Genomic DNA, 41,950 nt, shown 5'->3' with positions numbered 1-41,950 from the left:
CGCATCGGCTCTTCGGGAAGTTGTGGTTTAGTTTCGTCGACTAGTATCGCGAACAACGCGAATACCGGAATAGCGGCCACCGCTCCGATTGCCACCGCCGGTCGCCATCCGTATCGTGCTCCGATCCACGCTGCGGCAGCGGGCGCGATCAGCCCACCCGCGGGCGCGCCGATCGTGTGAATCCCGATTGCAGTCCCGATATTGTCGTAGGTTCGTGAGAGGAGGGTGGTTGCAGTGCTGTAGTGAAGCCCAGCCACCGCCCCCAGTGCGATCACGGTGAATACGAAAACCACATACAGGGGAGAAAGCGAAACCAGTATACTCATTACACCCGTCCCACCGACTGCCACAAGAACGACACGCCGCTCACCGTACCGGTCTCCAAGAATTCCGCTTGGAAACTGTGCCAGCGCGTAGGACAACCACATTCCCGTCAATGCTACGCCTATCGCAGTGTTCGAGATCTCGAATGTGTTCGTTATTTGTGGAACGACAGGGCTCATCGCAAGCCGCGCAACCATCGTCGCGAAAAACGCGAGTGTACAAACTGTCAGAACGGTGTGTTTGTAATACCAGCGCATATCGGTGCTCTTTGTCCCTGCGATCTTCGCCGTTATCCGAGCCCGCAACGCAATCTCAGTGGACCGATCAGTGCGTTTTTAGACAACCGTTTATATCCCAACTGTGGTAGTGTTTTTACTTTTCTTACTCATCGTGCGGTAGAGTGTTCGTTGGTCCTGTGGTCATCTGCTCGTAATACTCTTTTGTCCGCTGCTTATCCTCCGTGGAGAGATCCACGAGCGGTTCGCGGACGGGACCCCCATAGAGGCCAGCGAGTTCCATTCCATGCTTCACGACAGGAACGTTGTTAGCGGCGCTCAGGCTATTTCCAGCGCCCGATTCCTCTCGAAGGTTCTCTAATGGTCTGAGTTGGTCACGAAGCTCGCGAGCGTGATCCCAGTTCTCTGCCTCTAGTGCATCCATCAGCTCGATGACTCGCTCGGGTATGAAATTCCCTATTCCGGTTGTGAACCCCTCCGCACCTTCGATCGCAAAGGAGGGTGCGTACCGCTCCGCGATACCGTTTGACCAGACAATATCTCCTTCAATTGTCGAGACCGCTTCAGCGAATCCCTTGATATCGTTGACCGCATATTTCACACCGACGACGTTCTCATATGTGGTGAGGTCTGCGAGCAGATCGTGGGTTACCTCCTGGCCTCGCTTGTACAGCACGACTCCCAAGTCGGTTGATTCGACGATTTCGCGATAGTACTCGATCAATCCGGCTTGATGTTGATATGTGTGAACCGGATGCATGATCATAATCGCGTCGGCTCCCTGCTCCTCGTAGGCCTTCGCGAGTGCAATGGCGGACTTGGTACTCCCACCTACACCACCTACGATGGTTGCCGTATCACCGACCGCCTCGACGATCGTTTCCACAACGCTGATCCGTTCTTGATCGGTCAACGAGTAGTATTCTCCGGTGTTTCCGCATGGGATTATCAGACGTCCACCCGCTTCGACCACGTGTTGAACGTTGTCGGCCAGTTTGTCGTGTTGGATCGTATCTCCTGTATCGTCGAACGGTGTTGGGTTCGTGAATGCTACGCCACGCAGGTCGGATTTAATTTGTTGATATTGCACGAGTAGTTGGCATGGAGTCGAGTATTATAAATATTCGGAACTGAGAGGGGCCGAACTTCCTCCCATACGTTCCCTTTAAGGGAACGAGGTCTTTTGTGTCGTGTGACAACATCGGAGCTAACTCTTCAATATGATGACTCCAGAAACTCCCATAAACCACCAGTTTACCCGCTAAGCAGCCAGAATTGGAAAGTATATTATGGTCATCGCGAGATGGCCATTACGACCGTACGAGTGTAATATCTATGTCCCCGAGTGGAGAACACGGATATTACAAGACTACGACTGTAATCCTTATCCTAGTCAAAGGAAGGAAATAGCGGACGATCGACACAATATGCTTTGATACTCTCCAGGTGTCTTCACAGTGAAATGATGTCTTACTCTGTGTCGTCATTGACAGAATGACACACGGATTCTCGTTAATGTTCTCCTATCGGGAACAGTTTTATATAGATCCTCTTCTTGGTGTGAGTTATGACCACAGATCACACCGGACGACGGATTCGGGGCGTACAGATCGCTGTCAGTATCATCGAATATCTCCAAACGAACGGGACAACGGGCACAACGGCCATCGCAACTGAGCTCGGATATTCGAAAAGCACCGTTCACAGCCACCTCCGAACCTTGGAGGACGAGCGAATCGTCGTCGGCGAGCAAGCCGGTTATCGCTTGAGTTTAAAATTCCTCGCGATCGCTCGAGACGTCTGTGATCAGGTCGGCAACTACGAAGTGATCAAAAGCGAGGTAGACGAACTGGCAGAGGAGACAGGGGAGATCGGACAGTTCGGCATTGAGGAGTTCGGACAGGTGTCGTATCTCCACAAGGCTTCGGGTGAGAAGGCAGTTAGGACAGCCTCGCGAGTTGGCACTCAACAGCCCATCCACTCAACTGCTCTCGGTAAGACGATCCTCGCACACCTTCCCGAAGAACGTCGAGAGGAGATATTTGACGAGATTGAGTTCGTGGCGCAGACAGAAAACACAATAACGGATCTCGAGCAGTTCCGAGAGGAGATCGAGCGGACCTCCGATAGAGGCTATGGGATCGACGACGAGGAAAATGTACTTGGATTACGCTGTATCGCTGCACCCGTGCGCAGCGGTCCCACCGTTCTTGGTGCAATAAGTGTCTCGGGGCCATCAAGCCGGATCACCGATAAACGCCTCCATGGAGATCTCGCCGAACTGGTTCAACGCGCCGCGAACGTGATCGAGCTTAACACGAAGTTCCATTGAACGGCCCCAATCTGGTTGTACACGCAAGCACCTGTCTATGAACCTGTCCGATTCAGCCGATCAGTGAAGTTACCGGCCCATCGAAATTCAACAGAACTGCCTGTGTGGTGTCTCCAAACAGCACCTTTCCGGTCGGAGACCGCCGTTCCCCCGTAATGAACACGTGGTCATATCCCCCCTCCTCAGCGTGCTCCAACAGATCGTTCGGGAGATTTCCGAACAGCGCCTCTGCGCTGTAGGTCATGTCCTCTGGAAGCAACTCCTCGCCGAGTTCTCGAGCGACTGCCGTTGCTTCTTCGGTCAACTCATCCACACTACTGACATCGGATAGGGAGCTCTCTGCTTTCCGCTGGACATCTCCTTCATACGCATCTTCGTCGACGATGCGGACCAAGACAAGCTCTGCTCCTGTTCCTTCGACGATTTCACCGGCGAGTTTGATCAGCTCACGTCCTCTCTCCGTCGGTTCGACGACCACTAATGCACGATCCATAATCGCATGTTATCACGGGAATACATACCTTTTTTGCTCATTTCGAGGGTCGGTGCTCAATGGATTAGTCCATACTTTTGCTGTGAACGGTCGACGTGGACATCCGAGTCGCAGGAACAGCGTGTTCATTACCACTTCAACCCCGTAGGAAAATAGTTTGTACGTTAATTATATATACCCCTAGAAATATTGTGGGTCTGCATGAGCTTGGATAACACCCAACGACGCAGATCGTTCATCAAGAAGACGGCACTCGGTGCGGGGACTCTCGGGATCACATCACTCGCGGGGTGTTCTGGAAACGGCGGCGATGGCGGCGATGGAGACGACGGCGACAACGGTAGCGACGGCGATGACGGTAGTGACGGCGATGATGGTAACGGCGACTCCGGACCCGGATCAGTCGAAATGACGATGGCGAGCTCCTATGAGCCAGACCACGTTTCGGTTCAGGCTGCAGAGCGTTTCAAGGAGATCGTGGAAGACGAAACGGATGGCGACTTCTCGATCGATATCGTCGCCGGCGGATCCTACGGTGGAGAGGGTGAGATTGCGGAACTGACCCGAGAGGGAGCGCTGGAGGCGCACGCGGACTCTCGGTGGCCGTTCACCCAGTATACTCCCGAGTACGAGTTCGTCAACATCCCGGTCGTTTTCGAGGACTTCGACCATCTTGTTCGAGTTACCGAAAGCGAGGAGTTCGAACCCGCCTTCGAACAGATGCGGTCTGAGGGGAACCAGCGAATGATCGGTCAGTGGATTGACCGTGGTCTGCGGCACTTCACCTCCAACGAGCCAGTACGGGAACCCGCCGACGTCGAGGATGTCGACCTCCGCCTTCCCCCGCTCGACAGATGGGTGGCAATCTGGGAGGAACTCGGCGCGAATCCGACCACGGTCGCGCTCGACGAACTGTACAGTGCTCTCCAAACGGGGACTGTTGCGGCGTCCGAGGGAGACATCCCACAGATCCATTCGTTCAACCTCGACGAGGTCCAAGATTACCTCAGTTACACCGGTCACCACGTTCAGGTTGCCGCCTTGTACATGAACGAAGACTTCTACCAGGACCTCGATGAGTCTTACCGAACGCTGGTTGATGAAGCCTCTCAAGAGGCGACTGAGGAGATCTCCCAGACCGTGCGCGATCAGATCTCTGAGATGGAGACCGAACTCGAAGAGGGTGGGATGGAACTGGTCGAAGACGTTGATCGTGAGGCGTTCCAAGAGGCGGCCCGCCCGGTGGTTGAAGAGATGTTCGAGGACTTCGCGGGGTCGCTTGACGAGTGGCAAGAGATATAATCCGGGCCTCCTATACGAGAAAATATGGAGGTAGAACAATCACTCGGATTGAAGCGAGAGACCGTCCTCGATCGGGTGCTGCTCACGATCGGAACCGGAATCTTTCTGCTGACCGTCGGACTCGTCACGCTACAGGTACTTGCTCGAACGGCTAACCTCCCCTGGCCAACGACGTGGACAGAGCCGCTTTCTCGATTGGCACTGGTCGTCGGGACGTACTTCGGCGCCGCAGTAGCAACCCGAAACAACGAACACATCAACATGGATATTCTCCTTCGAAAGCTTGAGGGACGGCATCCCAGGGTAAAACGAATTTTTGACGTTCTGGTGTACTGCACGGTAACAGTAACGCTAGCAATCGTGGTCTGGGGTCTCCTAATTGGCGCTCGGGGGGCTTGGGACAGCAACTGGGCCGATATCGACTCAGTGAGCTTTGGAATGGTGTACTTGGCCATCGCTATCGGACTCACTTGGATGCTTGGCTATGAACTACTCAAATTCAAGGAATCCCTCGTTGAGATCCGCTCCGGGGGTGACGCGAGACAATGATGAACACTGCTGATCTCGGTTTCGAAGTGACCGCGGTGAGAGCTCTCGTCGTGACACATCTAACCGGTGAAAGGGAAGCCTGGAGGGCTGACACGTGATTGAATCGCTGTTCATCCCTTTGCAGATCTCCGATCCGATGTTCCTCGCGGGGCTATTCCTTGGTCTCTTGCTAGTCCTGTACGGCATTGGGACACCGGTCGCTATCGCGATGCTCGCAACGAGTATTGTGATCATGGCTCTACCGGGTGGCATCGACTTCCAGTCTACGGTGATCAATAGCCGACTGTTCAACGGAATAAACAGCTTCGGGATGCTGGCGTTCCCGTTCTACGTACTGTTGGGACGGTTGATGAACACGAGCGGTCTCACCGAGGACCTGTTCGATTTCGCGGGAGCTCTCGTCAGCCAGTTCCGTGGTGGAATTGTCTACGTTAACATTCTAGCGAGTATAATATTCTCGGGCATGTCAGGGCTGGCGCTTGCGGACGCGTCCGGCCTTGGCCGGATTGAGTACGCTGTCATGCGCGATCACGGCTACGAGAAGGATATCTCGCTAGGGGTCACAGGAGCCTCGTCGATGATCGGCCCGATCATTCCACCGAGCGTCCCGGTCATTCTCTATGCAATCTTGGCGGAGCAGTCAATCGGTCAGTTGTTCCTTGGCGGCATCCTCCCGGGGCTGCTGATGGGGCTTCTACTGATGCTTTTCGTCTCTATCATCGTTTGGAAGCGCGGATACGAGCGTGGCGATCCGTTCTCTCTAAAGCGGGCCTATAATACGTTCAAACAGTCGATCCTCGCGATGTTCATACCCGTTCTGATCATCGGTGGGATTATTGGTGGGCTCTTCACTGCAACGGAGGCTGGCGCCATCGCTGTGGTTTACGTAACCGTGCTGTCGTTCGTCTTTGGTGATCTAAATCTGGGTGGCTTTCTCGAGGAGGCAACGAACAGTATGGTGGAGACGTTCTCTCTCACCTTTATTATCGCCTCGGCCACCGTTTACGGGCTCGTTGCTCTCCAGCTCCGTCTTCCGATGTTATTGACTGAGTGGATTACGAGCCTGTCGACAGACCCGACCACCGTGCTGTTCCTCCTCTGTGGAATGTTCCTCGTCATCGGTACGTTCATGAGTGCAACGGCGTCGATCACCATACTCACGCCGCTGCTGATACCTGTCGTCGAGGGGGTAGGGATTGACCCGGTTCACTTCGGCATCGTTATGATCTTTACCCTCATGATCGGGATTCTTACCCCTCCGTTTGGCGCTATCCTCTTCGTCCTAGAGAAGGTGACTGATGCGACGCTAGAGGAAGTCATGCGGGCTATCGTTCCCTACTATATCCCGATGCTCCTGTCGCTGCTCATCATCGTGCTCGTTCCGGACATCGTGACGTACATTCCGTATAATCTCATGGGGTAGTCTCCCGCTGCACTTCCTCTTCTGGAACGGTATTGTTAATATCTATCATTCGGATCGATAGAGCGGATGCACACCGTTGATCCCGATTCACTCGAGACGTTCGCACAGATCGCTATCGAGGAATGTGGTTCACCTGCTGAGACTGCAGCGATCGTGGCCCGTTCGCTCGTCTCCGCCGATCTCGTTGGTCACTCTTCACATGGGGTGGTGCGACTCCCTTACTACGCGAACCAGATCGATGAGGGATCTCTTGATCCGACCGCACTGCCTTCCGTTGAGGAGGCCGGACTCTTCCACCAGATCGATGGTGCCGGCGCGTTCGGTCAAGTGACCGGTCGACGTGCGGTCGAATTAGTAACCGAGACGGCGGCCGAATATGGCGTTGGGGTCGTCGGGATCAGCGACTCTGGACACCTGGGACGGATCGGCGAGTGGGCAGACTACGTCGCCGACGAAGGGTATCTCTTCGCTTCATGGGTCAACCTTCAGGGTGGTGCCCAGCGGATCGCACCACCCGGAACTGCTGACAGACGACTCGGAACCAACCCGATCACCTTTGCCGTGCCAAGCTTCGGGGTGCTTCCGTTCAATCTGCTATACGACGGTGCGACCAGTCAAGTGGCGCACGGGAAGATTATCGAACGAGACGGGTCCGGCGAGCGACTCCCAACTGACTGGACTATCACTGAGACGGGGGGGCCCGTCGAGTACGCGACCGATTTCGAGGATCACGTCGGCGCGCTCCTGCCCCTCGGGGGAAAAGCGACCGGTCACAAGGGATTCGGCCTCGCGACGATGACAGAGTTGTTCGCGGCCATCGTCGGTGGGGGTCCCGTTTCGACCGAGCCGGAGCAGTCCTGGGTCGGAAACGGCGCGGCCTTCGTTGCGATCGATCCCACTGTCTTCACCTCGCGCGAGGGAGTGAAAGATAGGATCTCGGCGCTGTCACAGTACCTCCGATCTGCTGAACCCATCGAAGCGGATGGAGAGGTCCTTTTGCCTGGAGAGCCCGAATACCGGATCGCGAGAGATCGACGCGAGGCCGGTATCCCGATCGAGGACGCCGTGATTGAGAACTTGCAGGCATTTGCAGACAACCTCGGCATCCGACAGGCCTTCCCCGAAACGCTCTAGTGAATCTTTCGTCCGATAGTAGCTCAGTAATCGAGTGACTTCCCATGTGGGTACTGCTGGTAAGTGTCTCTCACGAATCAGTTGTCGATCGGGAGGCACTGCTCGAGGCGGTGGCGGTTGATCAGCTCTGTGAGGCTGAGACTGACTCGGAAGAGCCACCTCCAAGATCGGATCTGCTTTGGAGTCTGGTTGACGCTCTCATCGCGTCGTGTCTGGTTCCGCTTTTTGAGAGATAGTGCGGTCTATGTCCGGTAGGACGCCGCGATTCCTGTGTGAGTCACACGCTCTTTCTTAGATGACCGCTAGTTTTATGTAATCTTGCGGATCGGGTTCGACATGCGAATCACAGACGTGCGTGGTTATGCACTCTCGTCCCCGATCGTCCCGCCACAGTCACGGTCGTTTTACGGAGGTCATCGGCGCCTTTTGAAACGGGACGTCGTACTTGTAACGGTCGAAACCGCTGATGGCGAGATCGGATTCGCACCCGCAGGCGCTAGCAGTTCTGCGATGCGCGAGTATTTCGAAGGCGATTCACAGACAACTTTCGCCGATCTCGTTGAGGCAGAGGTAGCCAACGTCCTTGAGGGGGAGACGCTAGAGGACGTCGAAGACGCCCACGAACTCATCGACGCCACAGGTCTCCCTGAGCGGGTCCGCCACGAAGCAACATCCGCTATCGATGTCGCGCTCTACGATCTACGTGGAAAGCGAGCCGGAGCGCCGATCTGTGAACTGCTGTGTGCGGAATACGACACGGAACCCGACGATACCCTCGCGATGTACGCGAGCGCCGGCATGTACATGGAACCGGAGGGATATGCGAAACAGGCCCAGATCGTCGACGATCTCGATTTCTTCGGCTACAAGTACCGCCCAGGGATCGGTCCCCAGGAGGACCGTCGAACTATAGAGCTTCTCGCCGAGACGGTTGATCAGACCGAAGTGATGATCGACGCCCACACTTGGTGGAAGCTTGACGACGATGTCTACAACGTATCGACCAGAGAAGATATTGTCACACACGCCGGCGAGCACGATGTCTTCTGGGTTGAGGAACCGGTCTCACCAGACGACTACGAGGGATACCTCAACTTGGCCGATCGCGGTGTCGCGCTCGCAGGCGGTGAGAGTGAACCGTCACCAACCGGCCTCGTCGAGCTCGCGGAGACGGGCGGTATCAAGTTCCTTCAGGGTGACGTTCGACACCACCGCGGGTACACTGGCTGTTCGAAGGCAATCACCTATTGTCTCGGTCGAGAGGTCGAGTTCGTTCCTCATAATTTCGGCACGTGGCTCGGACTGATCGCGAACGCACACTTAGTCGCGGCAGCTCCAGAGGTTCGACTGCTTGAGTATCCCATCTTTGAGAACGATCCGGCGCTCAACCACCCCGAAGACCCCGGAATGTATCCGTTCGATCTGGCGTTCGACATCATCCAGGAGACGATTGAAGTCAAGAACGGTACTCTAAGTGTTCCAGAGGGTCCGGGACTCGGGATAACCGTGAACCTTGACGTGATCGACGAGTATCCACCCACGGACGGCGCCTGGACAGAGTTCATTTACGACGAGTGAACTTTTCGACCGACCCTCGATCAGGTTCGATCTACCGGTCGGCTGCGACGCGCGCGAGTCCGCGGAGGTAGCCGGCAGTGAACCCTCGGCCACGATGACCCCAGTCGGTGTCATCACGTACCGTCGGGACATGATCCGGAATGACGATCCCCTCGAAGCCCGTATCGATGAGGGTCCGCATGACCTCGAGTTCGTCGTAGTTGCCACAGTCGACGAAGGTTTCGTTGAACGCCTCCGCAGTCCCGTCGACGTCACGAAAGTGAACGAACGTGATATCGCCGTTCTGACCGAATTCGCGGACTACATCGGTGACGTCGATCCCCATCTCTGAGAAACAACCCAAGCAGAGCTTCAATCCATGATTGTCACTTGGAACCGCCTTCATGGCCCGGCGGAAGCTCTCAACGTTACGAAACAGTCGTGGAATCCCACCGATCTCTTCGATGTTCGGTGGATCGATCGGGTGTAACGCGAGGGTGACGTCAGCCTTTTCCGCGACAGGGAGGATTTCCTCGAGAAAGCGCTCGTAGTTATCCCACAGCTCCGCTTCCGTATACTCCCGATCGAGAGCTGGATCGCTGGCATTTTCGACGTCCTCAAGGTCGAAGCTCGTCGCCTCCGCGCCGCCCCGAATTCGAACTGTCCCGGTCCGCATCGGTACTACCCCGCGAGGGTTCCACTGGTAGCCGAGGATCGGGATGTTTGCTTCACCCATATTCTGGAGAAGCTTCTTGATCGCGGCGACCTGCTTGTCGCGGCCCTCGCGGTCGAACTTGATGTCGCCGTAGCTGTTGTATCCGAGTGTATGGATACCGGCGAGATCGACGTCATGGGTCTCACATGCGTCTGAAAGTGAGCGGAGGTATTCGGCGGTAGGGACCTCTTCGGGCCCGAGCGGCAGTCGTCGATCGGTATCGGTTCGATCACTCTCGTCCACGAAAACATCGCCGCCGGTTCCACCGCCGGGCTCCGTGGGATTGATAAAAACATCTGTTACTCCTAGCTGTCGAATGTACTGGAGCCGTTCGTCCGAGAGTGTGTTCGTTCGAAACCCTACGCGTACTGGTGTGTCTCGGTCGCGCATACCATTCGTTCAGAGAGAAATCATATAGCGGTATCGATTCTGTGTTTAACGCAACCGTTCTCGGATCACGGCGAAGGAAACCGCACGTACATCTCATCGTGGCGTTAATGTGTGTTCCATCACAACATACCCCGTATGTACGAGGACTTTGCGAGAAAACTCGCCGCCACAATGTGGGGCGACTACGACGAGACCCCCGACCGAACCACTGACACGCCAGCTATCACACAGATTGATACCTTGGTAGTGGACGGGAACTTTCCGTGGTCGATCGTCACGCTCGAGACGGACACCGGTGTCCGCGGGATCGGCGAGGCGTACCCCGCGCCAGGCGTCCACGAGATCATCACTGATTACCTTCGACCGGTACTCGTCGGTGAGAACCCCCTTGACGTCGAACGCCTCTACCACCTCATGCGTGAGAGTCTTTCCGGACGTGGATCCCAGCAGGGAATCGCGACGATAGCGATAAGCGGCGTCGAACTCGCACTGTGGGACGTGACCGGAAAAATACTCAATCAGCCGGTGTACCAACTCCTCGGTGGAAAGATGCGCGAGGAGATCTGTGTTTATGCGGATTGTCACGGCGGCGAGTCGATGGTCGACGCGGCACTAGAGGGGCAATCGTCCGAGACCTACCAACCGGAGGCCTACGCCGTGGCCGCACGGGAGGCGGTCGAAGATGGGTACGACATGATAAAGTTCGATCTCGATGTCCCGTCCGGACGTGAAATTCAGACGAAGGCGAGACACCTCACCGCTCCCGAAATCGACCACAAGCGACGACTCGTGGAGGCGGTCGCCGAGGAGGTTGAAGATGAGGCGGAGTATGCTTTCGATCTTCACTGGAATTTTTCGCCGGAATCAGCTAAACGACTCTGTGAGGCCATCGAGGCCTACAATCCGATGTGGATCGAGGATCCACTCCCACCGGAGAACACGGAGGCGATGACCCGACTCGCGGAGGCCGTCGACGTGCCGATTCTGACGGGTGAAAACAGATATGGACGCCACGGATTTCGTGATCTCCTCGAGGCTGGAGCCGTTGATTTTGTTGCACCTGACGTTCCGAAGACCGGTGGAATCGCCGAAACAAAGAAGATCGCCGATTTGGCTGATTCATATTATTGTGCGTTGACCCCACACAACATCGGCAGTCCGGTCGCGACGCTGGCAGGCGTCCACGTAGGCGCTGCTGTCTCGAACTTCTTTGCACTAGAATTTCACGCTCGTGAGATCTCTTGGTGGGACGATCTACTCGTTCGCGAAGAGCCTCTCATCCAGGATGGTCGGATAGAGGTTCCAGACGGCCCAGGACTTGGGATCGAACTCGACTGGGACGTACTCGAGGAGCACCGAAAGGACTGAGACTCGTTCTAGCAACAACGCGGCCAATCTGGTGGCGAACGACACCAAAACGTTTTACAGATCCTGGGTTGACACTACATAGGTCCATGCGAAACGATCACGCAATCATCGACTGTCTCACGGCTCACGGCATCTCGACTGTCTTCGGGATTCCGGGAAAACAGACGCTACCATTGAACGAGGTGATAAGCGATCGCGACGACATACGATTCGTGATGGCGCGCCACGAGACAAACGTCTCTCATCAGGCGTGGGGATACGCGGAGACGAGCGGTGAGATGGCTGCCACGGTGGTTATCCCGGGTCCCGGCGACATGAACGCCATGAACGGACTGAAGAACGCTCTCAACGACTGTACCCCGCTCCTTCATATCGCAGTGGAAACTGAGCCAGAGGTTCGTGGAGGAGACGGAATCCACGAAACGCCGCCCAATACCTATGACAACGTCGTCAAGAAGAACATCACAGTAGAAACGCCTCAGAGCGTGGTGGCGGAGCTGAATCAGGCCATAATGATCGCCAGAACGCCTCCAAAAGGGCCTGTTCGCATCGGTATTCCCAAGAATTTCATTCCGATAACGACCGAACCGGCGGCCATTGGATCGGCCGACCCCGTGGACCCACCTCAGCCCCCCACGTCGGCGATACAGCGCGCAGCTGATCTACTTGCGACGGCCACGTCCCCGACGATAATCGCGGGTGGCGGCGTTCGGGCGTCGAACGCGAGCGAGATGCTTCAGTCACTCGCGGAGACGATCGGTGCTCCGGTTGCGACGACCTACAAAGGGAAGGCGACCATCCCCGAAGATCATCCGCTGTTCGCTGGGACGCTGTCCGGTGCGACAAGCCCGGAACTCCGACAGTGTCTCGAGTCAGCCGATGCGATTCTGGCAGTAGGGACCGACTTCGACGCAGTCTGGACCCAGCGCTGGTCGTATGACCTTCCGGCGGATCTGATCCACGTTACGCTCGACCCAGGAGATGTCGGCACCGGATACGATCCGCGTGTATCGATCGTTGCCGATGCCGACCCAACCCTCGAAGCGATCGAGGCAACACTGACCGATCGGATGAAGGGAGACGCTGCGGACGCTGGAGCGAAACGTGCACGTGCGGTCAGAACAGCGGAGGCTGACCGGATAGCTGAGCTCCGATCAAGTACTGAGGCAGCGATTCCGACCGTGTGCGCTCTCGATGCGCTGCGCGATGCGCTGCCTCGGGAGACAATCGTTACGGCTGACGCCGGTGGGTCGCGGGTTTGGACTGTCGTTGCCTTCCAAACGTACGACCCACGAGATTACGTCAATCCCGGATCGTGGGCATCGATGGGACTCGCAGTTCCGGCAGCTGTAGGGGCCGCGATCGCGAATCCGAATCGACCGGTCGCGGTTCTTATTGGTGAAGGAGGGTTGTTGATGTGTCTCGAAGAATTGCACACAATTGCCACGGAGTCGCTTGATGTGACGGTGTTCGTATTCAACAACGACGACTACGCGATCATCAGCGAGGAAGCCGAACGACGCTACGATCTCGGAGCGAAGGCGTACGGATGGCCTGAGTCGACCCTCGATTGTACCCAGATTGCGGAGGGAATGGGGTTGAACGTCGATCGGGCTGAGACTCCAACCGAGATCTACGAGGCCGCAGAGCAATCGATCGGAAGTGGGCCGACGCTCGTTGAGATCCCTACCGATCCCAACGAGCCACAGGCGGGGGAATTTATGACACGGTAAGGGATTTGTAGAACTCGAAACGCAGAGCCTCGGTTGTGGTGTGGAACCGTCTCTGACGCCGTATTCGCTCTTCAGCCGAAAACTGTATTCTTCGATATCAGGTGTTTAACCGCGATCACAGGGGATTTCCAGTCGTGGGACTGTAATCGATCGAACGTTGCGGGAGAACACCAGTACGTATTTGAGGTCTGTTAACTACCTACTCGATATGTCGCACCCACCGACAGTACTCGTCATGCACGAGGCACCGCACGACCGATCCGTCGAGGAGTTGTGGACGGCGATCGAATCCTACGATGGCGAAATTGCCCTTCGGAGGGCAGAGAGTTACATGGAGACGCGCAAGTACATCTCAGAGGCTGAGATCGTAATTACGCGGGCTCTAGATGACACCCTCCTCACGGAGGCAACCGAACTGAAGTGGGTTCAAGCGCTCAACGCAGGCGTGGATCACTACAACCTAACTCACATGCGGGACCGCGGTATCATGCTGACCAACGCCTCGGGAGTTCATGCGTTCCCGGCGGCCGAACAGGTGCTTGCATATATGCTCCTCTTTGAACGGAATCTCCTTCAGGGGATCCATCGACAGCGACGTCACGAGTGGCGTCACTTTGGTGGGGGTGAACTGAGCGGAACCACCGTTGGAATCATCGGGGTTGGTGAGATCGGAGGGGCGGTTGCGACCCGCGCTGCTGCGTTCGGCATGGACACCCTCGGTATGCGGAGAAATCCAGACCGGAGCCACGAGGCTATCGATAAGATGTTGGGTCCCGATCGACTTCACGAGCTACTCGCTCGGTCGAAGTACGTCGTTCTCACTTGTCCATTGACCGATGATACTCGCGGACTTCTCGGTGCCACTGAGTTCGAGTCGATGCGCTCAGATGCTGTCGTCGTCAACGTCGCACGCGGTGAGGTTATCGATCAGCAAGCACTGGCCGCCTCGCTTCAGAACGGGAAGATTGGCGGGGCCGCACTTGATGTCCAAACGCCCGAGCCGCTCCCGGAGGAGTCGCCGCTGTGGACGCTGTCGAACGTGGTGATCACGCCGCATATGGCTGGGTCCTCGCCGAAGTACCTAGATCGCTGTGCTGATATATTCCTATCGAACTACGAACACTACCTGCAAGGGGAGTACGATCAATTCGAGAATAGAGTGGTGTGATCAGCACCCGAGCCGAATCGATACCAATAATCGCACATCACTCTACACAATGTAGAGAACAGACCTGACGGCTCTCAAAGGTAGTGGAACCGAAATTTATCTATACGAGAACACAGATCATGCATTAGAGATGCCAACAACGTACGAGAATTACATTGACGGAGAGTGGCGCGACTCGACATCGGGAGAGACGTTCCAGGTTCGGAACCCGGCTGACACCGACGAGGTAGTCGCGCGGTTCCAGAAATCTCGACGGGTCGACGTTCTCGAGGCCATCGATGTTGCTTGTGACGCACAGGAGGACTGGGCAGAGACGCCCGCTCCAGAGCGCGGTGCCATTCTGAAACGCGCTGGTATAGCCCTCGATAGACGGCGAGACGAGGCGACAGAGACGCTGGTTCGCGAGGAAGGTAAGACCCAGAGTGAGGCTAGCGGTGAAGTCGGTCGTGCGATCGACATATTCCACTATTACGCAGAGAAAGCTCGTGACCTTGGCGGAATCGAAAAATCACCGAGTAACCGGAACGCAGAGCTCACCACGCGACGGGAACCCCTAGGGACGGTCGGAATCATTACTCCCTGGAACTACCCAATCGCGATTCCAGCATGGAAACTTGCACCGGCTCTCGTGACAGGGAATACGGTTGTTCACAAGCCAGCCTCAGAAGCACCAGGTGTCTCACGGATTCTCTTCGAGTGTCTCGAGGAGGCTGGCCTGCCCGACGGCGTGGGGAACATGGTGACCGGCTCCGGCAGCGAGGTGGGGGCTCCACTGTCCGATCATGGATCGATCGACGCCCTATCGTTCACTGGGAGTACGGCAGTCGGAACCGAAGTCGCACGGACATCCGCCACTGATCTGAAGCGCGTACAGTGTGAGATGGGCGGGAAAAACCCTACAATCGTGATGCCGAGTGCGGACATCAGCGAGGCTACCGAGATCGTCGGAGTCGGCGCGTTTGGAACTACTGGACAGTCATGTACCGCTTGCTCGCGAGCAATCGTTCACGAGGACGTCTACGAAGAGTTCCTCGACTCGATTATCAAATATACAACGAATCTGACTGTCGCTGGCGGGCTTGAAGATCCCGACATGGGTCCGCATGTCTCCGAGAGCGAACTGACGTCGACCTTGGAGTATGTCGAGATCGGTCGCAAAGAGGGCGCCACGCTTGAAACGGGCGGCAGCGAACTCACCGGTGAGAGTTACGCTGATGGACACTTTGTCGAGCCGACCGTCTTTTCGGGCGTGACGACTGACATGCGTCTGGCTCAAGAAGAGATCTTCGGGCCGGTGCTTTCCGTGATGTGCGTCGACAGTTTCGAGGAAGCAATCTCAGTCGCCAACAACGTTGACTACGGGCTCTCTGCGAGTATCACTACTCAAGACCTTTCTGAGGCTCATGAGTTTGTCGACACTATCGAGGCGGGCGTCGCCAAGGTGAACGAGAAGACAACTGGGCTCGAACTACATGTTCCGTTCGGAGGGTACAAAAACTCGTCAACGAACACCTACCGGGAGCAGGGTGACGCAGGCCTCGACTTCTTTACCTCGACGAAGACCGTCTACATGAATTACTAACTCAGATTGGTATTGTGGATCCGTCACAGCGAAACATCACCGACGGCTTGTATTTAATAAATAGGGAACAGAATACGGACACGATGCAGGTAGTCATTATTGGTGGGGCTGGAACAGTGGGGGCCACAACCGCTTACTCGCTCGCGGTAGAGTGCCCCAAACTCGACCTCACTCTTGTCGATATTGCAACCGACGTCAGAGAGGGACACAAAATAGATATCACCCATGCTCGGACAGTTGGTCACCTTCCACAATTCGGTGATCGAGAGGCGATCGGAACTGTCACAGGCTCTTCGTTCGGACGTGAAGCACTCAGCACTGCGGATGTCGTCATCGTAGCGGCCAGTGTTCCTCGTCCGTCTGGAGGTGCTAAACGAGGTGGTCGAAGTTTATTTCTGGAACGCAATCGAAAACTTGTAACCGATATCGCTGACTTGTTAGCGGCGCACAAACCGGTTCCAGTTGTTGTCGTTACAAACCCCGTTGATCGGATCACCTACCTGATGTGGCAAAAAACAGGGTGGAGTAGACGCTATTTCCTCGGCTATTCGCTTTCGGAAACAGCTCGAGCGGCAGACAAGATCTCAGACCTTCGTGGATCATCCGCATCCAGCGTTTATTGTCCGATTCTCGGAGAACATGGTGAGGACCTTGTCCCGCTCTTCTCTCGATTGAGGATCAACAACAAGCCGGTGAGGCTGTGATTGAGTACGTTCGGGACATTCCCTACGATATCATTAGTTTGCGGGGAGAGGCAGAGACGTCGCGTTGGGTAACCGGCCAAGGTGTTGCGCGTCTCACACAGGCGATCCTTGCGGATGGAGTCAAGGGGGATCCAATCGCTCTTTCGACGCCTCTTGACGGAGAATACGGTTTTACTGACGTCAGTCTCAGCGTCCCAGTTGAATTCGGCCGAGACGGGATCGATGATATCCTTGAGTGGGAACTCTCTGAGAGGGAATACAGCGGTTTTCTATCAGCGTACGAGTCAGTCAAAAGTGATCTTTGAAGAACTTACGGACGATTCTCTAGGTGGTGTTCAGATAGCCTGATTTCGTGCGAAAGCGAACGAGCTCAGTCACTCGTTAGCAGTTTCTACTTCGTCGTCGCTAAAATATCTGAAAACCATTAATTCTACTTTTAAACCTTATAGCTGACATATTCAGCGCTGTTCTGATCTCGATATCGCTCGTGTCTAAAACCCATATCGTGTTTGCGACAGGCTTGATGAAGTAGTGCCGCCATCAACGAGAATACGCTTCACATTTTGTGTTAATCTCCAAAAAATATATATTTATCTTCGATTTTATCCGCTCAATCTGCATATAGTACTTTGTTTGAATTGGGATCGATAGAAGTATCCCGCCAATAGTGGTCCCTACTGGGACGAATCACGGTTTCATCGACCGCGACGTGAGTAGGATTAGCCCCGTCTGTCGACTGTAGCTCGTCCTTCTGTACCACCGATGGACGGTGGTTCAATGACGATCGGCATTCATACTCTCAAGAACTAAGACTGTATTTGAAAGTGATAATATTGTCAAATAGAGTCGGATATCGAGTTTCATCGCTGGCTCGGGTGTCACCTCTCGCTCGAGAAAATCTAACTCGATACAACTGCTATCGCCGCTGAGGCAGTCGAGACTGAGCATAGGCTACTCGATCTTTTCACCGCCGGATCCTTCGACCGTATCTCAACACTGCCGACCGGGGCTGTGTCGCGATTAGTCGCGAAACACTCCGTGAGTAAGCGGGCGCGACGGGACTTGAGTCCCGTAATTATCTCGAAGTAATTGACTTGAATTTGTGTGACACTCATTGTTGTATAATCCGTCATCGGCGATCGGCTTTCTCGCGCTCCGAAGCGCGGCCGTAGTGCTTGTCGAGAACGTCCTCGCTCGCGTTGAGCTGATCCGAGACGACCCCCCGAGGAACGCCGTCGTTCCGGTACTTCGTCACCCGCGCCTTCCGAGCGTCGTGCGGTGACCGAGCGGACGGACAGCCGCTCACGTGCCGGAACGTCGCGAACTTACACGAGTCCGGATCCTCGTCGTGCGGGCACTCCTTCCCGACGAAACACGGGCGCGTCCACCGGTAGAACGCCTTCCGAATGGTATCAGCCGCGATCCGACCCGCGTCGGTCGACACGAGCGGGTTCCGGCCGTAGTCGTCGACGACCTCTGTCCGCGGACCGTCGATGTAGTCCTGGAGGATCTGGGCGACTCGCCGGCTGATACGATTGACGCGCTCGCTCGCGGCGTCGTTCTTGAGCGGCGTCCCGGTCTCGGGGCGATGGACGAACCCGATCGAGGGCTTGTTTCCCTCCAGCTCGAGATCTTGGCGATCCAGCGATCGAACGGCACCCAAGCGGGCGCCGGTGTGCCAGATCAACGCCCACACCACGTGGTCGCGGCTCGCGTACTCGTACCGCGAGAGGTACTCGACGATGTCGGCCGCACGCTCCGGTCGGAGGTACGAGTCGCTCACCTCGTCGTCGCGAGTGAGCTTCACGAGCGGCATCTTCTCGTACAGGTCCGACGGGACCGCTTCGATCTCTCCACAGAACCGGAGGAACGACCGCAACGTCGAGAGGTTCGAGTGAAGCGTCTTCTTCGCGAGCTCGTCGACCTTTCCCTTGCTGTACCCTCCCTCGCGCCGCCAGATACGGTACTCGTAGAGGTGCCGACCGGTGAGCTCGTTCAGGTTGTCGATCGCACCCTCTTGGCGGCAACACTCGACGAACGGGCGAAGCTCGCTCCGGTGAGTCGTTCGGGTCCACTCGGCGCTGTCTTCCTTCATCCGGTCGAGGTGCATCTCCACGGCACGCTCGGGAGGGATCGGTTCCAGATCGTCACCCATCGGTGGTCTCCGCATCGTCCGCCTCGTCGCTCCCTTCCTCGGTCTCGTCGTCGTACATCGCGAGCTGCTCCGCGATTCGGCTTGCGTGGGCGTTGTCGTCGTCGCTCATGAGGATCTCTCCTCCTCGTCGAGATCGCGGTCGTAGGGGCCGATCGGAGTCACGAGCCGCACCTGGTCACGCGCGAGGAGTGTGTCCGCCTTCTTGTCGTGCAGCTCGTGAAACACGCCGTCGGCGGTGTCGCTTCGCGCGCAGTACTGGCACCAAAAGTGGTGGTTCGTGGGTTCCCACGAGCGGTGCCCGTTCGGACACACGAACCGCCACCTGTCCTGCCGGTCTTCGATCCGCACAACTTCTTTCGGGACCATCGTCTCACACCGACGAATGGTTGTATTAAAGTCCGAATCCAGATACGGGGACTGAAAGTGAAAGTGGTCTCGGCACCGTTTAGCGGTTTGTGTTGTGGTTGGCGATTCTCCTCGGCTGTCGGGGGCTTTTAGACCCCCAGCGTCGTGCGAATACATGGCTTTCGTACCTCAGATACGGAAGCCCACGCGGACCCGCTGTCTCCAGCAGCGGGGTCCGCTTTTGCGAACGACGAGACCCATCGAGGAGCGACGGGTCCGCGGGAAAGCTTCCGTTGGCTACCTCCAAACACCGACCCTACTTATATTTAGTACATTGTTTGTGTTCCTATGGGAATGTATTCATGTTATCCCACGAATCAAGCCGGCACACCTAACACTACTGTATCGGTAGCGTCGAAGCATGCATCGGCCGAGGGTCTCGTGGATGACGCAAGGGGATGATAGAATCCTCGAAACCCTCGAATCCAGTGGGATTGTTCTCTCTCCCGCGGTTCTCGCGTACAATACCGATTACACCCGCAACTACGTGAACAAGCGTCTTCGGAAGCTCCGAAACAACGACCTCGTTGAGCGCGTCGATTCGGGATACTACCAGATCACCGACCGCGGTCGAGCGTATCTCGTCGGGGAGCTCGACGCCGACGATCTTGAAATAGAGTGATCCGATACGGTTGAACTCCTTAGCTAGTGATAGGTTTCACTAGTCATGCTGAATACACAGCGCGTATCTTGCACGAAACTTCGGCCAGCTCGGATCGGTTTATACAGGGGATGCGTAGGCTGATCACCACAGATTTGACAGTATAATAACGCCCCTCTAATATATTTCACATAATGATACGCCATTACTATTTAGTGTCTCCGAGGAGTGGCTACTGGCAGCGAAAATGACATTGAAAAATTATGAAAGCGGTGAAGAGGTCAGTGAGAATTGGGACACGGTGTTCAAATCGCTCTCGGCTGAGCCACGCCGTCAGCTCATTGTCTCTCTGTTGGACGCCGGAGCGGATCAATCGGTTCCGTTACCCGAAAGCGCCGCGATGCCGAACCTTCCATTGGATCCTGAAGAGCTACGTGTAGAACTCTATCATATCCATCTGCCGATGTTAGCGGAGAACGATTTCATTACGTGGGAGACGGACCCGTTAGTCGCCTCTCGTGGCCCGCGGTTCGATGAACTAGCGGTGGTTTTCGAGGCACTCCACTCGGACGCAGCCAACATTCCTGATTCATTAGTCATCGGCTGCCAGAGACTTGAGCAGGAGCGGCAGGGAAGCGCAGCTCGCACGTAGGTAGTGTTCACGTTACGTTCGCTGTCTCGTGTGATCACTAGCATATCTATCTAACGGATATTTCGTCGATGACGGGATGAAACGAACGAAGATCGTCTGCTGAATACACCCTCTGTATCTTGCACGTCGTTGCTATCATATTCTGTGGCGTTCAACAGTGCCGATGATACTGACCGACACTACTCCACGCCGAGCTCGCGCACGGCGTCGGGCTCGCGGTCGCGGCCGGCGGCGCCGTCGCACAAGACGCCTCGGGCGAGCTGCTCAACGAGACCGCCGACGTCCGGTCGAGCCTCGGCGAGGACGAGGTTCGCTTCGAGCCCTATGACGCCGATCAGCTGCGCAACATCCTCGCACGGCGTGCCGTCGGTGCCCTTCGGGACACGTATTTCGAGGACGATATCGAGGACTATCAGCATCTCCGAAGCGAGATTCTGAGCGACGACACGATCCCGCTTGCCGTGGCGTTAGGCGCACAGGATACGGGAGACGCTCGTGAGGCGATCCGTCTGCTGTTCCGTGCGACCCGGTTTGCCGACGATAGGGGCGAGACCACCCTCACAGAGGGGCATGTGCGCGAAGCACGTGACTTCCTCGAGACAAAGGCCATCGAGTCGGGGATCCAGACACTACCGAATCAACGAATGCTCGCACTCATGGCGGTTACGTATCACGGAATATACGGAGAGACGCCCGTGACGACGACGCCAATCTACACCCAGTACAAGACCTTCTGTGAGTACGTGGATGTGATCATCCTCTCGAACCGGCGGTTCCGTGACCGGCTCAACGATCTCGCGGATACGAACGTGCTCAATAAGCGGCAGGGTCGGGGTCGTGGAGATGAAAATCAGTATTCGCTGGCGGTCGATCTTGATACGGCGCTCGAAAACCTCCCGAAGGAATCGGAGCGTCTTGGGGATGTCGCAACGGTTCTCCGAGAACAGGGTTGTGTTGCGGGTAACTGACCCCCAAGCGCCACCTCAACAAGGCTGATCAAGTACCGAGACAGACTGCTACTCTAACGAGACAGCTTTTTGCTAATACCGAGGAGATCTATATTGAATGGTGGAGCCGATCTTAAAATGGGCGGGTGGGAAGCGCCAGCTTCTCTCAGAAATCACGGCGCTGTTTCCGACCACATATGAGGCGTATCACGAACCGTTCGTAGGAGGTGGTGCTGTCTTTTTTGATCAGGACCCTGATAATGGAACGATCAACGATCTGAACACGCGGTTAACTACTTTTTATGAGATCGTTCGAGACCAACCAGACGCCCTTATTGCCGAGAACAAGACGCACGAGCATACGGAAGAATACTACTATAACGCTCGCTCGGAGTTCAATGCGCTCCTTACACAGTCAACTCCAACACAGGACGAGCGAGTCCGCGAGGCGAGCTTACTTTTATATTTAAATCGGACATGTTTCAATGGATTGTATCGGGAGAACAGTAATGGCGAATTCAACGTCTCTTTCGGACGGTATTCGAATCCGGATTGGATACAAGAGCAGCGAATTCGGAAGGCATCACGCGTTCTCCAAGACACGGCAGTGTTCAATACGGATTTCAGCTACGTCGTCGATGAGGCTTCTAGTGGCGATCTTGTGTATTTTGATCCGCCGTACGAACCGGTGTCGAAAACCGCGGATTTCAATTCATATCAGGCGGGCGGATTTGACCGAGAGGACCAACGCCGACTTCGTGATGTCGTGATAGAACTCACGGAAATGGATGTTTCTATGATTCTCTCTAATTCGCCGCCGGTCACGGAATTATATGAAGGCCACGATGCGTTCTCGATCAGATACGTAGACGCCACTCGTGCGATAAATAGCGATGCCAGTAGTCGGGGGGAGGTCTCGGAAGTGCTCATTACGAACGTTCCAGGAGGTGAGCAACGGCGAAAGACTCTTTCCGACTTTACTGAATGAGTCGTTGAAGATCGCTTAACATAGCGTCGAAGAGAGAACGTATTGTTGCTCGGATCCTCGACCGCTTGTAGTGATCTCGGGGAGGCGGAAAAGCCACTGTCCAACGGTCCGGGCGCGTCGACGAGTGGTTGAATCCGAGAGATCTGTTTCGGCAGCGAGGATCTCCGTAATCTCACGCCGGGAGAGCGCACCGTCTACTTCTAGCTGAGCGTACACACGAGAGATGATCTCGACATCACGGATCTGCTGTGTGAGAAGGTTATCCGCGGATTCTCGATTACCACGATCGAGATACGTGAGGTATTCCTCACCGAGTCGAGTGAGTCCCCAACGACGGATGGTGTAGTTGTCGACTTTGACTTCCTGTTCTTTGTGGAGAAACTGGAGAAGCCACGCGGCGATGCAGTAATAATCCGCTTGCCTCGGATCGAACGTGCCCGTATCCGTCTGTTTTTGGACGTAGTCTGCGATATCGGGTTTAGTGTCGGAACCCACACCAACCGCCTGGATGACAGTGCGTATCACGTCAAAGTTGTCGGCCTGTGGTACCTCTAGCGACGGGATCGTGTCGGTGCGCTCCGGCTTCTCGAACGCACTCCAGAACGTGGGATCGAGTTCGTATGATTCGTTGTCTGTAACGACGCCGATACTGCTCTCGATCATAATGTCTGTGAGCCGGTCACCGTCGATCAATCGGATGAAATCTTGGTTTGCGCTCGTCTCGGCTCCAGACGTGAACGAGGACGTCGTTATCACAGTTCCAATGTGATACTGTTGCTCTGAGAGAGCACCCTTAAATCCGCGTAGCGTGCGAGCACCGACGGTGTTACCACTAGCATATTGTTTTGCTTGTACGCCGAGCCGCGCGTGGAACAGTTCTCGATCAATGACAGCGTGAATATCGATTCCACGATCACCACGGAACGGCGTTAATTCGAGTTCACGAGTCGGCTCTGCACGCTCAATCACCATTTTACAGAGCTGTTCAAACTGCTCATGGTCGATCTGTAACCCTTTATCAAGCAGTTCATCTTTCGCCGTCGATGTTTTCATTCAAGATCGAAGTTTTCACGGCTAAATAAAAATCCTCTCGCCAGAGCAACCAGTACGTTACAACAACTGGATCAGTCCTGTGTTGAGAAGTCCAGTTCCGAATACTCGTACGTGTAGCACTTGATCCCCTTCTCCTCACAGTGCTTCACAAGCTCTCCCGGCGATACGTCCTCCGCCTCGAAATCACCCAAGAATGCGACTGACACGTTGTCATCGCCACGCTCCTCAGAGCCTTCCACCACGACGGCCGTGTTCGGATCGCTATGGCTGGTCTTGATTACCTGGTCACCCGGCACATATGGGTTCTCCGCGAACGCGAGATTCTCGTGTTTGTACGTCCAGAGCTTGATGTCTTGGTCGTCACAGTACGACGCGAGGATCGCGGGGTGGTAGTCACGCCACGCACCCGGTCCCTCGTTGAGCGAACTCGGGAATGCGACCCGCACCGCTTCCCCGTCCATTTCGTGTCCGAACGCCCCGGTGTTCTGCTCCGGCGGCAGCACCTCGACGACGATTCCCGCCGACGGCTCCGCGTCGCCGGCCTTCACCACTCGATCTCCTGGCGAGAACGGGTTCTCTGGCTTCTGGTTCATGTGAGCGGTGTTAGGCCCGAGGTCGAGCAACTCGTTCATCGGCCGAGCCGCGAGGTGGTCGAGTTTTTCCGGAGAGTCCCCGGAGAAGGCCGCCTCCGTTTCGACCTTCGACCTTAGCGTCTCGAGGCGCTCCCACCCGAGTAGCATCAGACTGTCCTCGTTGTCCCGGTGCCAGACCATCACCACGATGTCGTCATCGGGGTCCCGTTCGACGAGGGACTCGGGAAGAAACGCGGAGACGTCCCGTGAGGACTTCACGTCGACGGTGTATCCGAACACCTCGAAATCGTGTCCGGAGAAGCTCTCGGGGTTACACCGCCGGATCGCCTCCTCGTTTTCCCACTCCCACATCTCGACGGGGAGGTACTCGCGACAGAACTGCTCGAACGCGAGCTCGCCGAGGTTGCCGATCCGCTTGACATCCAGGTCGTCGGCTCCCTGAATGACCGCCTGGTGGTGAGCGCGTTCGTGGTCGATCTCGTCCGGGGTGAACCGATACATTACCTGTGTATCAGACACCGTATAGAAATATCTTCAGAATGAAATATCATATCAAAGAACTGGGAGAACGAAACGGTGTTTGGATCCCGGCTTCCGACGACTACGTCTGATTCGTTGTGTGATTCTTTCCAGACCTACGCCGCATTGAGGTAGTCATCGGGAGGATACCCGGCCTTCGAGACGAGCTTTCGTGCGTCCTTCCGGACGACTTGGTTCGCTGGGCGTTCTTCGTGTGTCCGGATGTGCTCCTTGATCGAGGCTGCCACCTCGTCCATCAGATCTGGCCCCGCAATATCGAGCACGCTATCGAGCGTTTTCCGATAGCCGGTCTCCGATGCCGGGAAGCCCTGACGGGAGCCGAGCACCTCGTCGTTTACCGACGCGATCTCGTACAGATGGCCGTTACGGCGGAGCTCCGCGTCTCGTTCCATTACTGGCCGATAGAACGGAACCGGGTATATAATCGGGGATCGCCAACCTGGAGCCGATCCCGATCGCCTTGAGCAGCAATCCGAGGATTGCCAATTCGCCCATTTGCCGGATTTCCTTTAGCCAGGATCCCCGGGTGGCTCATCTGCTCCGTCTCGCGATCGCTTTTGCCCCGGAACCCACAGTTGCCATCGACGCTAATCCGCGGTTCGGTTATCGCGGGATTCTGGAAATAGTCTGCGAATCGCTCACGACGACGGTCGTCTTTTGTGGAGTTCTCCCGAACCAGACCGACCCGGCACGAACAAGCCACCAATCACCCAAAGGACTTTATCCCAACTCCGTCACGTGTATTTCACGAACCGCACGAAGGCGACGACCCCCGTCACGTTGCGTGACGAACTCGAAACCGTCACTGGGGGTTCGCCTTATATACACCCGGCCGCCGTCCTGTCAATTTGCCCCGTCAGGAAATGTGACGGGCGCGACGGGATTTGAACCCGCGGCATCTTGGTCCGGAACCAAGTGCTCTGTCCGCTGAGCTACGCGCCCTCACGACCGCGTACCCGCGGCGAGCGTTTAACGCTTCTGACTCGGATCCTCGGGATCGCACGACCGCGTCCGCTCCGGATCGACGCCGCCCTTGCGCGCGCCGTCAGTCGGTCTGCCGACTCCCCCTCCGCTCGGCCTCCCCTCCGTCGGCGTCGACCCCGCGGACCGCACGGCCGATCCACAGCAGCTCTGGACGGCGCTCGACGGCGGCCACCCAGGCGACGAGCGCCGGCGGCAACACCACCAGCGAGGCGAGGTACGCGAGCGAGATGCTCACCGCGGTCAGCAGCCCGAACTGCCCGAGGATGGGGGTGATCGCGAGCACGAGCACGCCGGTGCCGAAGGCGGTGGTCGCCATCGTTCCCGTGAGCGCGCCGCCGGTGCCGCGCAGGGTGGTGACCACTGCCGCGTCGACGTCGTCGGTGGCGGCGTACTCGTCGTGGAACCGGTGGGCGACGTGGACCGTGTAGTCGACGCCGAGCCCGATAGTGATCGCGAGGATCGTCGCGGTGAGCGCGTTGAAGGGGATTCCAGCGAGCCGCATCGCCGTCGTGAGCGTCGCGACGGTGACGGCCACGGGGAGGAGCGTGACGAGCCCCAGCGTCGGGCTGTCGAGGAAGAGCCAGAACAGGACGACGAGAAACAGCGCTGACAGCCCCAACGCGGCCGCCAGCGAGACGATCGCCGAGTCGAAGATCGTCTCGGCGACCGCCTGGAAGACGACGATCTGTCCGGTCGCCGTGGCGTCGCCGCGGTAGCGGTCGGCCACGTCGCGGGCGTCTGCGGTGACCGCAGCGTCCGATGCGTCGGACTCGACGTCGTACACGACCCGCGTCGAGCGGTCGTCGTCCGCGAGGTACTCGCCGGTGAACCCCTCGTACTCCGAGTCGCGCAGCTCGCCGTAGATCCGTTCGAGATTCCGGTTCGGGGGGCCGTCGTCGAGCGACGAGTCCGCGACGAGCCCCGCGAACTCGGTGTCCTCCTCGGCGTAGCCGTCGATCGCGTCGTCGACGCCGGTGGCGCTGGCGCGGCCGTCCGTCTCGATGAACGTCTCCGGCGGGTCGCGCTCGGCCCGCGAGAGGCTCCGGAGGGCGGCGTCGCTCGTCATCCGTCGCTCGACGTAGATCGTCACGGTGTCGTCCTCCGAGGTCGCGAAGTTCTCAGAGAGGAAGTCGATCGTCTCCGTCGCGGTGTACTCGCCCGGCTGAAGCGCCGCGGGGAAGTAGTCGACGTAGCCGGGCTGCTCGCTCGGCGGCAGGAAGTCGTCGTCGTCGAACGTCGTGTCGACGCCGGCGCCGTAGCCCGCGGCGCCCGCCGTCAGCAGGAGGACGACGACGAGGAAGGCGGCGGGCGCGGGCCGCGAGAGCGCGCTCAGTCGCGGGAGGAGCCGACCGAGCGCGGAGTCCGCGGAGCCGAGCGGTCGGGAGCCGAACGCGGGGATCGAGTTCGCGGCGCGCCAGCGGTCGACGAGCAGCTTCGCCGCCGGGAGGAAGCCGACGAAGATGACGAGCGTAAAGCAGATGCCCACGCCGGCGACGATCCCGAACTCGCGGAGGGGATCGAGCGAGCTGGTCAGGTTCGCGAGGAAGCCGATGATCGTCGTTCCCGCGATGATCGAGTAGGCGACGACGAGCTGACCGAGCGCGTCGCGCATCGCGACCCCGGGATCGCTCCCGGTCACCCGCTCCTCGCGGTAGCGGTTCACCGTGTGGATGCCGAAGTCGATCCCGACCGCGAGCAGGAGCACGGGGACGGCGATCAACACGTCGGAGAAGGCGATGCCGGCGTACCCGGTGAACCCGAACGTCCAGACGACGGTCATCAACAGCGCGATCCCGCCGAGTGCGAAGTCGAACGGGTCGCGGTAGGCGTACGCCAGGAGGCCGAGGATCACCGCGAGCGCGGCGGGGACGACGATGGCGAGCGAGTCGAAGATCACCCGCGCGAACTCGGCGTCGACGATCCCGCCCCCGAAGGCGGTGACGTCTCCGGGCGCGCCCTCGGCGACCTCGCGCGCCTCGGGCTGGAGCGTCTGCGTGTCGGCCGACGCCGGGAACGAGTGGGTCACGACCCCAATCGAGGCGGAGGCCGTTCCGGACTCGCGGTTGAAGTCGTCGGAGAGCAGCGTGTCGAACCCGGAGTCCTCGGCGGCCGCGTCGACGGCGTCGTCGATCTCCCCCTCGCTCGCGTCCTCGACGACGTCGCGGGCGTCGGCGGCGGTCTCGACGTCCCCGTCGATCTCGCTCGCGACGTCGATCGCCGGCGCAGACACCTCGCTGACGCGGAGGTCGTCGCGCTCCTCGATCCGCTCTGCGGCCGTCAACATGGCGAGCAACCCGCCGCGGTCGAGCACGTTGCCGTCGCGCTGGATCAGCTGGGTCGTCGGCTCGTCGTCGCCGAACGCGGGCTCGAACTGTTCGTTCACCCGATCGAGCGCGTCGGCCTCCTCGATCCCCTCGGTGAACTGGTCGCTGCCCGCCTCCGACTCGAGCAGCGCCGTCCCCGGCGCGAAACACAGCGTGAGCAGCAGACACGCGACGACGACCGTCCTCGGCCGCTCGACGATGCGGTCCGTGATCGCCCGGAAGGCTCGCTCTGCGCCGTTCATCTACCCGTCGCCGCGGTCTCGGAGCCGCTCGCGGAGCCGAGAGAGCGCCCGGTTCACCCGGCCGCGCTTCCAGACGGCCGCGGCGCAGAGCGCGAGTACGCTAAAAAGCGCGACGATCCCGGCGGGCGATCGGAGGAGACCGCCGTCGTCGTCGTCGACGACCTCGACGGGGAGCCGATGGGTGTCCGAGAGCTGCTCGTCGCCGGCGGCGTCGTCGTACCGGAAGTCGATCGCGGCCGAGTACGTCTTGGCCGCGGCGCCGCCGTCGACGTCCACCTCGAAGCTCACCGTCGTCTCCTCGCCGGGGTCGAGCGACGTGACGAACGCCTCGTCGTCGTCCGAGGAGAGCGGGTCGTCGACGAACAGCTTCGCCTGCACGTTCGACACCGGCTCAGAGCCGGTGTTGCGGACGACCACGTCGTACCGGGCCGTCTCGCCCGGGGCGATGCCAGCCGAGGTGACGGAGAGGTTCGACGCGTTTTCTCCGTCGGTCGACTCGTTCGCTCCGCCGCCCGACGCGTCCTCTCCGTCGGCCGATCCGTTCCCTCCCGCCGAGCCGTCGCTCGCCCCGGCCGGCCTGACCGAGAAGACGTCCTCCTCGGGGCGCACGTCGACCACGGTGTCGAGGGCGTCGGAGACGATCACGTCGTCGTCGAGCCCGCGGTACCGAACCGCGAGGTTGAGCGTCCGGTTGCCGGGGTTCGCGTCGGTGCGGATCCCGGCGTCGAACGTCGCGGTCGTCGACTCGCCGACCCCGAGGTCGCCGACGGTGACCCGCGTCTCTCGCGGGACGACGTTCGGGTCGGCCGGGACCGTCTCCGCGTCGACCTCCTCCGGCGCCGGCGCCTCGTTGTCGAACGCGACGACCGCGTCCTCGACCGGCCGCGGGCCGTCGTTGCGAACCTCGACGGTGAACGAGCCGTCCTCGCCCACCGTCAGCGAACTGTTCAGGGCCGCCGCGTCGAACGACTGCCGGGCGAGCGGCGTCACGCCGGTCCGAACCGTGCGGGCGCTCGCGTCGGCGCGCTCGGCGTCGCGGTAGTCCACGTCGAACTCCAGGGTGGAGGCGCGCGCGGTGGCCTCGGGGTCGGCGTCGAGCCGGTAGGTGAGCGTCCGGTTCTCGCCGGGCGCCCAGTCGTCGACGAACGTCTCCGTGGTCCCGGCCTCCGAGGTGAACGACAGGTCGGGGTCGATCGGGTTCGCCGCCACGCTGGCCTCGCGGGCGGTCTCGTTCCGCACGTTTCGCATCGTCACGTCGACCGTGCCGGTGTCGCCGGCCTGCACGGGCCCGTCGACGTCGACGACGGCGAACTGCGCGCGGTCGGTGATCTCGACGTCGACGTAGACCGTCTCGGTCTCGACGCGCTCGTCGCGCAGCGTCGCTCCGTTGTCGTCCTCGGCGTCGTAGACGTTCCGGTACTCCAGCTCGATCGGCACCCGGTACGTGCCCGGCTCGGCGTCCTCGTCGGGGACGACCGTGAACTCGATCGGACCGGTGACGCCCCGGGGCACGTCGCCGACGGTCTGCTCGCCGGTCCGGACGTCGAAGGGAACCTCGCGGTCCGTCTCGTCGCCGGTGGGGATCCGCGCGGTGGTCTCGTGGGCGGTCACCACCTCGCTCTCGAGGTCGTCGAACCCCTCCTCGCGCACGTCGCCGCGGTTGTTCAGACTCACCTGAAGCGTGGCCTCCTCGCCCGGAACGAACGCCGTCTCGGGCGCGAACGCCTCGATGTCGGGATCGCCGCTCACCGTGTCGTTAGCGGCGACCAGCGCCGTGCCGGCCGCGAGGAGACAACAGGTCAGCGCGACGACGACGACCGTCCGGGTGCGGCTCATGTCGATTAGTACGGGTAGACCGCCCCGACGTAATACCCTTCGGGAACCGATCGAAACATCGTATCAGTTTCTGTACCATTTTATGGGGCGAATCGATACGGAACCGTAGCTCCTGGCACTTACTGGCGCCCGTAGCCGACGTCGCCCGTACAACGACGCCCGCAGCGCGAAACGGCGCTCCGTTTCAGCGGCAGTCATTTATGTGTCTCCTCCGTCGCTCGTCACATGGAGTCGCTTCGCGACCTGGGGCTGTCGAGCTACGAGGACCGGGCGTACCGCGGGCTGCTCGGGCTCGGGAGCGGGACCGCCGCCGACGTCGCCGCAGAGAGCGGCGTCCCGAAGGGGCGCATCTACGACGCGCTCGGCGGGTTGGAGTCGCGGGGGCTCGTTCGCGTCCAGGCCGACCGAGAGCCGAAGCGGTACGCGCCCGTCGAGCCGGGGGTCGCCGTGGACCGGCTCGTCGAGGGCAAGCGCCGGGAGCTGGAGCGCCGGATCGAGACGTACGAGTCGGGGAAGGCGACGCTCGTCGACCGGCTGGCGGACGCGGAGACGACCGCGGACCGGTTCTGGACCGCCGCCGTCGGGGCCGACGACGCCCTGGAGCTGCTGTTCGAGCGCGTCGACGCCGCCGCGGCGTCGGTCGTCGTCGTCGCCACCGAGGTCTCCTCGCAGTTCGAGGTCGACCGCGAGGGGCCGGTCCTCCTCGACCGGCTGCTGGCGGCGATCCGACGCGGCGTCGACGTCTCGGTCCTCCTGTCGCCGTCGATGTTCGCCGCCGCCCGGGCCGCCGTCGACGACGAGCGCGCCGCGCTCACCGTCGCGCAGGCGCCCTTCGAGCTCCGGGTGACCGACGACGTGTACGGGAACTTCTATCTCATCGACGGCGAAGAGGTGTGCCTGGAGGTGTCGGACCCGCTCGCCCCGGACCGCCTGTTCGCGATGCTGTACCTGCGCGACCGCGGGTTCGCGACGCGCGTGCGCGACGGGTTCGACGACGCCTGGCGGGCCGCCGAGGTCGTCGACGACCTGTAGGCGGGAGTCGCCGTCACCGTCGCCGCCCTCTCGCTCGTGGCTCGCCGCCCTCTCGCTCGTGGCTCGCCGCCCTCTCGCTCGTGGCTCGCCGCCCTCTCGCTCGTGGCTCGCCGCTCACCGTCTCGCGGCCACTCGATCCCCTTCGATTATCTCCTGTGATACCTGCGGCACGCGAGTTTATACGCGGTCGACCGTAGCGCAGACTGAGAACCCGTGACCCTCCGCCCCCACGACGCCGACCTCGAAGCGACGAACCGGGCGACGCCGGCCGACCACGGCTCGGACCGCTTCGTGGCGGCCGTCGCCGTGGACGGCGAGGTGCTGTTCGCGGGCCCCTCCGTCCCGGCGGTGCTCGGCGTCGAGCGCAAGGCGCTGGTCGGCGGAGACCTGCTGGACCACGTCCACCCGAACGACCGAGAACCCGTCTCGGACGCGCTCTCCGCCCTCGCCACCGACCGCGCGGTCACCCACCGGATCCGACACGCGAACGGCGGCTTCGTCTGGGTCGAGTCCGTCGTCGACGAGGAGCTCGCCCCCGAGTTCGGGGGACGCGTCGTCACCGCGCGCCGCGTCGACGTCGACCGGACCTTCCCGGAGCGGTTCCGCGAGTTCCTGGAGTACGGCACCGACCTCGTCACCGTCGTCGACGCCGACGGCAGGGTCAGATACGAGAGCCCGTCGATCGAGGAGGTGCTCGGCTACGAGCAGGGGTCGACGGTGGGCCGATCGCCGCTCGGGTACGTCCACCCGGACGACCGAGAGCGCGTTACCGAGCGGTTCTACCGCGCGCTCAACGACCCCGAGGCGGCGCCCACGATGGAGTTCCGCTACCGGGCCGCCGACGGCGACTGGGTCTGGCTGGAGGCGCGGACGCGGTCGCTGCCGGACGACGCCGCCGTCGGTCGGCTCCTCATCAACTCCCGGGACGTCAGCGAGCGGAAGGCGCGCGAGCGTCGCCTCACCGACCGCAACGAGCGGCTGGACCGCTTCGCGAGCATCGTCTCGCACGACCTCCGGAACCCGCTGTCCGTGATCCGGGGATCGATGGAGATGGCCCGGCTGGAGGGCGACACCGAACCGCTGGAGCGCGGCGAGCGCGCCGTCGACCGAATCGACCAGCTCGTCTCCGAGCTGCTGACGCTCGCCCGACAGGGGTCCGGGATCGACGAGCCGACCGAGTTCGCGCTCGACGGCGTCGTGCGGGACGCGTGGACGACCGCCGGCGACGCCGACGCGACCCTCGTCCTCGTCGGGGACGCCCGGGTCTACGGCGACCGCGGCCGGCTCCGACAGGCGTTGGAGAACCTCTTCCGCAACAGCGTCGAGCACGGCTCGACTGGCAGCCGGACTTCGTCCGGCGACAGCGTCGAGCACGCGGCCCCCGAGGCCGACGACGGCCTCACCGTCGTCGTGAGCGCGACGGACGCGGGGTTTCTCGTCGCCGACGACGGTCCGGGGATCCCGGCGGACCGGCGCGAGGAGGTGTTCGAGCCCGGCGTCACGACCAGCGCCGACGGGACGGGATACGGGCTCGACATCGTCCGCGAGATCGTCGAGTCGCACGGCTGGACGGTTCGGCTCCGGTCCGACGGACCCGACGTCGACCTCCCCTCCCAGATCCCGCCGCCGGACGGCGCGTGCTTCGCCGTCGAGGCGCCGGGGCCCGGGGCGGTCTCGGGGACGGAGCCGTGGATCGACGGGTGAGCCGGTAGGCCACACGGTGGCGTCCGGCGGCGTCCGGCTCTGTCCCGTCGCGTTTATTTCTCCCGCCCGCCAATCCGGCCCGTGTCCCCCGTCGACGCGACGATTCGCCGAGTCGAGCGCGCCGACCTGCTCGGAGTGGTTCGGATCGAGCGGGCGTGCTTCTCGGACCCGTGGCCGTACGACGCCTTCGAGCGGCTGCTCGACGAGCCCGGGTTCCTCGTCGCCGAGCGCGGCGGCGGGGTCGTCGGCTACGTCGTCGCAGACGCCACGCCGAACTACGGCCGCGACATCGGCCACGTGAAGGACCTCGCCGTCCACCCGGACGCGCGCGGCGAGGGGCTCGGTCGGACCCTCCTCCGGTCCGCGCTCTCGCGGCTCTACGCCGGTGACGTCGCCGTGGTTCGCCTGGAGGTCCGTGAGAGCAACGCGGTCGCCCGGTCGCTGTACGCGGACGAGGGGTTCGAGCCGATCCGACGCGTCTCGAACTACTACCGCGACGGCGAGGACGCGCTCGTGCTCGTCGCCGACCTCGCGGAGTGGGCGACGGGGAACTGACCGCCCACGCGGCGATCGATTCGCCCGCCCTGCCAGCTCCGCCCTGCCAACTCCCCGGTCGCGTTCCGCGTTTGACAAGGCTTAGTGCCCCGGGGGCCAACCCCGTTGTATGAGTTCGGTTCCCGAACGAGCGGCGATCGACGAGGCGTACAAGTGGGACCTCCGGGACGTCTACGACGACGACGAGGCGTGGGAGGCCGCCTACGAGGCGGTCTCCGAGCGGATCGACGAGCTGGGCGCGTACGAGGGGCGCGTCACCGAGGACGCCGCGACGCTGCTCGAGCTGTTCGAGCTCCGCGAGGAGATCTTCCGCGAGCTCCAGCAGGTGCTGACGTACGCGCGGCTCCGCAGCGCCGAGGACACGCGAAACCAGGAGTACCAGGCGATGTCGGCGCGGGCGTCCTCGCTGGGGTCCGAGGCGTCGAGCGCGCTCTCGTACCTCGAGCCCGAGCTGCAGTCGCTCACCCGGACGGCGGTCGAGGAGTTCCTCGAGAACGAGCCCGAACTGGAGGCGTACGAGCACTACCTCGACGACGTGTTGCGGATGAAAGAACACACGCGCTCGGCGGAGGTCGAGGAGGTGCTCGCCGACCTCTCGGAGGTCACCGACGCCCCGAGCGAGATCTACTCGATGCTGACGAACGCCGACATGACCTACGGCGTCGTCGAGGACCCCGACGGCGAGGAGGTGGAGATCACGCAGGCGAACTTCACGAAGCTCCAGACGAACCCGGACCGCGCGTTCCGCGAGCGCGTCCACGAGACGTTCTACGACGAGTGGGCGAGCGTCCGAAACGCGGTCGGCACCTCGCTGGAGAAGGCCGTCCGCGAGCACGTCACCACGGCCGAGATCCGCGGCTACGACTCCGCGCGCGCCGCGGCGCTCGACGGCTCGAACGTCCCGGTCGAGGTGTACGACGCGCTCGTCGACACGGTCGACGACAACCTCGACGTGCTCCACCGCCACGCGGCGCTGAAAGAGCGGGCGCTCGGCGTCGACCGGCTGGAGAGCCACGACCTGTACATGTCGCTGACGGGCGATCAGGGCCCCGACGTCGAGTACGACCAGGCCGTCGAGTGGGTGACCGAGGCCGTCGCGCCGCTCGGCGAGGCGTACCAGGAGCGCATGGCCGAGGGGCTCGACTCGCGGTGGGTCGACGTGTACGAGAACCGCGGGAAGCGCTCGGGTGCGTTCTCGTCGGGCACCTACGACACCCAGCCGTACATCATGATGAACTACCAGGACGACATCGCCTCGATGTTCACGCTGGCGCACGAGCTCGGCCACTCGATGCACTCCGAGCTCGCGGGCGACGCCCAGCCGTGGCACGACGCGAGCTACGAGATCTTCGTCGCCGAGATCGCCTCCACCGTCAACGAGACGCTCCTGACGTACCACCTGCTCGACACGGTCGAGGACGACGCGCTGCGGACCCACGTGCTCGACGAGTACCTCGAGCGCTTCCGCTCCACCCTCTTCCGGCAGACGATGTTCGCCGCGTTCGAACAGGAGATCCACGAGCGCGTGGAGGCCGGCGACGCGCTCACGCCCGACGCCTTCGACGAGATCTACGGCGACCTGAAGGGCGACTACTACGCGCCCGCCGAGCTGACGGGCGGCATCGAGCGCGAGTGGGAGCGCATCCCTCACTTCTACTACGACTTCTACGTCTACCAGTACGCGACCGGCATCTCCGCGGCCGCCGCGATCGTCGAGCGCGTCCTCGACGAGGGCGAGCCCGCCGCAGCGGACTACCGCGAGATGCTGAAGGCCGGCGGCTCAGACTACCCCCTGAACGTCGTCGAGCTCGCCGGCATCGACATGGCCTCGCCGGACCCGATCGAGTCCGCCGTCGGGGTCTACGACGACTACCTCGACGAGATCGCGGCGCTGCTGGAGCTGGAGTAGACGATTCGAGGCGATCCGACGGACGGTGCTTTTCTGGTAAATGACGCGCGGTGGCGCGTGCCGACGAGGCTGGGGGGTGTGAGGCGCGGTGCTGTGCGAGATGGGAATTTGGAGGTGTTCTCCGACGATCTGCTGACGATTATTTATAACTGAGCGGCCAGGGTTTCGGAAGTCTTCACTACCGGTGCGCCGTCGACTGTCTATTAGCAATCTCCCTCCCGGCACCGATTTACCGCTCCCCTCCGACACACCGCGTAATGGACGAACGCGTACGCGAGCACGCGGCGGTGCTCGTCGACTGGAGCGCGCGGGTCGAGGCCGGCGACGACGTCGTCGTCAGCGTCGCGGAGGACGCCCACGACCTGGGCGTCGCGGTCGCCGAGGCGCTCGGTGAACGGGGAGCCAACGTCACGACGCTGTACGGCTCCGACGAGCTCTCGCGGGCCTATCTGAAGGGAGCAGAGGCGCGCGCGTCGAGCGACGGCGACGACGCCGACAACGCGACCCCCGCCTTCGACGACGACCCGGCGGTCGACCGCGCGCTCTTCGAGGCCGCCGACGCCTACCTCCGGATCGGCGGCGGGCGCAACACCACCGCGACCGCGGACGTGGCGCGCGCGACGCGGCAGGCGTACGCCAAAGCGAGGAAAGGGGTCCGCGAGGCCCGGATGGACACCGACTGGGTGTCGACGGTCCACCCCACCCGGAGCCTCGCCCAGCAGGCCGGAATGGCCTACGAGGAGTACCGGGAGTTCGTCTACGACGCCGTGCTCCGCGACTGGGAGGCGCTCGCCGACGAGATGGCGCAGATGAAAGAGATCCTCGACGCGGGCGACGAGGTGCGGATCGTCACCGAGCGCGACGCCGCCCCCGACACCGACGTGACGATGTCGATCGCGGGGCGCACCGCGGTCAACTCCGCCGCCTCCGTCGCGTACGACTCGCACAACCTCCCCTCCGGCGAGGTGTTCACCGCCCCGTACGACACCGAGGGCGAGGCGTTCTTCGACGTGCCGATGACGATCGACGCGACCCGCGTCCGGGACGTCCACCTCGTCTTCGAGGGAGGCGAGGTCGTGGACTTCTCCGCCGAGACCGGCGAGGACGCGCTCGCGGGCGTGCTCGACACCGACCCGGGCGCCCGCCGGCTCGGCGAGCTCGGGATCGGCATGAACCGCGGGATCGACCGGTTCACCGACTCGATCCTCTTCGACGAGAAGATGGGCGACACGGTCCACCTGGCGGTCGGCCGCGCCTACGACGCCTGCCTGCCCGCGGGCGAGTCGGGAAACGACAGCGCGGTCCACGTCGACATGATAAGCGACGTGAGTGCGCGCTCCCGGCTGGAGGTCGACGGGGAGGTCGTCCAGCGGAACGGGACGTTTCGGTGGGAGGAGGGGTTCGAGACGGACGAGTAGGGCTCCGACTCGATAGACTCCCGTTACCGCAGCGCGTCGAGGTCGAACTCGAAGGCGGCGACGGGGACCTCCAGGTCGTGTTCGACGAGGACCGCCGGATGGACCTCGCCGATCACGCCGACCCGCTCGCCGTCGATCTCGACCGCCGCGGTCCGGCCGTCGATGAAGGAGGGGTGCTCGGTCCGCGGCGTCTCCAGCTCGACCCCGAAGTCGTCGCACACCGCCTGCAGGCGACCCTTCGCGGCTTCGTAGGAGGCGTCGCGCCGGGCGACCGCGCCTGCGACGTGGCGGCGCTCGGCGACGTTCGTGTTCTCCGCGTCGTCGCGCTCGGCGACGAAGCCCACCTCCGCGACGTCCTGCGGGTACGCGTTGTGGGTGTTCCGCTCCAACAGCATGACGAGCGAGGGGATCGCCCACGTGCGGAGCTGGGTGTACTCCTCGCTGTACGGCTCCGTGATCTCGACGGGCTCGCCGCCGCCGAGGACGGCGCTCCCCGGCTCCACGCTCATCCGGTCGTAGTTCTCGGTCCCGCTCGTCATGTGGAAGTTGAGGAGGTCCTCGAAGCCGAGCCCGACGAGGCTCGTCCGGACCGCGTCCTCCAGCCGGGAGCGCTCGTGGCGGCCCCCGACCGTCCCCACGTCGGGGTAGCGCGGCTCCAGCTCGTCGAACCCGTACGCGCGTCCCACGTCGTCGACGAGGTCCAGCGGATGGAGCACGTCGACGCGGTACGGCGGGATCTCCACCTCGTAGGTCACGTCTCCGTCGAGCGCGTAGCTCGCGTCGAGGCCGGCGCGCTCGAAGCAGTCGACGACGTCCTCGGGCTCGAACTCGACGCCGAGCAGCGTCTCGATCCGGTCGTGCGTCACGGACTTCTCGGTCGTGTCGAGGTCCGGCCGAACCAACTCCGCCCCGTACTCGCTCGGGGCGGTCGCGCCGTCGGCGTAGTTCACCTCGACCGCCTCGATCGTCGCGCCGCGCGCCGACAGGGCGTAACAGACGATGGTGCACATCTTGTCGATCGTCCACTGGTCCGTTCCGGTGAGCTCGACGAGGAGATCGCGAGACTCCGTCGTCACCTCGGTCCGCTTTCCGTTGATCACCGGCGGGAACGAGAAGAGGCCGAGCTCGTCGTAGATCGCGGGGTACCGTTCCAGCCCCTCGACGAGGTCGGCGTACGTCCGACCCGTGTCGTGCTCGTCGAGCACCTCGTTCGGCGTCAGCTCGTCGTTCGAGTCGAGGGGGACGAACGTGACGCCGTCGGGGTCGACGCCGCGGTAGGTGATCGAGGGCTCCGCGCCCTCCCGAAGCGGCGCGCCCTTGACCATCGCGAGGTCGTGGATCCCGATCGCGCCCTTCGCGCGGCCGCGCCCCATCGTCGCGTGGAGCTTCTCCTGCAGCTGGATCAGCGAGTCGAGCGCCCCCTCGTCGAGGTCGACGCCCCGGATCAGGGCGCCGGTGACGTACGGGCGCTCGTCGGGCACCGACTCGTCGACCTCGATCGTCCACTCGGGGTCGTTCGTCTCGGGGACGTAGACGCCGCGGTCGTCGCCGTAGTGGTAGCGCAGCGAGCGCGCGACGCCCTCCACCGAGAGCCGGTCGAGCCGGTCCGGCGCGAACTCGAACTGGAGGAGCCCGTCGTCGGTCTCCCCCTCGAACTCTAAGCCGAGCCCGAACAGGTCCTCCGTGAACTCCGCGTCGCTCGCGTCAGTGCGGCCGGTGAGCCCGCGCAGCTCGTCGGTGTCGATGTCGACGACGGGCATCAGTAGCTCACCTCCGCGTTCCGCAGGAACTCGATGTCGGCCAGCGTCCCGTGGAGGTCGCGGATGTCCTCCGCGCCGGTGGTCAGCATGGCGAGCCGCTCCAAGGCGAGCCCCCACGCCATCACGTCGCAGTCGACGCCGAGCGGCCCGGTGACTTCCTCGCGGAAGACGCCCGAGTTGCCGATCTCGATCTCTTCGCCCGTCTCGGGATGCTCGCCGAACAGCTCGAAGGAGGGTTCGGTGTACGGGTTGTAGTGCGGCTTGAACCGGATGTCCGTGATCCCGAACTGCCGGTAGAACTCCTCGAAGGTGCCCATCAGGTCGCGCACCGACAGGTCCTCGGCCATCACCCATCCCTCGATCTGGAAGAACTCCAGCAGGTGGGTCGGGTCGAGCGTGTCGTTGCGGTACACCTTCTCGACGGAGAAGTAGCGCTGGGGCGGCTCCAGCTCGGCGCCGGCGATCCCCGAAAGGTACCGCATCGACAGCGAGGTGGTGTGACCCCGAAGGGCGATCTCCCGGGCGAACGCCTCCGACCACGGCGAGTGGTAGCCGTCCCCGTCCTCGCCCCACCCCTCTCGGTGAGCCGACTCGACCCGTCGGATCAGCTCCCTGGGGATCTCCTCCATCGGATCGACGTCCAGCGCGAACCGGTCCCAGTGGGTCCGCGCGGGGTGGTCCTGCGGCATGAACAGGCAGTCGTTGATCCAGAAGTCGCTGTCGGCGTGTGGACCCTCCATCTCCTGAAAGCCCATCCCCACGAGCACGTCCTTCACGCGGTCGGCGGTCCGGCGGAGCACGTGTTTTCGGCCCCCCCGCGCCGTCGGCGCGTCGGCCTCGACGTTGTACTCGGAGAACTCCACGTCGCGCCACTCGCCGCTGGCGAGCAGCTCCGGCGTGAGCTCCGAGACGGTCTCGGTCGCCTCCACGCCCGTCATCAACGCGTCGACGCCCTCGTCGGTGAGCGTCACCGAGCGGGTGACCGACTCGCCGCGGTCGACGAGCCCGCGGGAGTCGAGCTGGTCGAGGACCGACCCGTCGACGTCGGGCTCTGCGCCCGCCGCGAGCGCCGCGAGCGCGGCCGCCTCAGGATCGGAATCGGGGTCGGCGTCGGGGTCGACCGTCAGCTCGCCCGCGTCGATCGACCCGAAGCCCTTCCGCGCGAAGTTCGAGAGCGCGATGTCGACCTCGGGGCCGTCGAGGTCGGCCTCGCCGATGACTCGACCCATCGACACCGCCGACTCGTCGGCGTCGAGCGCGAGGCCGGCCCGGTAGAGCCGCGTCTCGGGGAGCCCGTCGTCGACGTAGCGCCACCCCTCGTCGGTGAGGTCGAGGGTTTCGGCTGCGTGCTCTGCGACCGCGAGGAGCCCCTCGTCGCGGAGGTCGAAGGCCGCGCCGACGACCGTCTCGGGCTTCAGCTCCGTCTCCGCCGCGATCTCGTCCATCGTCCGTTCGTCCGTCGCGCTCGCGGCTTCGAGGACCGCGAGCTGTCGTTCCGGGAGTCGCATTCGAGTTGTCTGCATACGCGTGTGGCTGGTTGGTAACGGTTCCGGCACGTCGCCGCCGCGGCACGTCGCATCTTCTCACCTCCGGTTTCGCTCCGCTACGGGCGTCCGGGGCGTCATCGCGGTGACCCGATGGCTCCGCTATCAGTTGGCACGCCGGCAGTATCCATCTTGAGAACTGAACGCGAGTGTTTATATATCGGTCCGTGAAAGACGCCTCATGAGCAGTGTTACGGCCGACGCTCCCGACTCCGGACCGGCTTCCGAGTCGGTGCGCGTCGACCACGGCGGTGAGGACTGGTCGCCGAGCCGCGCGGTCGTCGAGGCGATCGCCGCACTCGCCGGCGTCGAACCCTCCGCGCTCGCCGACGAGACGGGACTCGTCCTGTACGATCACGTCGAGCCCGACGCGCTCGACGCGCTCGTCGAGCGCCGCCCCGACCGCGACCTCGCCGTCTCGTTTTCCGTCGGCGAGTACCGCGTGTGCGTCGACCGCGACGGGGCCGTCGCCGAACCCGCCAGGTAGGACCGTCGAGCGTCCCGGGGCCTCAGCGTCCCGGCGTCCCGGCGCCTCAGCCCTCCTCTTCCGCCCGTTTCCGAAGCGTCGCGATCCGATCGCCGAGCGGAGGCTGCACCTCGAACCACGTCGACCAGTCGCCGGTCTCGGGCTCGACCCCCCGAATCGCGGCGACCCGCTCGAAGGCGTCGGCGACGCGTCCCGCCCCGACAGCGTCCGCGGCGCGGTCGTCGGCCGCGTACTGCACCCGTCGGCCGACCCAGAACGCCGCGATCCCGACCGCGACGAGCGAGGCGAAGCCCGCTTGGAACGGCACCGCCACGGTCACGATCGCCGCCAGAATCGCGAGCACCGCCGCGATCGCGACCGCTCGGAACTCCCCGTAGTGCGTCTCGACCCGACCGGCCTCGGCCGCGAGGAGGCCGATCGCGACGTCGTCGTCGAGCTCGTCGAGCACGCTCTCGGTGACGAACAGGACGCGTCTGCCGGGCGGTCCGCGGACCCCGACGTCGACCCGTCCGGTCCCCGTTTCGGTCTCGTCGACGACGGTCCCGAGGCCCGTCTCGATCGCCACCCGCTCGACGTCGAGGCCGGCGGTCCCGCGGAGCGAGGCGAGCCTTTCTCGCTCCGTGGCCGTCGGCTCCCGCAGGTCGCGGAAGCGGTCGGCCGCGTACAGCGGGCCGACCTCGACCGCGAGGAAGGCGACGACGGCGACGCCGACGAGGAACGCGACCGTGAGCATGGCTTCCCGTCCGCCCCCGATCGGGTAAAACGACCCGATGTCTCCCGCGCTCGGTCTCTCGGCTAGCGGGAGACCCGTCCGGCCAGCTCAGCGATCGCCCTCGCGGCGTCGCTGTCCGGCGCGGCGTCCACTACCGGCCGCTCCGCGGAGACGGACCGGCCGACTCGCGGGTCCGCCGGTATCACCGCCGCGGGCGCCCCGAGGGCGTCTGCGACGGCGTCGGTCGGCGGGTCCTCGATCACTCGGTTGACCGCGCAGCCGACGAGCCCGGCGTCCAGCTCGCGGGCGAGCTCCCGGGTCCGGATCGCGTCTGCCAGCGCGAACGCCCGCGGGGACACGACCAGCAGGCACGCGTCCGCGACGGCGAGCGGGACGCCGGCCTCCGCGCGCCCGCCGGCCGGACAGTCCAGGACGACGGCGCCGCGCTCCCGCTCGATCGACGCCACCGCGCCCTCCAGCGCCGACAGGTCGCAGGCGC

General features: G+C 61.7%; 38 protein-coding genes and 1 tRNA gene. 22 read left to right on the top strand and 17 right to left on the bottom strand.

Features of this window, described 5'->3' with window-relative positions; genetic code table 11:
• Together U4E84_RS08640 and U4E84_RS08635 are read right to left on the bottom strand one after the other, a co-directional pair.
• On the bottom strand, positions 1 to 581 hold a 581-nt coding region (locus U4E84_RS08640), incomplete at its 3' end, for an MFS transporter (protein ID WP_322531694.1).
• Positions 582 to 705: 124 nt separating this feature from the next.
• Complete coding sequence (locus U4E84_RS08635; RefSeq protein WP_322531693.1) at positions 706 to 1,650, bottom strand: dihydrodipicolinate synthase family protein; 945 nt, start codon at positions 1,648 to 1,650, stop codon at positions 706 to 708.
• A 477-nt stretch (positions 1,651 to 2,127) separates the two neighbouring features.
• Here U4E84_RS08635 and U4E84_RS08630 point away from each other — a divergent pair, with 477 nt between their 5' ends.
• Positions 2,128 to 2,892, top strand: coding sequence for an IclR family transcriptional regulator (locus U4E84_RS08630; RefSeq protein ID WP_322531692.1), 765 nt, complete (start codon positions 2,128 to 2,130; stop codon positions 2,890 to 2,892).
• 52 nt (positions 2,893 to 2,944) lie between these two features.
• On the opposite strand, the gene U4E84_RS08625 is transcribed toward U4E84_RS08630, so the two are convergent.
• A complete protein-coding gene (locus U4E84_RS08625; protein ID WP_322531691.1) occupies positions 2,945 to 3,385 on the bottom strand; it encodes a universal stress protein in 441 nt (146 codons plus the stop codon).
• Positions 3,386 to 3,586: 201 nt separating this feature from the next.
• On the opposite strand from U4E84_RS08625, the gene U4E84_RS08620 reads away from it, so the two are divergent.
• The 5 genes from U4E84_RS08620 to U4E84_RS08600 all read left to right on the top strand — a co-directional run bounded on the left by U4E84_RS08620 (position 3,587) and on the right by U4E84_RS08600 (position 9,371).
• Positions 3,587 to 4,687 (top strand): TRAP transporter substrate-binding protein, encoded by a 1,101-nt coding sequence (locus tag U4E84_RS08620; protein ID WP_322531690.1) that lies wholly within the window; start codon positions 3,587 to 3,589, stop codon positions 4,685 to 4,687.
• 24 nt (positions 4,688 to 4,711) lie between these two features.
• Positions 4,712 to 5,236: a TRAP transporter small permease subunit gene (locus U4E84_RS08615; RefSeq protein WP_322531689.1), complete on the top strand. Its 525-nt coding sequence runs from the start codon at positions 4,712 to 4,714 to the stop codon at positions 5,234 to 5,236.
• A gap of 94 nt (positions 5,237 to 5,330) precedes the next feature.
• Complete coding sequence (locus U4E84_RS08610; protein ID WP_322531688.1) at positions 5,331 to 6,659, top strand: TRAP transporter large permease; 1,329 nt, start codon at positions 5,331 to 5,333, stop codon at positions 6,657 to 6,659.
• A gap of 66 nt (positions 6,660 to 6,725) precedes the next feature.
• Positions 6,726 to 7,793 carry an Ldh family oxidoreductase gene (locus tag U4E84_RS08605; RefSeq protein WP_322531687.1) on the top strand — a complete coding sequence of 356 codons (1,068 nt, stop codon included), beginning with the start codon at positions 6,726 to 6,728 and terminating at the stop codon, positions 7,791 to 7,793.
• Positions 7,794 to 8,129: 336 nt separating this feature from the next.
• Positions 8,130 to 9,371, top strand: a complete 1,242-nt coding sequence (locus tag U4E84_RS08600) for a mandelate racemase/muconate lactonizing enzyme family protein (protein ID WP_322531686.1) — start codon at positions 8,130 to 8,132, stop codon at positions 9,369 to 9,371.
• A 31-nt stretch (positions 9,372 to 9,402) separates the two neighbouring features.
• Here the strand turns inward: U4E84_RS08600 and U4E84_RS08595 are convergent, their stop codons facing one another.
• Positions 9,403 to 10,455: a mannonate dehydratase gene (locus U4E84_RS08595; RefSeq protein ID WP_322531685.1), complete on the bottom strand. Its 1,053-nt coding sequence runs from the start codon at positions 10,453 to 10,455 to the stop codon at positions 9,403 to 9,405.
• Between the two features lie 135 nt (positions 10,456 to 10,590).
• Between U4E84_RS08595 and U4E84_RS08590 the strand changes: the two genes are divergently transcribed.
• From U4E84_RS08590 to U4E84_RS08565, 6 genes are all read left to right on the top strand, one after another.
• Entirely contained in the window at positions 10,591 to 11,823 is a 1,233-nt protein-coding gene (locus tag U4E84_RS08590; protein ID WP_322531684.1) for a mandelate racemase/muconate lactonizing enzyme family protein, read from the top strand.
• Positions 11,824 to 11,909: 86 nt separating this feature from the next.
• Positions 11,910 to 13,556, top strand: coding sequence for a thiamine pyrophosphate-binding protein (locus tag U4E84_RS08585; protein WP_322531683.1), 1,647 nt, complete (start codon positions 11,910 to 11,912; stop codon positions 13,554 to 13,556).
• Positions 13,557 to 13,791: 235 nt separating this feature from the next.
• On the top strand, positions 13,792 to 14,724 hold the full coding sequence (locus U4E84_RS08580) for a D-2-hydroxyacid dehydrogenase (protein ID WP_322531682.1): 933 nt from the start codon (positions 13,792 to 13,794) through the stop codon (positions 14,722 to 14,724).
• 130 nt (positions 14,725 to 14,854) lie between these two features.
• Positions 14,855 to 16,306, top strand: coding sequence for an aldehyde dehydrogenase family protein (locus U4E84_RS08575; protein WP_322531681.1), 1,452 nt, complete (start codon positions 14,855 to 14,857; stop codon positions 16,304 to 16,306).
• A gap of 14 nt (positions 16,307 to 16,320) precedes the next feature.
• Positions 16,321 to 17,010 carry a hypothetical protein gene (locus U4E84_RS08570; RefSeq protein ID WP_322531680.1) on the top strand — a complete coding sequence of 230 codons (690 nt, stop codon included), beginning with the start codon at positions 16,321 to 16,323 and terminating at the stop codon, positions 17,008 to 17,010.
• Entirely contained in the window at positions 17,007 to 17,315 is a 309-nt protein-coding gene (locus U4E84_RS08565) for a hypothetical protein (protein ID WP_322531679.1), read from the top strand. Before U4E84_RS08570 ends, U4E84_RS08565 begins: the two co-directional genes overlap by 4 nt.
• Before the next feature lie 824 nt (positions 17,316 to 18,139).
• On the opposite strand, the gene U4E84_RS08560 is transcribed toward U4E84_RS08565, so the two are convergent.
• A complete protein-coding gene (locus U4E84_RS08560; protein WP_322531678.1) occupies positions 18,140 to 19,165 on the bottom strand; it encodes a tyrosine-type recombinase/integrase in 1,026 nt (341 codons plus the stop codon).
• A gap of 105 nt (positions 19,166 to 19,270) precedes the next feature.
• Complete coding sequence (locus tag U4E84_RS08555) at positions 19,271 to 19,531, bottom strand: hypothetical protein (protein ID WP_322531677.1); 261 nt, start codon at positions 19,529 to 19,531, stop codon at positions 19,271 to 19,273.
• 400 nt (positions 19,532 to 19,931) lie between these two features.
• On the opposite strand from U4E84_RS08555, the gene U4E84_RS08550 reads away from it, so the two are divergent.
• Positions 19,932 to 20,192, top strand: a complete 261-nt coding sequence (locus U4E84_RS08550; RefSeq protein WP_322531676.1) for a MarR family transcriptional regulator — start codon at positions 19,932 to 19,934, stop codon at positions 20,190 to 20,192.
• A 226-nt stretch (positions 20,193 to 20,418) separates the two neighbouring features.
• Positions 20,419 to 20,823: a hypothetical protein gene (locus U4E84_RS08545; RefSeq protein ID WP_322531675.1), complete on the top strand. Its 405-nt coding sequence runs from the start codon at positions 20,419 to 20,421 to the stop codon at positions 20,821 to 20,823.
• A 179-nt stretch (positions 20,824 to 21,002) separates the two neighbouring features.
• Here U4E84_RS08545 and U4E84_RS08540 read toward each other — a convergent pair whose 3' ends face one another.
• Positions 21,003 to 21,242, bottom strand: a complete 240-nt coding sequence (locus U4E84_RS08540; RefSeq protein WP_322531674.1) for a hypothetical protein — start codon at positions 21,240 to 21,242, stop codon at positions 21,003 to 21,005.
• Positions 21,243 to 21,284: 42 nt separating this feature from the next.
• On the opposite strand from U4E84_RS08540, the gene U4E84_RS08535 reads away from it, so the two are divergent.
• Both U4E84_RS08535 and U4E84_RS08530 read left to right on the top strand, forming a co-directional pair.
• Entirely contained in the window at positions 21,285 to 21,791 is a 507-nt protein-coding gene (locus U4E84_RS08535) for a hypothetical protein (RefSeq protein ID WP_322531673.1), read from the top strand.
• A gap of 97 nt (positions 21,792 to 21,888) precedes the next feature.
• Positions 21,889 to 22,758: a DNA adenine methylase gene (locus U4E84_RS08530; RefSeq protein WP_322531672.1), complete on the top strand. Its 870-nt coding sequence runs from the start codon at positions 21,889 to 21,891 to the stop codon at positions 22,756 to 22,758.
• A gap of 15 nt (positions 22,759 to 22,773) precedes the next feature.
• On the opposite strand, the gene U4E84_RS08525 is transcribed toward U4E84_RS08530, so the two are convergent.
• The 6 genes from U4E84_RS08525 to U4E84_RS08500 all read right to left on the bottom strand — a co-directional run bounded on the left by U4E84_RS08525 (position 22,774) and on the right by U4E84_RS08500 (position 30,330).
• Positions 22,774 to 23,811: a restriction endonuclease gene (locus tag U4E84_RS08525; protein WP_322531671.1), complete on the bottom strand. Its 1,038-nt coding sequence runs from the start codon at positions 23,809 to 23,811 to the stop codon at positions 22,774 to 22,776.
• Positions 23,812 to 23,882: 71 nt separating this feature from the next.
• Positions 23,883 to 24,905 (bottom strand): hypothetical protein, encoded by a 1,023-nt coding sequence (locus U4E84_RS08520; protein ID WP_322531670.1) that lies wholly within the window; start codon positions 24,903 to 24,905, stop codon positions 23,883 to 23,885.
• A gap of 134 nt (positions 24,906 to 25,039) precedes the next feature.
• Positions 25,040 to 25,336, bottom strand: a complete 297-nt coding sequence (locus tag U4E84_RS08515) for a hypothetical protein (RefSeq protein ID WP_322531669.1) — start codon at positions 25,334 to 25,336, stop codon at positions 25,040 to 25,042.
• A 477-nt stretch (positions 25,337 to 25,813) separates the two neighbouring features.
• Positions 25,814 to 25,900, bottom strand: a tRNA-Arg gene (locus tag U4E84_RS08510).
• A gap of 89 nt (positions 25,901 to 25,989) precedes the next feature.
• Positions 25,990 to 28,494: an MMPL family transporter gene (locus U4E84_RS08505; protein ID WP_322531668.1), complete on the bottom strand. Its 2,505-nt coding sequence runs from the start codon at positions 28,492 to 28,494 to the stop codon at positions 25,990 to 25,992.
• Positions 28,495 to 30,330, bottom strand: a complete 1,836-nt coding sequence (locus U4E84_RS08500; RefSeq protein WP_322531667.1) for a CARDB domain-containing protein — start codon at positions 30,328 to 30,330, stop codon at positions 28,495 to 28,497.
• A 225-nt stretch (positions 30,331 to 30,555) separates the two neighbouring features.
• On the opposite strand from U4E84_RS08500, the gene U4E84_RS08495 reads away from it, so the two are divergent.
• The 5 genes from U4E84_RS08495 to U4E84_RS08475 all read left to right on the top strand — a co-directional run bounded on the left by U4E84_RS08495 (position 30,556) and on the right by U4E84_RS08475 (position 36,948).
• Positions 30,556 to 31,362 carry a helix-turn-helix domain-containing protein gene (locus U4E84_RS08495; protein WP_322531666.1) on the top strand — a complete coding sequence of 269 codons (807 nt, stop codon included), beginning with the start codon at positions 30,556 to 30,558 and terminating at the stop codon, positions 31,360 to 31,362.
• A 291-nt stretch (positions 31,363 to 31,653) separates the two neighbouring features.
• Positions 31,654 to 33,066, top strand: a complete 1,413-nt coding sequence (locus U4E84_RS08490; RefSeq protein WP_322531695.1) for a PAS domain-containing protein — start codon at positions 31,654 to 31,656, stop codon at positions 33,064 to 33,066.
• A gap of 81 nt (positions 33,067 to 33,147) precedes the next feature.
• Positions 33,148 to 33,621, top strand: coding sequence for a ribosomal protein S18-alanine N-acetyltransferase (rimI, locus tag U4E84_RS08485; protein ID WP_322531665.1), 474 nt, complete (start codon positions 33,148 to 33,150; stop codon positions 33,619 to 33,621).
• Between the two features lie 109 nt (positions 33,622 to 33,730).
• The gene (gene pepF, locus U4E84_RS08480) at positions 33,731 to 35,530 is read left to right on the top strand and encodes an oligoendopeptidase F (RefSeq protein ID WP_322531664.1); all 1,800 of its coding nucleotides are present in this window, start codon (positions 33,731 to 33,733) and stop codon (positions 35,528 to 35,530) included.
• A gap of 257 nt (positions 35,531 to 35,787) precedes the next feature.
• Complete coding sequence (locus tag U4E84_RS08475; RefSeq protein ID WP_322531663.1) at positions 35,788 to 36,948, top strand: aminopeptidase; 1,161 nt, start codon at positions 35,788 to 35,790, stop codon at positions 36,946 to 36,948.
• A gap of 23 nt (positions 36,949 to 36,971) precedes the next feature.
• Here U4E84_RS08475 and pheT read toward each other — a convergent pair whose 3' ends face one another.
• Complete coding sequence (gene pheT / locus U4E84_RS08470; protein WP_322531662.1) at positions 36,972 to 38,708, bottom strand: phenylalanine--tRNA ligase subunit beta; 1,737 nt, start codon at positions 38,706 to 38,708, stop codon at positions 36,972 to 36,974.
• Positions 38,708 to 40,216 (bottom strand): phenylalanine--tRNA ligase subunit alpha, encoded by a 1,509-nt coding sequence (locus U4E84_RS08465; protein WP_322531661.1) that lies wholly within the window; start codon positions 40,214 to 40,216, stop codon positions 38,708 to 38,710. The genes pheT and U4E84_RS08465 overlap by 1 nt, the downstream gene beginning before the upstream one ends.
• Before the next feature lie 217 nt (positions 40,217 to 40,433).
• Here U4E84_RS08465 and U4E84_RS08460 point away from each other — a divergent pair, with 217 nt between their 5' ends.
• Positions 40,434 to 40,739 (top strand): HalOD1 output domain-containing protein, encoded by a 306-nt coding sequence (locus U4E84_RS08460; protein ID WP_322531660.1) that lies wholly within the window; start codon positions 40,434 to 40,436, stop codon positions 40,737 to 40,739.
• A 46-nt stretch (positions 40,740 to 40,785) separates the two neighbouring features.
• Here the strand turns inward: U4E84_RS08460 and U4E84_RS08455 are convergent, their stop codons facing one another.
• Both U4E84_RS08455 and U4E84_RS08450 read right to left on the bottom strand, forming a co-directional pair.
• A complete protein-coding gene (locus U4E84_RS08455) occupies positions 40,786 to 41,472 on the bottom strand; it encodes a peptidase (protein WP_322531659.1) in 687 nt (228 codons plus the stop codon).
• A gap of 62 nt (positions 41,473 to 41,534) precedes the next feature.
• A partial coding sequence (locus U4E84_RS08450) for a MinD/ParA family protein (protein ID WP_369698424.1) occupies positions 41,535 to 41,950 on the bottom strand: 416 nt, incomplete at its 5' end.

The organism is Halorubrum sp. AD140 (assembly GCF_034497445.1).
Classification (GTDB): Archaea; Halobacteriota; Halobacteria; order Halobacteriales; family Haloferacaceae; genus Halorubrum.
The sequence above is the reverse complement of the archived record's forward strand: the minus strand, read 5'-3'. Positions and strand labels throughout refer to the sequence as shown.

Excerpts from the sequence above, each read along its gene's own strand:
- U4E84_RS08600 (WP_322531686.1), top strand. The coding sequence starts at position 8,130 with ATGCGAATCACAGACGTGCGTGGTTATGCACTCTCGTCCCCGATCGTC.
- pheT (WP_322531662.1), bottom strand. The coding sequence starts at position 38,708 with ATGCCCGTCGTCGACATCGACACCGACGAGCTGCGCGGGCTCACCGGC.
- U4E84_RS08460 (WP_322531660.1), top strand. The coding sequence starts at position 40,434 with ATGAGCAGTGTTACGGCCGACGCTCCCGACTCCGGACCGGCTTCCGAG.
- U4E84_RS08585 (WP_322531683.1), top strand. The coding sequence starts at position 11,910 with ATGCGAAACGATCACGCAATCATCGACTGTCTCACGGCTCACGGCATC.
- U4E84_RS08560 (WP_322531678.1), bottom strand. The coding sequence starts at position 19,165 with ATGGGTGACGATCTGGAACCGATCCCTCCCGAGCGTGCCGTGGAGATG.
- U4E84_RS08620 (WP_322531690.1), top strand. The coding sequence starts at position 3,587 with ATGAGCTTGGATAACACCCAACGACGCAGATCGTTCATCAAGAAGACG.
- U4E84_RS08505 (WP_322531668.1), bottom strand. The coding sequence starts at position 28,494 with ATGAACGGCGCAGAGCGAGCCTTCCGGGCGATCACGGACCGCATCGTC.
- U4E84_RS08520 (WP_322531670.1), bottom strand. The coding sequence starts at position 24,905 with ATGTATCGGTTCACCCCGGACGAGATCGACCACGAACGCGCTCACCAC.
- U4E84_RS08605 (WP_322531687.1), top strand. The coding sequence starts at position 6,726 with ATGCACACCGTTGATCCCGATTCACTCGAGACGTTCGCACAGATCGCT.
- U4E84_RS08455 (WP_322531659.1), bottom strand. The coding sequence starts at position 41,472 with ATGCTCACGGTCGCGTTCCTCGTCGGCGTCGCCGTCGTCGCCTTCCTC.
- U4E84_RS08555 (WP_322531677.1), bottom strand. The coding sequence starts at position 19,531 with ATGGTCCCGAAAGAAGTTGTGCGGATCGAAGACCGGCAGGACAGGTGG.
- U4E84_RS08530 (WP_322531672.1), top strand. The coding sequence starts at position 21,889 with ATGGTGGAGCCGATCTTAAAATGGGCGGGTGGGAAGCGCCAGCTTCTC.
- U4E84_RS08590 (WP_322531684.1), top strand. The coding sequence starts at position 10,591 with ATGTACGAGGACTTTGCGAGAAAACTCGCCGCCACAATGTGGGGCGAC.
- U4E84_RS08545 (WP_322531675.1), top strand. The coding sequence starts at position 20,419 with ATGACATTGAAAAATTATGAAAGCGGTGAAGAGGTCAGTGAGAATTGG.
- U4E84_RS08540 (WP_322531674.1), bottom strand. The coding sequence starts at position 21,242 with ATGCTGATAGTCCTCGATATCGTCCTCGAAATACGTGTCCCGAAGGGC.
- U4E84_RS08465 (WP_322531661.1), bottom strand. The coding sequence starts at position 40,216 with ATGCGACTCCCGGAACGACAGCTCGCGGTCCTCGAAGCCGCGAGCGCG.
- U4E84_RS08475 (WP_322531663.1), top strand. The coding sequence starts at position 35,788 with ATGGACGAACGCGTACGCGAGCACGCGGCGGTGCTCGTCGACTGGAGC.
- U4E84_RS08575 (WP_322531681.1), top strand. The coding sequence starts at position 14,855 with ATGCCAACAACGTACGAGAATTACATTGACGGAGAGTGGCGCGACTCG.
- U4E84_RS08525 (WP_322531671.1), bottom strand. The coding sequence starts at position 23,811 with ATGAAAACATCGACGGCGAAAGATGAACTGCTTGATAAAGGGTTACAG.
- U4E84_RS08615 (WP_322531689.1), top strand. The coding sequence starts at position 4,712 with ATGGAGGTAGAACAATCACTCGGATTGAAGCGAGAGACCGTCCTCGAT.
- U4E84_RS08550 (WP_322531676.1), top strand. The coding sequence starts at position 19,932 with ATGCATCGGCCGAGGGTCTCGTGGATGACGCAAGGGGATGATAGAATC.
- pepF (WP_322531664.1), top strand. The coding sequence starts at position 33,731 with ATGAGTTCGGTTCCCGAACGAGCGGCGATCGACGAGGCGTACAAGTGG.
- U4E84_RS08500 (WP_322531667.1), bottom strand. The coding sequence starts at position 30,330 with ATGAGCCGCACCCGGACGGTCGTCGTCGTCGCGCTGACCTGTTGTCTC.
- U4E84_RS08580 (WP_322531682.1), top strand. The coding sequence starts at position 13,792 with ATGCACGAGGCACCGCACGACCGATCCGTCGAGGAGTTGTGGACGGCG.
- U4E84_RS08630 (WP_322531692.1), top strand. The coding sequence starts at position 2,128 with ATGACCACAGATCACACCGGACGACGGATTCGGGGCGTACAGATCGCT.
- U4E84_RS08595 (WP_322531685.1), bottom strand. The coding sequence starts at position 10,455 with ATGCGCGACCGAGACACACCAGTACGCGTAGGGTTTCGAACGAACACA.
- U4E84_RS08515 (WP_322531669.1), bottom strand. The coding sequence starts at position 25,336 with ATGGAACGAGACGCGGAGCTCCGCCGTAACGGCCATCTGTACGAGATC.
- U4E84_RS08625 (WP_322531691.1), bottom strand. The coding sequence starts at position 3,385 with ATGGATCGTGCATTAGTGGTCGTCGAACCGACGGAGAGAGGACGTGAG.
- U4E84_RS08495 (WP_322531666.1), top strand. The coding sequence starts at position 30,556 with ATGGAGTCGCTTCGCGACCTGGGGCTGTCGAGCTACGAGGACCGGGCG.